Below are 56,456 nucleotides of genomic sequence, written 5' to 3' on the forward strand. Positions count from 1 at the left end.
CGATGAGGTCTGGACCAATCCCTTCGGCTTCACCGTTCTCGAATATTCCATCCGCTCCGACAGATTGGAGAATTGACTGTGTTTCGCTTCAGCCTGTTCGCTTTCTGGATGGCCCTCCTGTCGGACCTCGCCTTCGCCGAAGCCATCCCGCGCGGCGGGCACAACGACAACCGGGTGCGCTTGGCCACCTACCAGGAAGGTCAGGTCTACCGTCTGAGCGTTTCGCTCACCCATGTCACCACCGTCGAGTTCGGCGAAGGCGAGAGCATTCGTTCGATCATCGCCGGCGACACGGAGGGCTTCGAGATTGACGGCGTACCCGGCGGCCAGGCCTTCGCGATCAAACCCGTCGCCCGCGGTGTCCATACCAACGTAACGGTCTACACGAACCGGCGAAGCTATTACTTCAACGTCCAGGAGACCCGCAGCCCGACCTTCTACGTGGTGCAGTTCCGCTATCCAGACGACCACACGCGGAAGGGCCGCGCCATCGCGGCACAAGCGCCGAACTACAACTACGGGGCCAGCGCGCGCACCGAGTTCACGCCGTCCCGCGTCTGGGATGACGGGACCTTTACGTATTTCGAATTCCCGCGGAACGCGCCGGTGCCCGCGATCTTCCGCTACGCAAACGGCCGCGAGCGCACAGTCAACACGCAGGCCACCCAGGACGGCGTGATCCGGGTCTCCGGTGTGAACAAGCAATGGGTTCTGCGGGTCGGGGAAGAGGTAGTCTGTATCGAGGCCACACCGCCTGTGGGGGTAGGCTCATGAGCGACGCCGGAAACACAGATCTCGAAAAACGTCTCGCTGCGCTCGAACGAGGCAAAGGAACAGGTCGACTCGCTGCCCCGCGGCGCTCACCGCTGCTCGCTTTGGTCGTCGTCCTCGTGATCGGCGTGGGCGGTGCCCTATTCTATCTCCTGTCCCAACCCGAAGAAGAGGAAGCCCTGCCCACGGCCACGCCGGACGTGTTCCAAAACGAGGGCGACGGGTTCGGGACGATAGAAACCCTCCCTCCGCCTGATCCTGAGGTGGTGCTGGTCGCACCGGATCCGGTGGAACCCAACGCCGAGCTTCTGGCGCAGCTTGCCGCCCTTCAGGCCCAGATCGAGGAATTGCGGAACGCGCCCAAACCGGTGGTGGAAGAAGATACCGCAGCCGCCGAAGCCATTGATGCGCTGACCACCCAGATCGCCGCTCTACAGTCCGCCTCAGAAGCCGCGCTGCAGCAGTTTCGCGATGAACTCTCGGCGCGCGATCGCGAGCTGGAGCAACTGCGCATGGACCTTGAACTCGCGCAACTCGAAGCCAATCGTCCTGCTCCCGCACCTTTGGGGCCTTCCGAGGACGAGCTACGCGCGCGGGAAGAAGAACGGCTCCGCCGCGAAGAGGAAGCGAAACGGCTCGCGGACCTCGAACGCCGCGCAGCCGCGGAACGTGCGTTTCAGCAAAGCCGCATCACCTCGCCCACCATCGCCTTTGGCGGCACGTCGGGCGCGAATGAGACGGCTTTGACCGAACGCACTTTCGGCGAGGTGACGGATTTTGTGCTGAATGGTGCCCTGCCGACCTCAGTCACGCAGGCCGAGGTTATCGCCAATCCATCGAACACCATTGTCCAGGGCACGATGATCCAGGCCGTCATAGAAACCGCCCTCGACAGCTCCTTGCCCGGCCAGACCCGTGCCGTCGTCTCCGAAGACGTGTTCAGTTTCGACGGTTCCCGTCTACTGATCCCGCGCGGGTCCCGTCTTATCGGGCGCTACCGCTCGGGCGTCGATATCGCGCAGCGCCGCGTCACCATCGCCTGGGACCGGATCATCCTGCCCGACAACCAGACCGTCCAGATCAGTTCCTTCGGAGGAGACGAGTTGGGCCGCTCCGGTGTGACCAGCTTTGTCGATACCAGATTTGACGAGCGTTTCGGCTCTGCCGCGCTGATCTCTCTGATATCCGCCGCGCCGAACGCCGCCGCCTCCAATGTCGAAGGCGAAACTGCCGCCGACGTTCTCGAAGACTTGGGCGATGACCTCGCCGATGCCACCGACAGCGTCATTGGCGACTACCTTTCAATCGGACCCGTCATCTATGTCGACCAGGGGGCCCGCGTGACGGTGATGGTCGACCGCGATCTGGAGATATTCTGAGCCCATGTCGCTGAGCTATCTCCAGACCTCGCTTGATCGGATCGACGCCGCCGCCCGCGACGATGTCATCGAGATCTGCATCAACCCCGACGGGACCTGCTGGGGAGAATTCCAGGGCGATCACTTCATGCAAAGGCTAGACCAGACGCTGAACGCAACAGAAGTCAAAGACCTCGGCAACCAGATCGCCTCTTCCGCAAACACCACGATGAGCAAGGACCGCCCCATCGTCTCGGTCTCGATCACCTACAAGGGGCGACCGATCCGGGCACAGGTCATCACGCCGCCCGCCGTGCTCTCGGCGATGTCGATCAGCCTGCGGTTCTTCTCGAGCCTGCCGCTCGAGGGGATCGCGCTCGATTTCCTCTTTGGCAAGGAACGCAAGCTTGAGGACTTGCGGCTCGAGAAGACCCGGGAACTGCGCGAAGTGGTGGCCGCAGGCGTGATCGACGATGCGCTGGCCTTCTGCGTCGACAACAAGCTGAACATGATCGTCTCTGGCGGCACCTCCACCGGCAAGACCGTGGCTGCGCGCAAGATCCTCTCGCATGTTCCAGCCGAGGAACGGATCGTCACAATCGAGGAAGCCGCCGAGCTTCTGCCAACCCAGCCGAATGCCGTGACCCTCATCGCCAATCGCGATGCGGAGTTCCAGACCGCCGATGTGCTGCTCACCGCAACACTGCGCATGCGCCCTGACCGGATCATCCTCGGCGAGGTGCGCGGCAAGGAGGCGATGACTTTCCTCGAGGCGATCAATACCGGCCATGGCGGGTCCATGACCACGCTGCATGCCGAAACCCCGCAACTCGCCGTGCAGCGTCTGGCCATCGCCGCGCTCAAAACCGAGATCCCGATGACCTATGCCGACATGATCCAATACATCGAGAACTCCATCGACGTGATCATCCAGGCCGGTCGCCATGACGGCCGACGCGGCATCACTGAATTCTACCTCCCCGGCACAACCGAGATCGGAGCTTCCCAATGAAGACCTTTGAATATGACATCCTCAGCTTTCCCATGACCCGAAAGACCAGCCTTTCCGATATGAAGAACACCCTGAATACTAAAGGTTCAGATGGCTGGGAGGTCGTGTCGATCAGCTCCTCAGAATTTGCGAATGTTGGGCACACGGTCTTCCTGAAACGCGCAACCACCATCATCGGAGCCACGGCATGAGGCTGGCACGGCTAACCCTTGCTTTGACCGGGGTGGCCCTAAGCCTACTGGCTGTCCCCGCCTTCGCTGAGCGCAATCTGGTGCCGACCCTTGAGCGCAGTTTCACCGTCTGTCCAGACCGGCCCGCTGAGCCCAGCTGGATGCAAGAAGTTCCCCTGCGCCAAGCCTATCAGCGCGTGTTGGTCCAGGATATCTACCGCGCCCAAAATCTCGAGCGCATCGTCGAAAGCGGCAACTGCGATTGCGATACCCGGTTCCCCTCTTGGGACGCAGCCGAGGGGGTGTTTCGCGAGGTCCACGCGAGTGCCAAACGATGGGAGATGCTGCAGGCCTCGGACGCCTACAACCGCCGCGCCAACGCCGCCCGCCCTGCCGCCAAGGCCATCTGCGAAGCCGCGGGCAATTGGTAAGGCTGATCCCCCATGAGCGTCGTCACCTATTTCGTTGAAACCTCCCAGGGCTATCTCGACACCGCGGCGGAAACCCAGTTCGGGTCCGTTGCGGCAACGGTCGGCACGCTTCTGGTCTTGGGCACTACGCTCGTGGTCATCCTCGTCTTCCTGAATATGATCTACCAGTACAAGGCGATGGACGGGCGCACGGCCTTTTGGCTGGCAGTCAAGATTGGCCTCATCGGGATATTCGCGACCAACTGGGTGCAGTTCAACGCCCTCTCTTCCGCTATCCTGGCCGGCATCGACAGCATTGCGGGCGCGCTTGTCGCCTCGGTCGGTGGCGGAACCCCCGGCCCTTCTGGCACCTTTGCCGAAGAGTTCGACCGGCTGATCGCGGAACTGGGCGACTATCTGAACGCTGCCGGGTCCGAGCTGAACTGGATGGCCGGCGCCATGCTGGACATCGTCGGCGTCCTCCTGCTTTCAATCCTCGGCGGACTTGCCGCCTTCATCTTGGTGGCATCCCGCCTGATGATCGCACTTCTGATCGGGATCGCCCCGGTGATGATTTTCCTGACCCTCTTTGAGGTGACCAAAGATTACTTCGCGCGATGGCTGTCAGCGCTGGTTTCCTTCGCGCTCTACCCCATCGTCGTGGCCGGCGTGTTCGCAACGATCACAGGCGTTTCCTCCGCGCTCATCGGCGAGCTTGGCGAACCGGAAGGTGCCTCCCATATTGGCGCGCTTATCCCATTCTTCATGATGGTCCTCATGGCCAAGGGCTTCATTATCGCCACGCCCTTCATCGTTCGTGCGATTTCCGGCAACATCATGATGCCCGCCCTCTCCGGCGGTCTCGGCGGCGGCTACAGTTTCGCCCGTGCCGCAATGGGCAGTCAGCAAGCTTACAACCGTTACTTGATCGGCGGAGCAAATGGTGCGGAATATGCAGCCCTTAGGGCGCGGCAGTTGTTTGGCGCGCAGCAGATGCCAGTAAGGCAAGGCATGGGGCAAACTGGTCAGGCAAGTGGCTCAGGGTCACCGGCGGCCGGGTCTCGAATGCTGGCGCAACTGGCACGCCTGACACGGCTAGAGCGGCGGTGACGGCCCTTAGCCTCCATTGATGCGCTTTGCGGTGAACGACCGCTTAGAGCGAATCTGAAGCGCGTCGGGCCTGTCAGAGGCTGTTTTTCGCTAGCAGTGTGGTGTTGGCGTCAGTGTCGTGTACTTTGATTACCCCAGGTTCTTAGCATAAGTCCACCACCCTAAAAACACCAATAGAGAAACGCCAAGTCAATAGCACAGAAGCAGCGAGCTATACAGGTTTAGTTCTTAGTGACTTTCGTACCTCTTTCGCGAGATAGGCTGTTCGCACGTCCTCTTGTCATTCAAGTCAGACTATAGGTCGACCTACCCGACTTCGCTCGGCGGGCATGTCACAATGGAAACAGGCACCTATGTCCACGACCGGCGTCTTTGGTCCAATTCGGCTCTGTTGTGGCGCAGGTTTGGCGCGCCCAAGGGCAGCGCGGGTGAAAATCGCAGCCCGAGGGCCGGTTCACCGGGCTCGGCACCTCGCCGTCCAGCGTCACTCTCTCGTGCCGCGCATCCGCGTCGGGCTCGGGGTTCGCGGCCAGCAACGCCTTGGTATAGGGATGGCGCGGATGGGCGAAAACCCGATCTGTCGGGCCTTTCTCGACGAACCGGCCCAGGTACATGATCGCCATCTTGTCGGTCACGTGCCGCACAAGGTTCAGATTGTGCGTGATGATCACGATCGCCACGCCGCTGCGGGCTTGCACATCGGCCAGAAGGTTCAGCACCTCACCCTGAACAGACATATCGAGGCCGGCGGTAGGCTCGTCCGCGATCAGCAGCTTGGGGTCCAGCGCCAGCGCCCGCGCCACGCCCACGCGCCGCGCCTGCCCGCCCGACAGCTGGTGCGGATAGCGCGTGGCAAATTCGGCCGGCAGGCCCACCAGCCCCAGCAGGCGCTCGGCCTCGTCGCGCCCGGCAGGCCGTCCATTAATGCGCAGCGGTTCAGTCACCAACGACTTCACCGTCAGCCGGGGCGACAGCGAGCCGACCGGGTCCTGCCACATCATCGACATGTCGGTGCGCAGCCGTGCCCACTCGCGGGCCGACGCCTCCGATATTTCCGTTCCGTCAAAGCGGATCGAGCCGGCCGAGGCTTTCTTCAACCCAATCAGCGTGCGCGCGATCGTGGACTTGCCCGACCCGCTTTCACCCACCAGCCCAAGCGTCTCGCCCGCGCCCAGCGTGAAGGACACGCCGCACACCGCCTCGAAATCATATGGCTCGCGGCGCAGCGCGGCCTTCAGACGCCCCTGCCGCGCATACCGGATGCGCAGGTCCTCGACTTCCAGAAGGCTCATGCCCTGTCCTCCGCCGGGTCGTTCAGATGGCATCGCGCCGCCTGCCCCCCGCCGGCATCGTAAAGCGGCGGATGCTCGGTCTTGCAGCGCTCGAACGCCTTGGGACAGCGCGCGCGAAAGGCGCATCCGGCGGGCGGGCGGCGCAGGTCCGGCAGGGTGCCCGGAATGGTCGGTAACCGACGCGTCGCCTCGCGAATTCGCGCCGGGTCGCACTCGAACAGCGCCTGCGTGTAGGGGTGGCACGGGTCGCGGAACACCTGCGCCACGTCGCCCCGCTCCACCACTTCGCCCGCATACATCACCGCCACCTCGTCGCACAGCTCGGCCACCGTCCCCAAGTGGTGCGACACGAACAGCACCGAGCAGCCGAATTTCTCCTGCAACTCGCGCAGCAGGGTGACGATTTGCATCTCCAGCGTGGCATCCAGCGCCGTCGTCGGCTCGTCCGCGATCAACAGGTCCGGCCGCGTCAGCAGCGCCATGGCGATGCACACCCGCTGGCGCATCCCGCCCGACAACTGGTGCGGATAGGCATCGAGCTTCGACGCCGCATCCGGCAGTTGCACCTGCTCCAGGAATTCGATCGCCCTTGCCCGCTTCTCGGCCCGCCCGCCCTTTTCACGATACTGGATGTCCATCATCTGCTGGCCAATGGTCGTCACCGGGTTGAGCGAGGTCATCGGGTCCTGAAAGATCATCGAGATCCGCCTGCCCCGCAGCGCGCGCCACTCCCTCGGCCTCAAATGCGCAAGGTTCTGGCCGTCCATGTCGATCCGCCCGCCCGCGATCCGCGCATTCTCGGCCAGAAGACCGATCAGCGAATAGGCCAGCGTGGACTTGCCGCACCCGCTTTCGCCGACAAGGCCCAGCACCTTGCCCTTGGGCACGTCGAGCGTGATGTCGCGCAGCGCATGGATCGCCCCGCGCGGCGTGGCGAAATCCACCGACAGCCCGTCGATCCGCACCAGCGGCTCGGCGCCGCCTTCCGTTTGCCGGTCCGGCTCTGTCGCAACGCTGGATACCATCAGCCGGCCTTTCTCAGCTTGGGATCGAAGATGTCGCGCAGCGCCTCGCCCATGAAGGTGAACCCCAGTGTGACCAGGATGATCGGGATCGACCCGCCAATGACAGGCCAGGGCGAGTTGCGGATGAAGTTGTAGCCGTCGTTCAAGATCACGCCCCAGGACGGCGTCGGCGGCCGCACCCCCATGCCAAGGAAACTCAGGCCCGCCTCGGTCGCGATCACCAGCGGCACGTCCATCGACGCCAGGATCAGCAGCGGGCCCAGCACGTTGGGCAGCACATGCACGAACAAAAGGCGCGGCGTGCCCACCCCCATCGCGCGCTCGGCCAGGATGAACTCGGCGTTCTTCAGCGCCATCGTCTGGGTCCGCACGATGCGGGCATAGATCGGCACCGAGGTGATCGCCACCACCAGCATCACCGTGAACAGGCTCGGGCCGATGATGGTCACCACCGCCAGGCCGAAAACGATGGTGGGGAAAGAGCGCAGCGCGTCGAAGATCAACAGCAGGATATTGTCCAGCCAGCGCGGCCCCAGCCCCGCGATCAGCCCCAGAAGCAGGCCGATGCTCAGCGCGGCGGCCAGCGAGGCTGCGGCGACCAGCATCGCGATCCGCCCGCCCGCGATGACCCGGCTGAAGATGTCGCGCCCGATATTGTCGGTGCCCAGCCAGTGCTCGGCCGAGGGCGGCGCCATGCGCGGGCCGGTCATGATGGCGGCAGGATCATAGGGCACGATCCACGGCGCAAAGATGGCCGAGCCGACGATCAGCGCCACCAGCACGAAACCGATCAGGCCGGTCGGGCTGGCCGACAGAACCCGCCAGGTCCGGCTCATCACGCCGGGTTCGGAAACGGAATCCTGAGTGGCGTCGGTCATGTCACATGTCCTCCCGCTGGCGCGGATCCAGCCAGGCGATCACAAGGTCCGAGATCAGCGTCGCCAGCACGATGATGCCGGTCGTCACCAGCACCGCGCCCAGGACGATGGGATAGTTGCGTTCGTTCACCGCCTGCACGATCAGCGCGCCGATCCCCGGCCGGGCAAAGATCACCTCGACGAACACCGCCGCCGAGAAAAGATGCGCCACGCCCGTGCCGATCAGGGTCACGGCGGGCTGCACCGCGATCTTCAGGATATGCGAGCGGGTGATCCATCGGTCCGGCAGGCCATAGGCGCGCGCCATGCGCACATGCGGCTGGCCCATCACCTCCAGCATCGAGGCCCGCACGATCCGGGAGACGTAGCCCACCCATGACACCCCAATGGCAAAGGACGGCAGGATCAGGTGCGTGGCCCCGTCCCAGAACCCCTCGCCCGCGCCGATCGCCGGCAGCCATTGCAGCCAGACCGCGAATACCAGAACCGAGTAGAGCGCCATGACGAAGGCCGGGATCGAGATCGTGCCGACCGACAGCACCCCGGTCAGCGTATCGAGCCACGTGTTGCGCCGCAGCGCCGAATAGCAGCCCAAGGCGATGCCCAGCACCGCGGCCCAGAGGATCGAGACGCTGATCAGGATCAGCGTATAGGGCAACTGCTCGAACACGATCTGCGACACCTCGCGGCCCGTGAACACGTCCTGCCCCAGGTCGCCGCGCAGGATGTTGCCGAAGAACGTCACGATCTGCACCGGCAGGGGTTTGTCCAGCCCCATCGCCTCGCGCGTCTGTTCGATCAGCTCCGGCGTGGCGCGTGGGCCCAGGATCATCACCGCCGGATCGCCCGGCACCACGTGCAGCATGAGCGTCAGGATAGAGACCGCGACCATCACGATCACGACCGAAAGGACAAGCCTTTGGGAGGCGTATAACAGCACGGGTCGCGGTCTCCTTTAGCGTCAGACTTCGCCGTCGAAGTCGATGAACAAGGGCCGCCCGTCGGGCCGCAGCGCCGGCTCCAGTCCTTCGCGGTACATCACCGGGGTGCCTTCATGGGTGATGAACTTGTAGGCCCCGGTCGCTTCCATCAGGTCCTGCATCTTGCGATACATCTCGGCGCGTTTCTCGCCATCCGCCTCGCTCAGCGCGGCGGCGTGCAACTCGTCGAACTCCGCGTTCGAGAACCGCTCCCAGTTCCAGACGCCGACCTGGTCGGTCACGAACCAGCTGGTCGCGTAATAGGGGTCGGGCAGCATCGAGAAGCGGTTCAGCACCAGCTGCATGTCCTTCCAGCGGTCGCCCTCGCTTTCCATGCCCAGCGTCCAGAAAGACCCCGAATCCTGCACGTTGATCTGCGTCTGGATGCCGATCTGCGCCAGCTGCGCCTGAACCACCTCGGCAATGGTCTTCCACACCGTGGCATTGAGCGCGTCGATGGTCAGCGGCTCGGCCGGCGGGCCGCCCGCGGCCTCCAGGTACTCGCGCGCCTTGTCCAGATCGCCCGCCACCGGAACCGACGGGGTCTCGCGGTGGCCCGGCAGGCCGGGAGCGATCATGCCGGTGGCCGGGGCCGCCTCGCCGAAATAGGCCGCATCGATGATCTGCTCGGCGTTGATCGCGTGCTGGATCGCCTTGCGCAGGTTCTCGTCGCCCAGCGCGGGGTTGTCCAGGTTCATGCCCAGCCAGACATAGTAGAGCGACGGGTATTCCTCGATCACCGTGTTGGCGGGCACGTTGCCGCGATATTGCGCCAGCGACGACAGCGTGATCTCGGTATAATCCAGGTCGCCGGCCTCATAGGCGCGCTCGGCGGTCTTTGTGTCGTCCATCGGCAGGATGCGGATCTCGTCGAACCCGGGCGCCTCGCCCTTCCAGTCGGGGTTGCGCACCAGGTGCACGTACTGGTTCGGCTTCCACGCTTCCAGGATGTAGGGGCCGGAAAAGGCCGGCGGCTCCATCCCGAAATTGCCGCCGTTCTCCGTGGCCTCCATCACCGCCTTCTTCGACACGATATGCCCCGTGCCATAGGGCAGCGTGATGCTCCACAGCGGCTGGAACGGCTCTTTCAGAACGATGGTGCCCTCGTACTTGCCGGTCACCTCGACATGGTCCAGCGGGCCCCAGTCGCTCTTCACCGGGCTGTCATGCTCCAGCACGCGCTCGAACGAGAACTTCACGTCCTCTGCGGTCATCTCGCCATGGCCGCCGGTGAACATCAGCCCCTCTTTCAGCTTGAAGGTGATGTGCGTGTCGTCGACCTGCTCGATGGATTCCGCGGCCTCCAGCTCCCACTCCCATTCGCGGCCGGGCACATAGCGCACCAGCTTGGAATAGATGCAGTTCATGACATCGACGTTATAGCCGTTCTGGTAAAAGCCGGGGTCGAGCGCGTCGATATCGGCATAGGAACTGACGCGCAGCACCTTGCCCGACTGCGCCCAGATGCGCGAGCCCAGGGGCATGGTGGTGGCGGCAAGCCCGGTCGCGGCGGCCCCGCGCAGGAACGCGCGACGCCCGATGCCGGGTTTGTTGGCGGTCATGTGATCGGTCATTCTTGTTTCTCCCAGTTGTTTGGCCGTTTCGGCCTTTCGTGTTCGGCGCCGGACGATCCCGGCGCGAAAAGTGATGGTCCGCGCCACGCCGGGCGCGGAACGCGGGTCAGGCCAGGTCGCGCGGAATCTCGCAGGACCAGGTCTGTTCGTGGGCAACCGCATCGCCTTCCCTGGCGACCAGCTTGGCGTTGATGACGAAATGCGTGGCCGTGGCGGTCATCTCGGTTTCCGTGCGGCTGGACATGCGCCAGTCGCCGCGCGACATCTCCAGGTCCCACGCCACGTGCCCCTTGAACGAACGCCAGTCGGTGCCGGTGAACGAATAGGTCTCGACGCAGGTCGCCCCGCGGGTCATGTCGTTGTCCTTGATCCGCACGCGGCCATCCGAGTCGACGATCCGCACCTGCGTCTCGCCCGTGCCCAGGTCCTCGCGCACGATCCATTCGGCGTGCTCCGGCTCCAGCACCTCCTTCTCCATCGGCGGCGCGCCCTTGGGCGTGCCCAGATCGCGCGGCTGGGTCACCGCATCCATATCCCGCACCGGCAGGACAAGCCGGCTGGCGGCGGTATCGAGCTGCAGCGTCACCGGCTCCGGCGCGGGCCAGGCGATCGGGAAATAGCTGGTCGACACCGACAGGCGCAGCCGGTGCCCGGCGCGGAACGTCTGCGCGACATGCTTGAACGGCACCGTCGCGGTGTAGGTCTCCCCCGGCACCAGCGCCTCGGGCGTCTCGTGGCTGTCGCGATGGGTCAGGTTCAGCAGCCCGTAACTCACGCGTGTCGCCGCACCGTCGGGGGCCACGTCCACAAGGCGCGCGGCCACCTGCGCCACCGGCTGATCGACCGAGAAACTGATCTCAAGCTGCGCGTCGCCGGCAATCTCCAGCGGCGTCTCCAAAGGCTCCGTCTCGAACACCAGGCTCCCGGCGTCGTCGCGGCGCTGGTCCACCGGCTGATCGCCCGGATTGGCATAGGAACACCACTTGCCGCCGGCAATCCCGGTGCCGAGCGGCGAGCGGATATTCAGCGTCCCCTTGGCCGCACCGTCCCGCCCCAGCGTCCCTTCGCGGCCCAGCGCGAACGGCAACCGCGTCACGTTGGGCGACGGCCAGGACGGCTCCTCGACCCAGCGGCCCTCGCGCTCCGCGTAATAGCTGGCGGGCTCTGCGTGGTCCTGCATGAAAAGCCGCAACTGCGGCTCGTCCATGATCCCGGTCTCGAGCCCCTTAAGCCACTGGTCCCACCAGCGCAACTCCTCGCCCAGCCAGTCGATGGCAGGCCCCGGAACGCCGATATGCGGATATTTATGCGACCACGGACCGACCAGGCCCTTCCTGGGGCATTGCAGGTTCTCCATCAGCCGGAACACCGTCCGGCAATAGCCGTCGGCCCAGCCCGACGCGGCATAGACCGGCACCTGGATGCGGCCGATATCCTCGCAGACAGACCCGTGTTTCCAGAAATCGTCGCGGCGCTGGTGCTCGGCCCAGTTCTTCAGCCACAGTCCAGAGCCGGTCAGCCGCTGCATCCACATCTCGCGCCACTTGTCGCCCACCAGGTCGGGGTCGGGCGGCAGGGTGTTGATGGCGAACATGTGCGACGCCCAGGATATCTGGTCGACCACCATCGTGCCGCCCATGTAATGCACGTCATCCGCATAGCGGTCGTCGGTCGAGGCGACGGAGACCACCGCCTTCAGCGCGGGCGGCTGCAACGCCGCCACCTGCAGGCCGTTGAACCCGCCCCAGGAAATGCCCACCATGCCCACGGCACCGTCGCACCAGTCCTGCGCCGCGATCCACGCGATCACGTCGCAGCCGTCCTGCAACTCCTGCGCGGTATACTCGTCCTCCATCAACCCTTCGGATTCGCCCGTGCCCCGCAGGTCGGCGCGCACATAGGCATAGCCGCGCGCCGCGATGTAGGGCGCGCGCACCGAGTCGCGCGGCAACGTCACGTCGCCCTTGCGATAGGGCAGAAACTCGAAGATGGCGGGAACCGGCGTGCCATTAGCCGGACGCCAGATGCGCGCCGCCAGGATGCAGCCATCCGGCAAGGGGATCTCGACGTGGCGTTCTTCAATGACGTCGTTGGGCGGTCCAGACTGATTCATGCGGTGCTTCCTTGCGTGATTCAGGCGCATATCGTTGCATGCGCAGGACCTCCTCACAATTTCGCTGGCTGACGCATGTTGACATTGAAAGTGCGTCAGGTAGCGTCATATCATGACCTCCGACCCCCTCTCCACCAATCTCACCTTCGCCTGCTCCTTCCTGCCCTCCATCGCGCTGGTCTGTCGCCGGATCGGCATCAACCGGCAACAGTTCAACAAGTATCTCTCGGGCCGCGTGCGCCCCTCGCGGCACAACATGCGCAAGATCTGCGAGTTCTTCGGCGTCACCGAGGGCGAGCTCTTGATGGAGCCTGCGCGCTTCGCCGACCTGATCGCCCTGCGCCGCCAGCCGGGCGGCGAGGTCGAGGCGACGCCCGTCGGCCCCACCCTGCGGCGGCTGAACCAGTTCTCAGCCCCCCTGGAACGCTACTGCGGCAGCTATTTCAGGTACTTCCATTCGTTCAGCAATCCCGGCCGGATCATGCGCTCCTACGCAAGGATCACCCGCCGGGACGGCTATTACCTTTGGAAGAATATCGAGCGCGACGCGGGTCCGCAGGGCGGCGCCCACGAAGTCTACAAGTACGAAGGGCTGGTGTTCTTCCTCGGCGACCGCATCAATGTCGTGGAAAACGAGGCAACCCTGTCCTCCTCGATCACCCAGATGATCCTCTACCCCTCCTACAGTGCGGGGATCGACTACCTACTCGGAATACAAACCGGCGGACCGCTGCGGCTGGGGCGCAAACCCGCCGCGTCGCGGGTAGTGCTCGACTACCTCGGCCAAAATGTCGATCCGCGCCGCGCGATGGCGCAATGCGGCCTGCTCGAGCCCGACCAGATCGACCCGCGTATCGCGCAGCTCGTGCGCAATGAATTGCCACCGCAAGCCTGGACCTTCGAGGTCGAACAGCTCTGATCGGATTAGCTTCTGTACTCATAATCAAGAATCTCAACCGGGTGAGCCTGTGATTCACTGCTCTGCAACAGGAGGTGGATCATGGCACGTTTTGAATTGAGCGATGCGGAGTGGCGGATCAACTGCTTCAGCTCGTGCCCCTCGGGACAGATGTATCGGTCGTTCTCTGCATCCCACTCGAAGTCGGCGCGGGTCATCCTTCATGCCATCATGAGGGACCGAACCGACTTCAAAGCCGCCTGACATACGTCAATCGAGGGTTCCAACAATCAGTTCCCGGCGGGAACGATGCCCGAGGGAGGGCGTAGGACACCGCGTGTATTCTGTAGCAGCAAGCCAATCATGACTGCGGTTTCAACCTTGCCAGCCTACCTCCAGCCAGCCCGATCGTCAGCCCCGGAGCTCGAAGAGAACGAAGGCAACCTCAGACATCGACGTTCAGGAGAATGACATTGATAGATTAGAGAACCGAATACGCCCTGAATGCATACGGCACCTACGCCTCATCACTGCAGTACGTGACGTCATTGAATACGCGCCCGCAGCTTGTCGGTGATGATCTCCATGACCATGACGATGAGAAAAATCGCAATAATGATCATCGAGGCGTTGCGATACTGGAAGAGGTCGAAGGCGACCTTGAGCTCCTGACCGATCCCGCCCGCGCCCACGAGCCCCAGTACAACTGAAGACCGGACCGCCTTCTCCAGAGCAAAGAGCGACGAATTGATCAGGGACGGCATGATGTCCGGCAGGATTGCGCCCACGAGGATTGAGCCGCGCCCGGCGCCAATCGCGGATAGCGCCTCCTGCGGTTCTTTCTCGGCGTCTTCCATTGCCTCGGCGAAAAAGCGGCCGCAGAAGCCTACAGTGTCGACGACGATGGTCATGGTTCCGGCAACGGCCCCGAGGCCGATCGACGCCACGAAGAGGAGCGCCCACACGAGGTCGGGCACCGTGCGTAGGAAGGACACGAAGGCCTTGATCAAGAAGTGACCACGCCCGAGGGGTGAGACACCGCGCGCGGCGCACCAGGCAATGGGAAGGCTTAGCACGATGCCGATCGCCGCGCCGACGAGCGCGATCTGGAATGTCTCAAGGATGCGCAACCCGATGCGCGACAGGAAAGCGGGCTCTGTATTGGGCGGCAGCATCCGGCCCACAAGGTTCACCATGCCGGGCACGCCATCAGCCAGTTGTCCGGGCGACGGTGCGACCTTGCCCATCGAGGCCAGAATGATCGCGCCCAAGGCCACGAGCAGGGCAAAATTCAGCGGCGAGAAGCCGGTGAAGCGGTCCGGTGCCTTGAGAGCGGGATTAACCATCGAACGTGGCCTTGAGGTGTGCGCCTGACACCTTGCTCGCAGGCCGGTCAAACAGGATCGAACCGTTTCTCAGCGCCAGAACCCGGTCGGCGTAATCGACGGCATGAGACATATCATGCGACGTGTAAAGCAGGGTGATCCCGTGATCCTCGCAAAGACGACAGAAGAGCTCCATCACGTTTCGGCCCGAGACCGGATCGAGGCTTGCGGCGGGTTCATCTGCGATGAGCAGGCGCGGTCGCCGCACGAGCGCGCGCGCGATGGCCACGCGTTGCTGCTGACCTCCGGAGAGCGCATCAGCCCGCTCCATCGCCTTCTCGGCCAGATCGACCTCTTCGAGGGCCTGCATGGCGCGGGCGCGCCAGCTCTCGGGCGCAAAACTGTGCGAGAAGGCGCGCCAGCTGCCGGCCTCGCCGAACAGGCCGTGGATGACGTTGGAGAGCACCGTCCGGCGGCGCACGAGACAGTGTTTCTGGAAGACGAATCCAGTCTGGTGACGCATACGCTGCCTTTGCGCGCGTGTCGCACGATGATCGAGCGGCTCCCCAAAACAACGCAGTGTGCCACCGGTGATGGGATGCAAGCCGATAAGACTCTTGAGTAGGGTGGACTTGCCGCTTCCGTTCGAGCCGATCAGCGCGACGCGTTCGCCAGGAGCGATGACAATATCCACGCCGGTGAGAACGGGCTTGTGCCGCTTGTAGGATTTGGTCAGTCCCTTGGCTTCGATCAGAGGTTCAGTGAACATCTGCCGCGCGTCTACGCGCGGTGAGGTCTTCAGTTCCGTTTCGGCCAGTTCCAGCAAAAACCTGCTCCGCAAAAAAAGAGACATGGCCGGAGGCAGTGCCCGCGGCCACGGGTTCGGAATGATCAGTTTCCGACGAAGTCGTTCGTGTCGACGCCAATGGTCGAATACATCGAGCGGACATAGTCGTATTCGCTGTCTTCCACCTTGGTGAGGAAGAAACCACCCTTGTATTTCTGATTGTCTTCACCGGTCAGGATCGCGGACATCAACTCGGCCGAGTGATCGACGAAGGCGGATTTCACGGCGGCGACGGTGTCTTCGTCAAGATCCGACCGCGCGACAAGGATGTCGTTGGGAAGGTCGCGGCCACGGGCTAACACGGTAAAGGACGTGTCCGGAAACGCCTCGCGGATACGGCTCAGGTGCCCTTCATTCATGCCCACCGCCTGAACGTCGCCGCGGATCAGGGCCTCGATCGCGAGATTGCGCGAGATGATCTGCGGCTGGTAGTCGACATTGTAGCTCAGGCCAAAATCGGCCAGCACCTGTGCCGGCCCGAGATGCTGTGAGGTCGAGCCGACGGAGCCGAAGGTCACAGTCTGGCCTTTGAGGTCCTGAACGGATTTGATCGGACCGTCCGATAGGGACACGATCTGAGCGTAGTAATTCGGGCGCTGCCAGGCGGTCACAATTTCTGCATCGGTTAGCTCGTGGATTACGACGTATTCGGCAGGGCCGGTCAGGACGAGGTCAACCTTGTCCTGGTTCAGCGCCTCGACGGCGGCGGTGCGAGAGCTGACCGGGAAGAGGTCGATCTCGTAGCCGGTCAATTCTTCGAGCTTCGCCTCAAAGGCTCCAAATTCCTGTTGCAACGCTTCGAGACCTTCAATGTCGGTCACGGCGAATTTCAGGGCTTCGGCAGAGGCCGGGGCGCCTGCGGCGACGGAAAGCGCGGCAGCGGCGATCAGGGAACGGATCATTGGTTTCTCCAGCATGTCTATCGTTGTGTACACAGGAAAGTCACACAAGCATCGCATAAGGGATTCGATTAAAGCTTTCGTGACACGGAGACCTTAGAAGACATGACCAGAAGTTGGACACTTAACGGCGGCGACAGGCTTGGGCCCCACGGGTTCGAGCAAACACCCCTGCACGTGGCAGACGGACGGATCGAAACAGCCGCCGCGCCGGACGCAGAGGAATTCGACGCGAGCGGCGCCTGGGTGTTGCCCGGCATCGTCGATTTGCACGGCGACGGGTTCGAGGCCATCGTCCAGCCGCGTCCGGGGGTGCATTTTCCCTATGATATTGCTTTTCAGGAGGCGGACGCGCAGATGATCTCGAATGGGATCACGACAGGGTTTCATGCCCTGACAGTGTCCTGGGAACCGGGCTTGCGGGATATCGCGGTCTCTCGAGCGCTGGTCGCGGCGCTCAACGTGGTGGCGCCCCGGCTGACCTGCGACACGCATTTGAACATCCGGTGGGAGACATTTGCGCTCGATCACGTGGACGAGGTGATTACGTGGCTGGCGAAGCGCTCCGGCGACATCCTGTCGATCAACGATCATACCAGTGCAAATCACAAGCTTGGCGAAGACAGCGCCAAGCTCCAGCGTATGGCCGTGCGGATGGGAATGTCGCCAGCCGACGCCAAGGCGGAGATCGAAAGCACGTGGAGCCGTAGGGAAGAGGTGCCTGCTTATCTCGACGAGATCTGCACCGCCGCGACTCGGTTGGGACGGCCAATACTTTCACATGACGACATGACCCGCGAGGATCGGCGCGAGGGCCGCGCCCGCCAGATCACGGTGGCCGAGTTTCCAATGTCTGAGGAGGCTGCGGCAGAGGCTCGAGAGGCCGGTGAGCACGTCGTTCTGGGTGCTCCGAACGCGTTGCGCGGGGAAAGCCATAACGGCGCACTTTGCGCCACGAGTGCCATCGTGCAGGGCCTATGTACGGTGCTTGCTTCTGATTACTACTACCCGGCACCTCTGTATGCAGTGCTTAGACTTGATAAGTCGGGCGTGTTGCCCTTGCATGAGGGATGGAAGCTGGTTTCCGCGAATCCCGCCGCGGCCGCCGGTTTGGCGGATCGCGGCACCTTGGCGCCGGGCCAACGCGCAGACATTGTGGTGCTGGACAAGACCACGCGGAGGATCAGGTCGGTCTTCGTGGACGGAAGAAGGGTATTGAACCGTGAATAATCATGCAGCGCTTCTTCAGGGCGAAACCGAGTTACTTTCGCTTGCAAGACGCCCCTACGACGCGAAGTCGACAAGAGCGATTTGGTTGCAAATATACGATCGTCTCGGCATGGCGATCGAAGACGGCGTTTGCCCGCCAGGCAGCCGCCTGCCCGGCGAGGTACAACTTGCCGAGATGTTCGGCGTGAGTCGCATCACCGTGCGGCGAGCCCTGGCCATGCATCAAAGCGAAGGCACTCTGCAGGCACGCAAAGGCGTCGGCATCTTTGTGCGCCAGAACCGCCGCGCCTTCGTGATCCGCAATGACATGCGGTTTTCAGAGTCCCTGGTTGGGCGGGGGGAGGATACCACCTCACGCATTTTGCGGCTGGACCGCGGGCGGCCAAGCCCGCAGGCGCAAGATCTGTTCGGGTTGGCGCCGGAGGACGAGGTCATCGTGCTACACAGATTGCGTTTGCTGGACAGCGCCCCGATTTACGTCACCCACAAGGAACTGCCTGCGTATCGCTTCCCAGATTTCGAACGGCTGTTTCATGAATGGAATTCTGTCAGCGCGGTTTACGAGGCGTCGGGAATTCCGTGGTTCCGCCGCGCCGAGACGCGCATCAGCGGACGTTTGGCACAGCCCGAAGAGGCGGCGATCCTGGGCATCAGCGCCAAGGCCCCAGTGCAATACGTGACTTCAGTTAACCGCACGCGGGACGGCGAGGCGATCGAGTTCAATCAAGGCTGCTGGCCAATGATGAGCGTCGAGTTCGTCTTTGACAATTCACCCGAGGCCGAATGCTGAATTGAGGGAAGATGTCGACTAGCCAGGGAAGTCAACAAGCATGAAGTGGGCCGATCAGGTTGTGACAATACTGACTGTCGAGATTGCCGATTTTGGCGCCGGTGCGTATGACATTTAGGTAAGCACATGAATTCTCGCAGCTTCTCTTTTGTGAATGTCTTGGAAGGGCACGGAGTCGTCATGTGACGATTCCGAAAAAGCTTCTTGCCTGATCCGCATTGAATTTCGGCTATCATCGAGTCTTGCGGACGCGATGGCCAAGTAAGCCTGCGCGCTCCACCCTATCGAGCAACCTGCTTTTCGCTATCCCCCTCCTGCAGCATCGCTTCCATTTCACTCAAGCCATCGAAAGCGGAGCGCATCTGCGCCTCACCCACGGCGCTCACTGCCCCGGCATCCGTGACTTGGCCCCCAAAATCCATTTCCATCTGTCGCTGTTCCTCGGCGATAACGGCTTGAACGACAGGCGCAGTCTTCGTTCGGGCGACATCGGTTTGCCCTGACGATTGGCCATCAGCAGCCTGGCGTTCGGCCTCAACGTCGGCATTGGGTCTGCCTGACCCGTCCGGTGGCGGAGTCATCGGCATGGCCCGCACACTCAGTGGGAGATTCCCCTGCGCTCCCCCTCCCCCCGGCGCCGGAAAGGGCAACTCGCCCGTCTGCGCCGCATGGATCGCCTTGAACAGCCGATCGTCGAAGTACTGGATGCGCTTTGCACGGACCGGCATTTGCGCATCGATCACCATGACGATCTCATCAAGCGGCAGGCGGCGGGCCTCATCTTCGGGGAGCAAGGAGCTTTCTTCAGTCCTTGTAGACTGGCTACGGCCCTCGAAGGGGTTCTTTCCGATGGACTGCGAGCGGGTGACGACGGTCTTCGTGGTCTTGCCGACCGCCTTGCTCAGCTCCTCGACGGTTTTTTCGTCCGAGGGCGTCAGGTAGAGTTTCACGCCGGCGTTGCCCTGCAGCGCGCGGCGGGTGTTTTCACCGTAGATTTCATCGAGAGCGGGGATGGTCTGGGTGACCACTGCCAGATGACCACGATAGGTCCGCAAGGTCTCGATGCTCTCGACCACGATGGGCATTTTGCCGAGGCGATTGAACTCATCGAGCATGATCATCACCGGCCAGGGCTCGTCGGGGCCGGGATCTTTCTCCTGCATGGCCGAGAGGAGATCGGAAAAGAAGAGGCGGATTAGCGGCGCCAGCGGCTTCACCATCAACGGCTGGACCACGAGATAGACGGAGAAGGGCTTCTTGCGGATTTTCCGGAAATCAAAATCCGAGACCGCCGTCGCCTCATCGATCGCAGGGTTCTGCCATTGATCGAGCCCCGAGGTCATCAGGAGCGAGACGTAGGAGGTCAGCGTGTCGTTGTTGGTGGAGGCGAGCCGCGTGAAGATCAGCTTGGCCGCCCTGTTGTCGACCTCATGGCCCCGCGCGAAATACTCCTTCTGCTTGTTCCCGCCAGACGCGGCGATGCGATAGATCTCGCCCAAGGTGGGGCGCTTGCGTTGGAACGCCAGCAGGCCCGCCGCCACGAAGAGATCGATCCCGCCTTTGAGGAGGCCCTGCACCCGATCGTTGTCGCTTTGCAGAAAGAGCGTCGCCAGAAGCTGCAATTCCATCTGCTGGCGCGCGGGGTCTTTCAGTTGATAGATGCGCAGGAGTGGATTGTAGCGATGCGTGCGCCTGCACTCCCAATCGGTGGGGGCAAAGCGATAGACCTTGTCGCCCTGGGCTGCGCGGTAGCGGGCCGTGGCCTCGAAACACTCGCCCTTCACATCGAGCGTCACGGCGGAGCCTTGCCAGGTCAGCAGGTTCGGAATGACAAAGCCCGTGGTTTTGCCGCGGCCCGTGGGGGCCACTATCAGCGCATGGGGAAAGACCTTCGAGCAGATGTATTTCGCGCGGGAGCCCGGCGCCCCAAGCTTGCCGAGGATAAATCCCGTGCCGGGCGCTCCGAAAAACCCGTTGGCCTTCATCTCGCGGGAGGTCTGCCAATGGGTCTGGCCAAAGCGTGTGAGCGCGGACCCCGACAGGGCGAGGCTCAGCATCAGGCCGGCGGCGGCGAAGCTGCCGATGATCAGGTGGATGAGTTGGGCGTCCTCCGGGCGACGATCGAGGATCGCCAGATAGTTCTGCGCGATATAGGCGAAGTCGATCTCGGCCCCGAAACCGAGGTCCTGGTAGCTCAGCACCGCCGAGGCGATGGTGTAGCCTATGGCGGCGGTCACCAGCGTGACGAGAAGCACGCCGGTCGCGATCCGCGCCTTTCCCATGGCGGCGCTCAATGGATTTGTCCCCGCTCGGTCTCGCCATCCACGTCTGTCGCGCGGTGTTTTTCATACTCGGCGTCGGCGAGTTCATCGGCCACCTGGCGCAAGGCGTCCGTGTTGGCCGTCGCAGCATCCGATTGCAGATAGACCTTGGCGACATAGAGCCGGTCGAGACGGTCCTCGAGAACCTTGTTCAGCGCATCGGCATCGCCAGATGTGAGCCGCTCGATTTGGCGGTTATCCAGTACCCGCGCGATCTCGGTTCGGAAAGCATCCCGCTCCGCCTCGGTCTCGAAGGGCGCGGACAACTCCCCCGCCCGCTCATGCTCCAGAACACGCGTAATCTCGTCTGCAAGGCGGTCGGCACGGTCAGACTGCGGCGCAGTTTCATCTCGGGTCGCTAGACGTTCGTCACGCGTGCCAACCCCAAGCCCCTCGCGCATCTCGGTTTCGCGGCGGACCTGATTGATGGCCTCCGTGTCCCGTATCTCGACGACGGCCGCATAGGTCGCGCCGAGACCACGGGCGAGGTGGGCCGGCATGTCCGGATAGCGCGCGCGCAAGTCATCCGTAACTGCGTCTACAACAGGGGTGCGGGCATCGCGCCCCTCCATGATCCGGTCGACCTCGCGGCTGATTTCGCTGGCGCGGGCCGCATCGGTGATGGTCTCCCTGTAGGGCTCTGACCGGTCGATCACATCGCCAGGACGTGCAAGCAGCTCCGGGTGTGCGTCGAGATACGCGCGCTGCTCCGCTTCAATCCGGCGCTCTGCCTTTGAGACCACCTCCCAGTCCCGGTCCTCGATCTGCTGCGCTGTCAGGCCGTCGGCGCGCATCTCCTGCAGGATTGTCCCTTCCATCGCCCGCACCGCGTCCTCGTGATAATGGAACCGCTCGCTGACCGCTTCCTCCTCAACGACCCCATCCAGGCGCAGCACGTGCTCCCGTTCCAGAAGCGTGCCAAGCTCGACATGCACATCGTTCAGGATGTCGCGCGCCTGTTCCAGATCGGCGCGGCGTTCGAGGTTCAGATCGCGGGCCTCGGCCATCTTGGAGAGGTCATCGGCGATCCATTGATGCTCGAGCGCTGCATTGGAGGCCCCGGTTTCGATCCGGGCCATCACTTCCGATGTGCTGATCCCCGTACCCCGCAGTGCTACGTCAATGCGCGATCTCAGGTCCGGCTCGGCCAAACGCTCAAGCTGGCTGGCGTCGATATTGGCCTCGGAATAGATCCCGCCCTCCGAGGCCGCCTCGGACAGCGTGGATGATCGCAAACCGAGAGGCTGCATGTGCTGGACCTGCGTCTGGATCTCGATGAGGCGTTTTTCCAGCGCGGGACGTTCGGCGTCAGACTTCTCGGCGATCATGCCCTGCACCCTTGCGAGCTTCTCCGCATAGAGGCTTCTCAGGTCTTCGAAATTCTGATCCTCGGCCATGTACACATCTCCTGTTCGATCCACCTGCCCGCCCCGCGCCAGCACCTCGCCCGCGCGGAAGAGGGCTGCGGCAATATCCTCGCGGGCCTCGCGCGAAGCCTCCGCGGCAAGCGAATGGTAGACGGTTCTGGTGTTGGCTATCTCCGCCAGCGTCCGCGTCAGGTCGGCCCCCACACGTTCGCGCTCGCGAGGCGCGCGCCCCTCGTCTTTCGCCGCATAGACCTCGCGGGTCCGGGCGGGGTAATGCACGACACCGCGGTCCACCCGGCGCGTGGCTTCGAGACGCACGCCATACTTTTCCGCCTCCTCCACCATGGCGAGGCGGAAGTCGTCATAGTTGAAGCGGTGGTTGCGCCCCAGAAAGAAGAACTCGCCTTCCTGCGAGCGGCGGTTCAGCACCAGGTGCGCGTGGGGATGATCGCGGTCCTCATGCACCGCGATGATGTAATCGAAATTCCCCGCGTCGGTCTGGAAGAACCGCTCGGCCACATCCGTCGCGATGTCGCGTACATCCTCGCCCCGCGTGCCGATGGGGAAGGACATGAGCATGTGGGTGGTCTGACCAAGCTTGGGTTTGAAGCGCGCGTCCCACCGCTTGGCAAAGCGCTCGGTGAGGTCCTTGATGTCCTTCGCCTCGAGCTTCGTCTTGCCATCGAGGAACCCGCTACTGTCCACGATATGGGTGGACTTGGTGGTCAGATAATCAAGCTGGTTTGCGAGTTGCGATTTGGTGTGCGTGCCCCCACCCCGGATCGCCTTGAAGACCGCCGGCCGGTGCCCTGCAGCCGCGCGCACAAGCTGGCTCTGCTTGGCCACGTGCAGCCCCTGCATCGAGCCCCGGATCCGACTCCACCCGTCCCGGAAAACCTCGCCCGTGACGGCATCGACAGCATCATTCAGCCGCATGGGCAAACTCCCTCAAAGCGGCAGTAGCCTCGAGCTGCATCGCGTCCCGACGGCGGCGCAGAAGCAGATCGATCTCGTCAGCAGAATCCAGAATGAACCGCGCCAACCCGCGCATCTGCGCAAGGCGCAATTCGGAGAACTCGGCACTCGTGCCACCATCAGCCCCCTGCCCCTGCCGGTTGGCCTTCGTCATCTGCTTGGCGATCTGGGCGACACCGTTTCCGACCTCATGCAGCGAGGCCCTGTAGCGTGCCATCTCGGCCGCCATCTGCGCGTCCGGCACGAACACTCCGCCCGCCGCCTGGATGAGCCGCCGCAGCCCCTCGGCCCGGCTCTCGATCCCGGCAGCGGACAGCACCGCGTCGAGGGCTGCAAGCTCCGCGGCCGTCACCTTCACACTGACCGCTGAAACCGGGATCGCAGCATCCGTCTGGCGCTCGGCATCGGCCTTGAGCGTGTATTGGATCGCCCGCGGCGACACGCCGAACCGCTCCGCAAGAGCAGATTTGGTCACACCTTCCGCAGCCTCGCGAACGATCTCCATGCGGTCCGCATCTGTGAGACGTTTTGAGCGCGACATGCGAAGAAAGACCCCCTATTTCCTGCCACCTTCCACCAAGGCTGCCCCACCTTACGATAATATATCTATCTGTCAATTATATACTTATGTTGCTTGCAGTCTCAGGCAGCTTTGGTGTCCGCTTCCCCCGCGGCCCGCAGGGGCGCGGGCCTGACCCTCACCACAAGAACCCCACTTGTCACATGGGGCCCCTTCCCCAGCACCGCCCGAGGTCTGGCCGAACACGCATGTGTTCGGACGGAACCGCGGGCGGGCGCAAACCCCACCGACAGGGCGGACAGGCAGGGTCAAGGAGGGCCAGATTTGGGCACCAGATCTCTGCCGCAAAAACCGGGAGGCCCTGGCCGATAGGTTTTTGCGGATGGCCCCCTTGAGGCTGTCTGCCCGGTCTGTCGCGGCCTGATCATTCCGGGGGAAGAGCGTCCTTTGAATGCGCAGCGACCGGCGGCTTCGTTAGGTCGCCTCGGGCGGTCTGACCGCCGGACCCGGCATCCCTGGAACAGGGATCGGGCCGCCCCAAGATCGTCCTGGGGCGGCCCATCCTCGTCAGAGGATTTAGTCCTGCGGGTCCTTTGCGCTCGGCGGGAACATCACCAGCTCCGAGACCGCGACCGGGAAGTCGAGCTTGAGGCTGAAGAACTCCGAGCCGTCCCCGTTGCGGGTGTTGCGGAACATGGCGCCCACGCGTTGGAAGCGGGTGCGCTCCTGGCCATCGGTATCGGTGAACTTGACGGGGACGGTGGCGACGTAATGGTTGGTCATTTGGCTTACTCCTTGTTGCGATGGGGATCTGCCAGCACGGGGGCGAGGGGCCCGGTCGCAAGCGCAAATGCGGAGGGTCCGCGGCCCGGCCGTGGAAGCCGTATTTGTGCTTGCCGGAGCGTCAGCGGAGGGCACGATTTGGCCGACCCCGTGCGATCCACATGCATAGCAAAAAAGGAGAGACCCGAATGTGTGCCACCACTTTGAAGCCGCCATCGAACCCGTCGATCGTGACCGAAGATGGCCTGGTTCGTTCTGATCCAATGCATCTGGATAGCGATCCGTCACGCTCGCGATGCGGCGGGTCAGCGTTCCGCCGCGCGCGAAGATCCGTCGTCTGTATCGGATGGGCGCGTCTGTTATCGGCACCAAGGTTGAGGGCGTGGGGGACAGCTGGTGCGGCCACAGCGGTACGGCACGGCCAGATCTTCAGCAATGAGCGTGCTGCCGACGTGTTGACCGTCAACGAACAACAAGCCACAGAACCGCCCGAAGTTGCACTGATCCGTACCCTCTGTCCCGGGCCGGCAGGAACAGGCCACGCGCTCAAATTCTATTGACGCCGCACCCCGCACCAATTGACCAAGACGCGCGGTCGCGCGCTCCCCAACCTCACGCTCCGCAGCGCAGGCGGGTCTCCATGTCTCAGGCGCGTTAAATCCAACGAGACGCACGTTTGCTGGCAAGCCTGGAACATCGATTGTGTCACCGTCAATGATCCGAACATCGCTGGCGCGAAGCGACCGGTCCTGTGAGGCGGGTCGCTCTGTTGGCGGCGCGACCAGTGACAGGAAACTGGTCGCCATCCAGCCCGCACCAAAATTGGATCGAATTTCTGTCCACTGCCCTTCTTCGCGAAGCTTTTCGACGCGGGTTCCCTCGCTCAAGACACCCATCACGGCGTTTGAAGTAGACGGTCCAGCACGTTGATTGACACGTGTCCCTGTCACATAGACGTAAGCGGCGTCGGCAGTTTGCGATGAGGGAACCGCTGACGGACTGTAGGGAGTGGATCGCGTGCTAGATGATTCAAACAATGATCCAACCAATGCGAAGAATCCGACAGCGATCACCAACGGCAGCATGATTTGGCGTTGAGCCTTGCGCACGGCACGCCGAGGTGCATTGATCGCGCGGGTCACGGAGACCGGACGGGATCTCGCCTGAACAGTTCCGGTACTACGCTTTAGTGCTGGCTGAGAAGTTCTGTCGTCGGCAGATGACCTTGTCTGGGCCGGTTTTTCCCGTTCCAGTTTCAATACTTTGTGCAGGCTGGCATACTGCGCTTTGCTCAAGCGCGTCTCCGTCCCATACCGCTGAAACCGTTCAGCCATGTTCGTGAGAAAAGACACTTCCCAATCGTTTGCCTGCCCGGACCGCAAACGCGCATCAATGCGCGATTGAATCTCTTTTGTGCGTTCCGGGGAAAAAGGCATCGAGGAAAAACCTGGGCGGGTATTGAACTGCGCAACAGATGTCTTCTGCCACACGGCCACATTAAGCTGTAACTGCATAGAAATACCATCCAGCCACTCCCGAAACCAGATTGGCCGGATTGCGATCACCAAGCCTATCGATGCACATCGCTGGAGCTCACTGTGACACCGCCGAGGTTCGTAAACATCTGGGAAAACGACGAAAAGGCCGCGCCAAGCGAGACCCTCTCTCTTCAATCCTGCGACGCCTTCTTCGCCGGGTCGGCAACTCGCATGACCGTCAGGCCTTTCGCTTCCGCCTTCTGCCCGAGGTTCAGCGCGACCCCGTTGCCACCGAAGAGCACAACTCCCGTCGCCGCGAACTTGTCGTCCAGCATTTCGTCGTTGCACTTGAACGGTGCCGCCCGCCCGTGCGCGGACCAGCGTGGATCGAAGCGCGCCTGCGCGACTCCGCGTGCCCGGGCCCACCGAGCCGCAATCATCTCCGCCCCGTGCTTGCCACCCTTGTGGCAGAGGAAGATTTCCTGATTGCGGTTCTGCTTGATCCGTTCGCGAACCTTGTCGAGCGTATTGAAGATCACATCGACATCGGTCCAGTCGGTGGCACCCGAGACGATCAGGGGCACCCCCTCGACTTTCGACTTCTCGGCGGTTTCCCGATCATGCTGCTCGAGGAGCTGCCGCGCCTCGAAGACCGCCCCGGTCTCTTGCGCCCGGACGCTTGCGCGCGAGCCTGCCGCCGGGATGAAGGCGTGACCGGTCTCGATCTCGTAGCATTCCGCCGCCGCCTCGCTCATCACCTCGATGGCGCTGACGACCTCGCGCAGCTGCAGAAAGCGCGCCTGCGCCTCCTCAATCGCGGTCTCGGCGATCTCCGATCCGTCGTGGGATTTTGCTAGCGCGCCGATCTTGTCGGCGGTGCGGTCGACCTCCTTGCCGAGCGCCACCTTGCGGCGCTGCAGGATCGTGGCGAGCCCATGGGCCAGCGGTTCGATTTCGCCTTCAAGGCCGGTCCCGCGCAGCGGGCCAAGCAGAGCCTCGAAGCTCTCGCGGATGATGTGGTCGGTCAGGATGTAATCCTCCGGGATCGGCAGGTGGGCGCCTTTTTCCGTTAGCCCGAAAAGCTCAATGGTCTCGTAGGTGTTTGCGGTGTCGTAAGCCATGTCTGGTCTCCAGTGTTCGGTTGTGGAGCCACCACGTGAGTGTGGGGGCATGGCCGAATGCCTGGTTTCCGAATCTGCCCGGGTCAGGGACGGCGCAGCCGCCGGCTTGCCGGGCGCAAAAGTTTTCCGCGTGCAACTCCCGACACACGCGCGCGCTCACGCTCGGGACCGCCCGGCGCCACAGGCCCGCCCTCGCCGAAAAGTTTTGCGATCCTTGACGCGGGCTGATTTGGGAGCCATCCGGAGGATATGCTTCCATGCTCATGTGTGTGTGTGTTTTGACGGTAGGATTGCCCGACCCGAGCAGGCAAACGGCCCGACCGGACGCGGAAGACGGATGAAGCGGCGGGATCGTTTTGCCCCGCAAAACAGACCAGAGCGCAATCCGGCGGAGCGGCCGGGGAGGGACGTGCTCGCGAGGCGGGCAAACCGGGATGCCAGGCGCAGCGCCGCGGTGAGGCCGCATGGCCGAATGCGCGACGGACCGAAGGGCCGTTCTCCCCTGCGACACGCGAAGCCGAGCAGGGTAGGCCGCAAGGCTTAGCCCAAGGGTGATGTGCGGGCGACGCCGCTGCCGATTACAGGGATTCCTTGTCCAAGCTTTCGCCGAGATGCGCGGAGAGTTGACCTTCGCTGCGGACGGTATGAATGTCGGCTGTCAGGACATAATCCTGCCATGCGTAACGAGTGCTCGATTTGCGCTAACGCTGCGAAGCAGCTCCGGTATGAGGGCAGCAAGCGTCTGTTCATCGCAAATGCAAAAATATCGAGAAGCTCTGGGAGAATTTCAAGGCAAAACAAATGGCGAGCGAGACACGCCACCATACCGAAATCCCGGAACGCCAGCGCAATGATGGAAACTTAATGTTTGTCGACGTCCCGCCAGTCAACGGGATTGCGGCGGCGGCAGATTCAACGTTCATGAGGGGCGTCGTGTTTTGACGGACGCCCCCCGTTTGATTGCTGGCGCGACTTGGCACTGTCCTTCAGGACGCCGACTTCGCCACGGGCTGGGCCCTGACCACTCCCTCGTTCAAAACAGAGACCGCAGCGCCCGCAACCAGGGCCCAGAAGGGCGCGCTGATGCTCAGGAACGACACGTTCGACATCGCCACGATCAGGGCGACGAAGGCTCCGATCTGGTGGCCTGCAGTCCGGTCGAAGGCGGACTGGAACGCGCTCAGCAGAACAGTGATCATCGCCAGCCCCGCCACCGCGCCGATCAGGGGCCCGGGCAGCGCCATGATGAGCGGCACCGCAACCCCGGCGAATATCCCGAAGGCGGCGAAGAGCACGCCGTTGAGCACCGTGGCCGCATAACGCTTTTCAGGGTTCTCACCCGCCTGATCGGAGGAACAGATCGCCGTCATGGGCCCCGCGATATTGGCGTTATGCCCGCCGATGAACCCGGCCAGCATGCCGCCGATGCCCGAGATCACGGTCATTGCGTTGATCGGAGGACGGTAGCCCTCGGCGTAGAGAACACCGATGGCCTGTGCGTTCTCGGCCCCGATCACGAGCACGGCCAGCGGCACGGCGATCGCCAAGAACGCGTCGACCGTGAAGACAGGTGCGGTGAATTCCGGTGCGACAAAGCTGATTGCCGCCTCGCCCCCCTGGAAGCCACCGGTCAGCGCCACGGCCACGAGGCCGACGATCAGCGCCGTCAGCACCGGCGGGACGGCCCGCAGGAACCGCATCGACAGGAAGAAGGCGATTGTCGCCGCACCGACCACGATGGGCAGTTTCTCGATCGAGGTGACCGCGCCGATGCCGAAGCGGATGAGCGCGCCCGCGATCATCGCCATCACGATGGGCATCGGAAGCCAGCGCATCACCTTGCCGATCAGCCCGGTGATCCCCAGCACGAAGACCATCGCGCCCGCCATCAGGAATGCCCCGACCGCTTGCTCGAACGGGAATGTCCCAAGCGCACCTGCGACCAGCGCGGCCCCGGGGATCGAGTACGCCCCCGTCACAGGCAGCTTGTAGTAAAGTGCCATGAACAGGCTGATCAGCCCGCCGAGGCCGTAGATCGCCAGAAGCCAGGCCACGGTCTGACCCTCGGTCAAACCGCCATTGTTGGCGGCGCCGATCACGATCAGGGCAGGCCCCGAGCATCCGAAGATGGCCGCGACCAGTCCCGCGCTCGCCGTTTTGATTCCCAGCGCGTCGCGCAGGCCCGAAAGGCCCGCGCCGAAGCCCGGTCCTTTCTCGATCCAGTTGGTTGTTTCCGTCCGTTCCATTTAGGTTTCCCTCCCTTGATTTTGGTTGCTAGCCGTTTCAGCGGCCGGTGAATTCGGGCTTGCGCTTGGCGTGAAACGCCTCGACGCCCTCGCGGAAATCTTCCGATTGACGCAAGCGACTGTAGTTCAGGCCCTCCATCTCGATCGCGGTGCTGAGCAGCGCGTCGTCTGTATCGTTCAGCAGCTTCTTTGCGGTGCGTTGCGCAATCGGTGAAAATTCACGGAGTTCGTTCACGAGGTCGGTCACCGCTTGTTCGAGATCGCCATCTGGCACGCATTCGGTAGCGATGCCCCAATCAAGCGCCTGCTGGCCCTTGATGCGCTTTGAACGCATGACGATGTCTTTCGTCCGTGTCACTCCGACGATCTTCTGCAGCCGGGCGGAACCACCCGATCCCGGGATTTGGCCCAGCTTCTGCTCGGGCAGCGCATAGCGGCAGGTCTCGGACACAATGCGGAAATCGCAGGCCAATGATAGCTCGAACCCCACGCCGAAAGCGTAGCCGCGATTGGCCGCGATCACCGGCTTAGAGCAGCGTGCAGGGGCCGCGACGTTCCAGGCGAGGTGCGAGACATGCTCGGGACTGGCCTCGAGGAAGCCTTTTATATTGCCGCCCGAGGAAAAATGCTCGCCCTCGGCGGAGACGACGATGATGCGCACGCGGTCATCTTCATCAAGTGCCTCGAAGACAAGGCGCAGCTGATCGCGGGCACCCATCGAGATCACGTTGTAGGGCGGCCGCGCGAGGACGATGTCCGCGCGTTCGCTGGCTTCATCGAGCTGAACGCGAAAACCGTCGAGCTCGGCCAGGCGCGGATCGGTGAAGGTCATTGTCTCGGTCATCGGAGTTTCTTTCATCGGGATGTCTTTCTCTGGAGTTACGCAGTTGTGGTCTCGGCCGGTTCGACCTCGTATTCGCCCGCAACCAGCAGGCGGCGAAGAAGCTTGCCGACAGGGGATTTCGGGATTTCGCGCACGAAGACGTAGCGGCGCGGGCGGCGGAAATTAGACAGATCGGAGTCGCGGCAATGGGCGTCGAGTTCGTCTTCCGTGACCTTGTCGCCGCGCTTGACGAAGGCGGTAACGACGTTGCCCCAGCGTGGATCCGGCAATCCGACCACGGCGACCTCGGCCACGGCAGGGTGCAGCGACAGGCAGCTTTCGACCTCGACGGGCGAGACGTTCTCGCCGCCGGTGATGATCATGTCATCGGCCCGGCCGGTGACGAACAGATCGCCGTCTTCGTCGAAGTGCCCGCAATCGCCGGTGAAGTACCAGCCGTCGCGAATGGCCTTCTTGTCCGCTTCGGGGCGGTTCCAGTAGCCCTCGAAAGCTTCATCTCCCTGCATGGAGGCGACGATTTCGCCTTCTTGTCCGGGTGCGCAGGTCTGGCTGACATCAGTCGTGCCCAGCGGCACCACGCGCAGTCTCTGGTTAATCGCAGCGCGGCCCGCTGATCCGGGTTTGGCGGCAGCGTCCTGGCAGATGGAAAAGTGTAGATCTCGGAAGAGCCGTAATGGTTCACGAAAAGCTCGGGCCGGAAAGCCTCTGCCAGTTTCTGCAAAAGACCGTCGGTCATGGACGCTCCGGCAAAACCGAGCTTGCGCACGCTGGCCACCCGGTCCGGCGTGAAGCTCGCGTGATGTACGATGTCATGGTAAAGCGTCGGCACCAGATAGAGATTGTCGACACCATGTTTTTCGATCGCATCGAGCGCGTCCGGTACATTGAAGCGCGGCAGGCAGACGAAGGCACCGCCGATCACGCTGGCCGACAGGAGCGATCGGATCCCCATCGTGTGATAGAGCGGCATAACGCCCAGCGTGCGCTCGCCATGTCCGTACATGTTCTGCGCCACGTGGGCGATGGCCGCGGCCCGTTCGGCCCGGTGGTGGCGCGGCACGCCCTTGGGTTTCGAGGTCGTGCCGGATGTATAAAGCATGACTGACATATCGTCGGCCCCGGCTTGCGGCACCGCATCGGCGGCACGGCCTGCCAGCATGGCGGCAAGGCCCTGATCACCATCCAGCGGCAATACGTTGAGGTCCGCGGCAAGGGCCGATCCGGCCACGGCCTCCGACGCGGCATCGTCATGCACCAGGACGCGGGCCTCACTGTCGCGCAGCGCATGGTCCAGCTCATCGGCGGTGACGCGCCAATTCACGGGCGTGATGACGATCCCGGCAATCTGGCAGGCCCAGTGCAGCGAGGCATTCTCCCACCGGTTCTGCATCGCCGTGACCAGCATGTCGCCCTTGCGAAGCCCGATCTGGCCAAGCGCGTCCACAAGCGCGCTGATCCGGCAATACCAGTCGGAATAGGAGATCGTCAGGTCCCCTTCGGCAACTGCCATCGCGCCGGGATCGCGTTCAACGGACGCGATAAAGCTGGTTCCGAGGTCAAGCATCGATTGGTCCTCCCTTGATGCGGTTACGGGCGGCCAGCGCCGCCTGAACGATGGGCGCATAGCCGGTGCAGCGGCACAGGTGGCCCGAGAGCGCCTCGCGGATCGCGTCTTCCTCCGCGTCCGGTTGACGCGAAAACAGCGCGTCGAGGGTCATCAGAATGCCGGCCGTGCAAAAGCCGCATTGCAGCGCGAAATGTTCCCGGAAGGCCTCTTGCAGCGGGGTCAGCGCATCGCTCTTGCCCAACCCCTCGACCGTGCGAATCTCGCACCCCTCGGCCTGCTGGGCGAGCATCAGGCACGCGCGGGCAGGCTCGCCGTCCACCTGCACCGTGCAGGCACCGCAGACGCCGTGTTCGCAACCAACATGGGTGCCCGTCGCGCCGATCTCGTGGCGCAGCACGTCGCTCAGAAGTTTGCGCGGGGAGACGCGGAGCGATACGGGCCGCCCGTTCAGGGTGAAGCGCAGCGCGTGCGTCTCGTCTTTGGTCAGTCGCGGCATGACAAGGCCTCCTTCAAGGTTGCGCGGCCGAGCTTGCGAACCAAGTCGCGGCGATAGCGCGCGGTGGCATGCAGGTCGTCGCGGGCCTGCAGGTGCCAGGCGAACTCGTTCAGCCGGTCGTCAAGATCGGCGCTGTCTGCCGGCAGCTCGAGTGTGCGTGGCGTGTCGGCGACGCCGCCGACGGTCAGCGTGGCGGTGCCGTCAGGCCGGGCCACGGCAGCGCAGGCGACGATGGCAAAATCTCCATGGCGGCGGGCGACCTCGCGGAAGGCATAGCCGGTGCCTGTTTTCCGGACCGGGAAGGTGACCGAGGCGATCATCTCTCCGGGGGCGAGGTCCGTGGACATCATGCCCTGAAAGAAATCCTGCGCCGCGACCGTCCGCGTCTTGCGCCGGCGGCGCAGGGTGACGCTGCCACCGAGCGCGATCAGGCACAGGGGCAGCTCGGCACTGGGATCGGCATGGGCGACAGAGCCGCAGACCGTGCCGCGATTGCGCAGCTGCATGTGCCCCACCCAGGGAAGCGCGGCATGCACCAGCGGCAGGCGGTCTGCGAGATCGGGCCAGCGTTCCAGCGTGCTCTGGCGCACGGCGGCCCCAAGTGTGATCCGGTCGCCCTTGGCCTCGATCCGCGACAGCTCCGGGATGCGGGTGATGTCGACAAGCGTTGCGGGACGCGCGAGGCGCATATTCAGCATGGGCACCAACGACTGGCCCCCGGCGATGACGCGGGCCTCTGTGCCGCCCTGGTGCAGCGCGTCCAGCGCCTCACTCATCTCCGTCGCCGCGACAAGATCGAACGGGGCGGGTTTCATGACCTGCCTCCTTTCGTGACTCGGTTGATAAGACCTCTCAGGCGGGCCATGGGGCCGCTCTGCGCGCCGCCGCCGCAATGGCGGGCCAGGGCGCGGAAAAACTCGCCGATCACGACCTTCGCCGCGCCGTCCAGAAGCCGTCCGCCGACCGAGGCGACCTTGCCGCCGATCTCGGCCTCGTAGCGATAGGCGATCTCGGTGCCGTCTTCGGTGTCGGTCAGCGTGATGCGGCCCTGCCCGCCGCCCGTACCCAGTGCGCCCACGGCTTGCCCCGAAAGGGTGACCGCATTGGGCGGGTCGAGATCCGACAGGTCGATACGAGCCTTGTAGCGCCCCCGCACGGGCCCGACGCCCAGCGTCACATCCGCCTCGAAGCGCGTCTTGCCGACCTTCTGAACGCCATGCGAGCCGGGGATGATCGCGTCGAGCGTCGCCGGGTCGAGCAACATCCGCCAGACGTCCTCGCGGCTGGCCTGCACCACGGCGCGGCCTTCGCCGGTGAGCTTGCGGCCGCCTGCCGTGGCCTCGGCTTTCGTCTCGGGCACAGGCTCTTTCGGGGCGGGCTCGGCACCGAATATCAACGGCGCAAGCTTGGCCGCCGTCGCAGGCAACACGATGTCGGGCGCGCCGTCCTCGGAGGCCAGTGCGTCGGCCACGGCATTGGCGATGCAGACTGGCGTCGACATGCAGTTGCCTTCGCCCACACCCTTGGCTCCAAGCGGCGTGAACGGCGACGGTGTTTCGTGATGCAGGATGATCGGCTCGGGCACCTCCATCACCGTTGGCAACAGGTAATCGGCGAGCGTGCCCGACTGAAACGATCCGTCGGCACCGTATGAATATTCCTCGAGGAACGCGGCGCCGACCGCCTGGGCAAACCCGCCCCGCACCTGGCCATCGACCATGGCCGGATGCAGTATCCGTCCGCAATCATGCATGGTCACGTAGCGGTCGATCCGTGGCTCGGCTGTCTCGGGGTCGATCTCTATTCCACAGAAATCGAAGATGAACCCGTGACACAGCGAGGAATTAACCCCATCCTGCGGCGTCGGTGCCTCCAACTGCGGCGGGGTCCAGTAGACGGTCTCGCGCATGGTCTGGTCCAAGCCATCGGGCAGCGTGCCCGGCGCCCAATGCGCCGTGGCGGCAACCCGTGCGAAGGACACGCTGTTGTCGGGATTGCCCGCAGCACCGATGCGGCCCGCCTCGAAGGTCACGTCGCCCGGCGCGATATTCAGTTGCGTGGCCGCGACCTTTGCCAGCTTGCCGCGCAATCGAGTAGCCGCAATTTCGGTCGCACCGGCAACGGCGGGGGCAAAGCGCGACGCGTAGTTTCCCGACGCGATGGACCAGCCATCGCGCATCGTGTCCACATCGGCCAGAACGCGCACCGCGTCTATCGGCAGGCCGAACTTGTCAGCCACGACCTGCGCCAGAACCGTCCGGTGGCCCTGGCCCTGGGGGACCGAGGCGACCTTGACCGTCACCGAGCCGAGCGGATCGATGGAGATGGTCGCCGTGGCCTGCGCACCGTTCTTCGGCCCGGCCTTGGCGCGCTCTTCGGGCGTCAGGACGGTGGTGATATAACCCATGTTCGACACCGAGGGCTCCACCACGCAGGCAAAGCCTATGCCATAGCGCCTGCCTTCGGCGCGCGCCTTGTCACGGCGGGCGTAAAGCTCGTCCAGCCCGCCTTCCGCGACAGCACGGTCCAGCGCCGTGGCGTAGTCGCCAGAGTCATAAAGAGCACCGCTGGCCGTACGGTAGGGAAAGGCTTCAGCGGGGATGAGATTGCGGCGGATGACCGCGAGCGGGTCCAGCCCGAGCTGCCGCGCAATGGTCTCCATCAACCGCTCCAGCGCGAAATAGATCTGCGGTCCGCCGAAGCCGCGATTGAGCCCCGTCGGCGTCTTGTTGGTCAGCACGATGCGGTTGCGGATCGCCAGATTCGGGATGTCATAGGCACCTGTCATGTTGCCGTGCATCCGGTAGAGCGTCGCAGGCTCCGGTGCGCGCAGATGTGCGCCGCAATCCTCGACCTGGTCCCAGTCGAGCGCGGTGATCCGTCCATCCTCCGCCACCGCCGCCTCTATCCGCGTCTGACGATTGGTGGCCGAGACGCTGGCCGACAGGTGCTCCAGGCGGTCCTCGATCCACTTGACCGGTGCGCCCGCGATGCGCGCGGCGATGGCCGCGAGGATCATGTAGGGAAAAACACCCTGCTTGATCCCGAAGGAACCGCCTGAATCGGGCGGCGTACGCAGCCGCAGCCGGTTGCCGGGCACGTTCAGCGACCGGGCCACCACCGCATGGATCGAGAAAGGACCCTGGAAATTCGCGGTGACGTCATAGGCATCCTCGCCGCCATCATAGCTGGCGATGACGCCGTAAGTCTCGATGGGCGTGCAGGCACTGCGCGGATAGGTAACGTCGATGCCGATCCGGTGCGGAGCCGCGTCGAAGGCCGCTTCGGGATCGCCGTAGCGGAAGCTGCGTTCGTTGATGAGATTGCCGCCAAGGCTCGGATGCAGCACCGGTGCGTCCGCGGCAAGCGCTGCCACGGGCTCCAAGACGGCGTCAAGCGGATCGTAGTCGACCTCAACAAGATCCGCGGCATCCTCGGCAAGGTAGCGGTCGGTCGCGACGATCATCGCCACCGGCTCTCCCACGTACCGCACGCGGTCCACCGCCATGGGCCAGCATTCGACATCGGCTTTCACGCCGACCGTCATGGACCGGGTGCGCGCCGCAACATCTTCTCCCGTGATCACGGCAACGACGCCCGCCGCCTGCGCGGCCCCGGCAGTTTCGACGGACCGGATCGCCGCGTGACCGTGGGGCGAGCGGACAAAGGCCAGCGCCAAGGTCCCCGCGGCAACCGGCAGGTCGTCGATATAACGCCCGTGGCCCGACAGCAGAGCCGGGTCCTCGACGCGCAGCTCGGACCGGCCAAGCAGCTTAGCTGGAACAGTATCTTTCATCTCTCCTCCCGGCTTGGCAAAAGCAAGCCCTTGGCGGAGGAGGTTAGACGGGGGGCCGCTGACCGCGCGATCCCGCAAGGTCTCAGACCTTACCGAGGAGTCTCAAAAAGCGGGGTCAGGCATTATCGCGCAGGGTGGTGACTTCGCGGAAGACGCTGGGCGAGGAGCCGGCATGGTCATGGAAGAACCGCGAAAAATGCGCAGGGACGGAAAAGCCGAGGTCGTTGGAGATGGCCGAGAAACTGCGCGTTTCATTTGCCACGGCCTGCACTGCACGCTCCACCCGCTGGGTATTCAGGTAGACCCGGGGAGAGATCCCTGTATTCGCCTCGAACAGCCGGAAGAAATGCGCACGCGACAGACCGCATTCTCGGGCCAGCCAATCCATCGAGACCACGCCGGCAGGATCCTCGCGGAGCAAGACCAGGGCCCGTGCGATCCGCCGGTCGGGGATGCGCGTCGCTTGGGCCTGTGCCCGAAGCGAAGGCTGCACATCGCGCCAGGGGGCCAGCCGCTCGATAATCGAGATCATCAGCCGCCCGATCAGCCGCTCATGCGTCGCGGCGTCACCGGGCGCCCGCACCATCGCCTCTGCTGTCTCACCGACCTGCCTCCGGATTTGCGGCGATATGGCACCGCCCGGCTGCGGAAAGAAGTCCGGTCCGGCGCTCGCCTCCCAATTGCCGCGAAACGCGCCAAGCCAACTCGGTTCAATATACATGGCGAGGATGATGGTTGGCGGTTGATCCGTGCGGTGGACGTAGCTGTGATGCTCCCACGCATTGATTAGAATCGCGCTTTCGTCGGTCAACATCACGCGGCGCCCACCCACATCGAACTCGGTATCGACACCTTCGACCTTCAGAAGGACGTGGCATTGCGCATGGGCGTGCTTAACCAGAGGCCGGTCCATATCAAGCAGAGCGACCCGCCCGAAAGGCCCAATAGCAATCCTCAGAGCAGACGACATTCGAAATCGTTACCAGTTTTTTTGATCGGGTCAATCTTGCTCGACTGCAGGCATTTTGACGGCTCCGTGTTTCAGCACGTCTTCGGTGTCACTTGATAAGCCTGTGACGCTACGCATTTCGCGCCGTTGCCGGATACCAAGCTTTTTCATTTTGGAACGCATTCCGATAGACCAAAAAATGTTTCGTTGGTGTTGGCATCGCTCCGTCTGAGCGCAGCGGTGCGTTGCCATGTCAAAGACCCTCGGGCGACAAGGTAGCCATGTTCTTCCTATCGCACCTAAGCCCGAGCTTTTCCAGATCTCAGGTGTATGTGCGGAGCAAAGCCTTGCATCGTTATTCGTGTTTCACAGATGCGGCGAATAGACACCGAATGGTCGATCCGAAGGACACAGGGCTACTTCCGGACCTTCGCCGCAAAGTCCGCGAAGGTCGGGTTTGGGCCGAAACCACGCCTATACAGAAAAAGGGGAACCGTGATCCCACGGCTCCCCTTTCGGTTCAGATCGTCTCACCTCGCGCGCTGTTCAGGCAACCAGCGACAGCCCCGCGCCCGCGTCTTGCGCCTGATCACCGCTGTCGATGAACGGAATGATCGAGAAAGTCTGGCCACCGCGCTGTTCTTCGTTCTGGACGGCGTTGACACGCAGGTCGCCATCGGGCGTGTTGATCAGCAGCGACAGGTAGTCATTGCCCGTGCGGCTGCTTTTGGCCATCCAGGCCGAGCCAACGCGGATCGGCGTGCCCCGGGGCGAGCTGACCTCGATGCGGTAGTCAGGGTGGGTCTCCTCGGTCTTGTAGCTGTTCTCGATCAGCATGAACTCCAGATCGAACATCATATTGGCGATGTAGCCGGTGAAGGCGTTGTCAGCGTCCATGGCGGTGAGCTCGCCCGAGATCGAGCCGGATTTCATAAGGCCGTTCGAGACAAGCGGGATGATCTCGAATTCGCCGCTCTGGGCGGCGCGCGCCTCTTTCGTTTGCACGGCATTGACGCGGAACGGGCCCAGGCCGACATCGATCTGCATCGAGATGTAGGGGTTGCCGCTGGTGTTGCCGTTCTCGTTCCAGGCTGTGCCGATGCGCACCTTGCGGCCTGATTTGTTGACGGCCGTCACGTCAAAATCCGGGCTGCGCGCGGACATCTTGGCCCGTGCCTCGAGCTGGATGGCGATGTCAAAGCGCGTCGAATGGATCATGCCGGTGTATTCGGCGGCTGCGGTCTCAACGTTGCGGGTGAGGGTTCCTGCGAACATGGGATAGTTCCTTTTAGATTGGCCGGTGCCTGACGTTCTTGCCAGCGCATCCGGGATTGCTTTCTCGACCCCTTGAGGGATCACAAATCAGAAAGCCTGCTTTCCTTTCAGCCCCGCTCTCGGGTCAAAGCTGCCGTCCGAGCGGGAATGCCCCCGTACCTCCGAGTGCTACGCCCCTTTCCTGCCCGCCTGGTCTTGATTGGCTGCCCGGATCTTCTGCGGCGTCCTTCGATTGCGCGATGAAGAACTCCGCCTCTTCCCCGTTCAACCGGTGCCCGCTCCGGTCTGTCAGGCCGATGCAGCTGCCGTTCGGCACATAGGTGATCAGGTACTGACTGAGCCGGTCCTTGTGGACAACGTAGCCGGTATTGGCCCAATGCACGGTCTGCCCGGCATCGACGGCGGCCTTGATGTCTTCGAGAGTCATGCGAACCTCCTTACGAAGAATGGTGGGGAAACGACGCAAGAAGCCCGGTCGTCCAACCGGGCTTCCATGCAGCATTAGTTTGGCCAACGGCCGAGACCTGTCAGGCACCTTGCTTGGCTTGCATCGCGCGCGCCGCCATCCAATCCTTCAAACCAAGAACCGTTCTGTCGGCGGCGACTTCAGATGCCCAGGCGGCCCTTGGGTCGCCGCAGGGCTCATCGCCAGAATGCCGGTCGATATGGCCATTGGCCATCCATGGCTCAGGCTGGATCCGACGCAGCCAGTCCGCCATGCTCGGGATACGGCCTTGGCAGTCTTCGCGGATATGCTGCTCGCCGATCCAGCGCACGGGGATGTCCCGACCTGCGCTATTGGTCAGGGTCAGGCCGAAGACACGTTCGGCCTCGAACAGGCCTTGGGCATGATGACGCAAGGCGCGGTGCGTGAAGAGCGCGAGGTGCTCTTTCGAGGCGTCGAACCAATCGTGCACGGCCTGATAGTCAGACGGCACCCCGCCGAATTTCCGGGCCGAGCTTTCAGCATGATGAAGCGGATGCGCCATCTCAAAGCCCCTCGTCATAGCTGTGCGAGCATTCAACGTAGCGGTCCGCATGATCGAGCGTGACGCTGTCGCCCGTGATGTCCCAGGTCAGCGTGCCATAGCCGCCCTCGTTGTTCTCGAACCCAGGGTGATGGTGATAGGCGAGCGACCAGGCGAAATCGCCCACCGCGGTGACAAGCGGTTCCGGCAGTTGGACCTCCGCAGGCTGCACGGTCACATCCTCGACATTGCCGGAGTCGCCATAGCCTTCGTATTCGGCGGTGACCTCGTTGATGCCAAGCGCGCGCAATTGCGCGATCAGTTCCGCTCGGGTTGCCTTCAAGGTGGTTTTGCGCTCTGCACGCCACTGAGCCGCCATTGCGGCATAATCGATCTGGGGATTGGTCATGGGTCTGTCCTCTTGTCAGATGTTGGGGGGGCCGGGCGTGGCATTGGTCGGCGCGCGCCCGGAAAGCACAGACCGGCCAAACTCCGATCCGCGACGCCCGTCCCAAAGCCCGCTTTGACTTTTCAGGCGGCTTGTTCTGCCGCCTTGATGGTTCCCTGCCCAACGATCCGGGCCAGAATGGTCCCCGTGTCGATCCCGTCCCCATGCGGCAGGAACACCCGCAGCTGGAAGGCGATGATCTCGGTGAAACACCCCATGGCCTTGAGGCCGTCGATCATGCCCTTGTCCGCGCCGCCCAGCTCGAGGCGCATCTCGCCCGCGACACGGCGACGGGTCAGGGTGAGACCCCGGCCAAGATCGACAGGCACCGAGGTGCCGAGAGCGGCAGTCAGCATCTCCTGCGGTGTTTGCGGATTGGAGACGAGGAAGCGGGCGCGGAGCGCGGCCGCCCCTTCCTCGCTCAGCGTCCGCCCAATCATCGCGGCCGCTCCATCCGGCGTGACCCGATAGATGCGTTCATTCGTGGTCGGAATGTCCTTCCAGATCGGCAACAGCAGCCCGGTCAGCAGATAAAGCTTGGTCGTGGTGGTTTTCGGCAAAGAGGCAGCCTCTTCATCCCAAAGCCGTACGAACTCGGGCTTGCCGATCTCTTCCCAGGCCGAGGACTCGAACCGTGCCTCTTCAAGATAGCTCGACCCGTTGGGTCGCACGGCCTTGCGCATGAGGGTGACGATATCCTCGTCGTACATCTGCATGGGCCGTGCCGAGATGAGCGCCGCGCGTCCCGAAGCACGATTAACCATCGGCAGCTTGTCCGGATTGCGCGACATGGCCTCTTCGGCGCTAAGGACGTGGACCGGGTCGGTCACCTCGAGCCCAATGATCCGCGTCACCGCACCGGATTTCGGGCAGGTCCAGAGATCCTCTGCGGAAACCTGTTCGATCTTTTCGCCGCGCAGGGTTTCCACGCCGAGATCGAGCGTGCCCGCCGCGCGCGCCCGCTCAGTCTGATCAGCGATCCGGCGCATGAACTCGGCAAAGAGCGCGTTCTGCATGTGGATGGGCAGCGCCAACACCCGATTCAGAAACCTCTGGATCGGCGGCAGCTCTTCGAGCAGCACACCGTCCTTGTCGATCAGCCGCAGAGCGGTCCAGTCGGTGAAGCTCTCGTAGCTCATCGCCTCGGCACGCCCAGCGGCAAGATCGGCGAAATACCCACGCAGCGCCGCCCGCGCGATCGGGCTTTCGAGATTGTCCTCCTCGCGGAACATGCCTTGCGAGCCGGTCTCGCGCTGGCCTTTGGTGAGGGCCCCAAGCTGATCGAGGCGTTTCGCGATCGTCGAGGTGAAGCGCTTCTCGCCATGCACATCTGAGGTGCAGACCCGGAAGAAGGGTGCGCTGACCTGGGCCGATCGATGCGTGCGCCCCAGCCCCTGGATCGCCGCATCGGCACGCCAGCCAGGCTCCAGAAGATAGTGCCGCCGCCGCTTCTGGTTCTTCGCCGTTTGCGCCGTGTGATAGGACCGGCCTGTCCCGCCCGCATCGGAGAAGATCAGGATATCCTTTTCGCCGTCCATGAAGGCTTGAGTCTCGGATGAATTGCTGCTGGCGGAGCGCTTCTCGATGAAGAGATGACCATCCTCGGCCTTGAGGGGCCGGATGGACCGACCCGTGACTTCAGCGACGGCCTCGTCACCAAAAGCCCAGAGGATCTGGTCGAGCGCTGAGGGGATCGGGGCCAGCGTCATCAACTCCATCATAGCCGCATCGCGCAAGGCGAGCGCCTCGCGCGAGACCACCAGCGCGCCGGCCTCATCCCGGAGCGGCTCGGCCACCATGTTGCCGTCAATCTCCACGAGCTTTTGCGCGTGGATCGGGAAGGCCTGTTCGAGGTAGCCCAGAACATAGTCGCGCGGCGTCAAGGCCCCCTCGACGAGCTCATCGTCGGAATCCATCGTTTCAAGCCGACGTTTCAGCAGGCTCTCGCCTGTCGAGACCACCTGGATGACGCAAGCGTTGCCTGCCGCCAGATCGTCCTTGATGGCGCGGATTATGGTCGGGGCTTTCATGCCCATCAGGAGATGGTTGAAGAAGCGCTGCTTCGTGCTCTCGAAGCGGGACTTGGCCGAGGCGCGTGCGGCCGAGGCATTGGTCTCCCCCGAGGCATCGTTGACACCAGTCGCGGTCAGCGCAGCTTCGAGATTGTGGTGGATCGTCCGAAACGCGGTCGCATAAGCATCGTAGATCTCGATCTGGGCCGGGGTGAGCGCGTGTTCGAGCACGTCATACTCCACCCCATCGAAGCTGAGGGCGCGGGCCGTGTAGAGCCCGAGCGTCTTGAGATCGCGCGCGACCACCTCCATGGCGGCGACACCGCCAGCTTCCATGGCCGAGACGAAACTCTCGCGGCTTGGGAAGGGATACTCTGGCCCCTGCCCCCAGAGCCCCAGCCGCGCGGCATAGGCCAGGTTGTGCACGCTCGTGGCGCCCGTGGCCGAGATGTAGAAGACGCGGGCGCGGGGTGCTGCCAGTTGCAGCCGCAGGCCCGCGAGGCCCTGCTGGGAGGGTTTGACCCCCCTGCCCTGCTCGGACCCGGCAGCGTTCTGCATTGCATGGGCCTCATCGAAGGCAAGAACGCCGTCAAAGTCTTCACCCATCCAGTCGAGAATCTGGCTAAGCCGCGTGGTGCCGCATTTGCCCGCGGACCGCAGCGTGGCGTAGGTGACAAAAAGGATACCATCGCCCATCGGGATGGACTGGTCCGGTTTCCATTTGGAGAGCGGCTGGATGTCGGCTGGCGAGCCGCCGAGATCGGTCCAGTCGCGGATGGCGTCCTCGATGAGCGTGGCGGATTTGGAGACCCAGATCGCCTTCCTGCGCCCGGAAAGCCAGTTCACCAGGATCAGCCCCGCGCATTCGCGCCCCTTGCCGCAACCGGTGCCGTCGCCGAGGAAATAGCCGAGGCGATAGGCACGTGCGTCTGGATCATCATCGGCGCGCGTCAGCTTGGTCTGGTCCTCGTCGATGGTAAACCGACCGGGCAGATCACGCCCATGGGCTTCATGCGCCATGATGATGGTCTCGAGCTGCGCCTCGGAGAGATCTCCCTGCTCGATCAAACGTGCGGGCAGGCGCAAGTCATCACTGCCCGTGTTTGAGGGCATGGGTGGGGCAACCGAGGCCATGGCGATGCTTTCAACGAGCGGCGTGGGATGTTCCTGCGCACCCGCAATCTCAATCCGCTGCGGACGGTAGTGCGCATAGATGTCCGAGATCGGCGTGTTGTCGCGCGGGGCCTCAAAGCTTGTGAAGCTGAGCGGACGGACGGCATTGGCCCGGGATTTGGAGGCGGCAACAGGCGCAGCGGCGGTCTTGCGCGGGGCGGAGGATGGAACGGTCGCCCGAGCATGAGGGAATGCTTCAGCCCGCTGGGCGGGGCGCATCTCGGTCCGTGTTGCGGCCACGGCGTCGACATATGCCAAGGCTTCATCCAGATCCCGGACATTGGCGCGGATCATCTCGCCGTCCTCCTGCACCTTGTCGAAGACCATGAGCTGTGTTTCGACAGAGGTGCCGAGCTTGCGATAAACCTGCCCTGGCATCGTCAACGCCAAGCGCGGCGTCAGGAGACCGCAGGCGCGGGACCAATGCGCGGCATCGCGTTCGGGCGTGAATCCCGGCGGCATGATCGCCACCAGCCGCCCGCCGGGCGCGAGACGCTTTGCAGCCCCGATGAGATGTTTTGCAGCGATGTGCTTGTCGCGGGAACGATCGACCGAGGAGGCGAAGGGCGGGTTCATCACAACGACGTCGGGTAGAACCGGCATCTGAAGCAGATCGTCGATATGCTCGCCGTCATGGCCCGTCACCTCGCCGCCGAAGAGGGCCCGCAGGAGGCGCTGGCGAAAGGAGTCGATTTCATTGAGCAAAAGCGTGACACCGGCCCGGGCGGCGAAAGCAGCCAGGGCACCGGTGCCAGCCGAGGGTTCCAGCACGGTCTCGCCCTCGCGGATCGCAGCCGCCCGCACGGCCAAGGCGGCAAATGGCAGTGGCGTGGAAAACTGCTGCAGCCGGATCTGCTGCTCGGAGCGGCGCGTTTCCGTGAGGAGCCGTGAGGCGAGCAGCTTTGCGGTAGCGATGTCACCTGCCGCGCCGTCCCCACCCAGCAGCACCTGGATGGCCGCAGCCTGCATCATGTCATAGGCTATGCGCCAGTCCCAGGCGCCCCCGGCATCACTGCCATGAAACGTCTCGCGCATGATGCGCGCCAGCGCTGAGCTGCGCAGGGGTTGGTGGGCGATCTCCGCGCAGATCTGTGCCAGTGCAGAGGCGAGGTTAGCGTCGAATTCAACAGGATTGGGGAGCGTTGAGCGGGGCTTGGACATGGGGGTTTCCTTTGGATCAGGGTCTGAGTTCCAAAGACAAAAAGCCCTCTTTCGCTTTTCCGGGGTGATGAGGTCAGACCGCGCTGACCTCCAAGGTTTGGTCAGGGCTTGGATTGGCCCTGGCGCTTCGCATCAATCAAAGCCTGCGCGGCCTGCATTACCTGAACCTGTGAAGTTCCCGCGCGTGCATCTTCAAGCGCGGTCTGTACCTGCGCACGAAACCACGCGTCATACGAATTGACATCAGCCGATACGGAAATGCTCCTCGAGACCGAGGTGCGGCTGTTCCTTACCCGTTGGGTCCATTGCGCTTTCTCCGACTATGCTATGGGTCGATGCTACATCACCCACAGTGGTGCCGTAAACGGCAAGGCCGTAAGGTTCACAGCTAACCCGACCACTCACCGATCAGGTACCGCGTCCAGGGACGCCTCGAACCGCTTGTCCGCCGCCGCGGCTTCTTTCAGGAGCGCGTCAAAATTGTCAGGTGGGTTGCCATCTTCCAGCATCCCTTTGAACGTCGCATAGGCATCCGTCTTGCTGCCATAGGCGCGCAGGGTCTTGTCGTCGTTCACCCAGGCCACCACGATGACCTTCGCATCGCTGTTGAACCGGTAGAACAACCGATACTGTTGGAAGAATTTCGCCCGGAACCAGTGCTTGCGGTGATCGCCGAGTGTGCCGCCTTGCCGGAAGGCGGCGGCACCCGGATCTGCCGGTATGGCCTCGGTGACCAGCTTGAAGATGGCGGCCAGCCGCTTCGTGGAATTCTTCTTGCGCCAGGTCTTGGGATCGCGTGCCTTACGCGCCTCGACCTCTTCAATCAGCCCTTCGAGCTGGTCCAGAAAGAGCGGATGCGCATAAATCGACCATCCGTTTACGACAAGGGGCGCTTGGGCGGGCACGCTATCGCCGCTCATTCATCCTCGAGCGATAGCGGCGCATCGAGATCGACGTCAACGTCTCCGACCAGTGCTGCAAGACGGTCATGCAAAGCCCCATCGAACGCCCGAATGCGGTCCGGATGCGCCTTGATATCGGCCTCGACAAAATCGAGAAAGGCGCCGAGCACAGGATCTTCCTCGTCGCTGCGCACGGGCTCGATATAGACCCTGCCACTCGGCTCGGTGCAGTAGCGAATCTGGTCGCCCTTGCCCAGCTTGAGCTGCTTGCGCACACCCGCCGGCACGGTCGTCTGATACCGATCCGTGAGTTTCGAGACATCTTGTGCGAGGGCTGTCATGGCAGTCTCCTGAAGAAAAGGGTCTTTGCTGCCCGCGATAGGTAATGCATTTGCATTGCCTTGTCAAGATTAGACGCAGGATCTGCTGTCACCGGGCAGGTCGATGAACCGTCCGGCGCTGACCTATTCTCGCCCCGCCAGAAACTCCGCCAGCACGGGACTGGCCTCGCCCTTTGCGGAGCTGAGCAGCTCCGAACCCGCAAGCGAGGCCTTCGACAGGCGTACGAGCCCGCCGGTTTCCTCGATGCGGTAGCAGCGGCGCTTTTGTTGCCCGCGCCAGTAGTGCGTCGCGGTGACGAGCTGGCAGGTGCTGCCATCGGTGAACGTCACGGGTGCTGCGAGCTTGATCTTGTCGCCTTCCTCGTAGTCTGGGATCGCAGCCCAATCCCGGCAGCGCTGACGCCAGTCCTGGACGTAGCTGTCCGGGTCTTTCAGGTCGGAGAGGAGCTCGATCAGCCCAAGGGGAGCACGAGATTCATTCGGGCCAGCGCTTTCCTCCATGTCCTTGTAGCCCCAGCAGCCGTCATCGTATCGGGTGAGGAAGACAGCCCCAAAAGTGATCGACCCATCCGCATCGGTCACATAGGTCGTGTCCTCGACGTGGGTGCCGTCGAGATTGGTGACCCTTGCCGCCGCATACCAGGTGGAGCCGACCTTGCATGCCTTGACCAGTTCGGTTTTGCGCGTTTCGCCCTCAAAAGTGCAGAGCCGGGTGATCTCCTCTCTCTCATCCGCGTAGGTTTTAACGCGGCCGTCGGTGTAGAAAAGCCATCCCATTATGCCGCCCTCCGGTCATCGATTTCCATCAGCGCATCGAGCGGCACGCGGTAGGGCTGCATCGCGTCGAAATCCTCGCAATTGCCACAGTTCTGCACGATCGCGAAGGTGTCGCAGGCATCCTTGAGGATGACCCGGAAGGTGCCGCCGAGGCCCGAGGGCACTTCGTAGGTTCCGCCGATGAGATAGTCCGAGGCCCGGCGCACGAAGACGCGGATGCTGTGGCCATCGGTGGCGAGCCGGATCGCACCCCGCCCCCGGTCGATGAGCACCTGCACGTCATCCAGGATGTCGGTGTAGAACTGGCCGGTCAGGTCGCGGAACGCCATGCGGCGCTGCGCCATCCAGTCGGTGTCGCGAAACGGGTTCATGCCGTCCGCGAAGGCGAAGGAGGGATCGGCCTGTTCGGTGGTGACGATACGGGTGGTCGTGCCATCGATGCCATTTGAGCGCAGATGCACACCATTGCCGACGATGAGGATCAGGGCGGGCCTGTCCACCGGGCCGTTCCAGTTGGGCAGGAAGGTTTTGCAGGCGCGCGCATGTGCGATTTGAGCCGCGACCGCCGAGGCAGAGAACTTGAGAATAGCCATGGGGGTGTCTTTCCGTTGGGTGTGGGGGGTCGACCCGCGCGGGCGGCATGGCCCACGCGCGGGTCACTTGATGCATCAGGCCGCTTGCGCGACCTCGCTGGCAGGCTCCGGAGTTTCCACGGTGGGCTCCGCCTCATCACAGGCGCCACCCGCGGTCTGCATCATCGGCGGGCACCAGGCGGCCACGGCAGCGCGCTGCGCGTCCGTGAGCGTGGCGAAAGGCTCGGCGAAGAGCTTGTCGCAAAAGGCGACGATCTCCTTCTTGCTCGACGAGGCCAGCGTCACCGCCTCCTGGGCCAGGCCCAAATCCTCGCCGAGGATCTTCAGGAGCCAGGCCTTCTTGAAGCGGTTGAAGAGCGCCGCATTCGGCGTCCAATGCGCCCGGATGTCGGGCATGATCTCGATCTCGAAGTCATGCATCAGGCTGTCGCGCTGGCGGTCCCGTGCGAAGCAGGACTGCGTCGTGCTGGCGGTCGCATAGGCGACGAGCTTGGCCTTCTCCCCTGCCTCCAGCGCGCGAAACGCCGCGAACTGATCGGCGGGCGCGCGGGCGTCATCGAGCCACGAGAGATCAAGCGCATCATGCGCCGCCGCCACCTGCTCGAGCGAGGTCTCGTCGATCTCGTCCATCTTGGCATGGCTGCGGTATTCCTTGCGGGCATCGATCTTGATCGCCTGCGTGACACTCATGCCGCTGGCCAGAACATCACTGACCAGCTTGAAGAGCGTCAGATCGAGCGTGGCCTCCGGATGCAGCGCCATCGCGGCGCCGAGGGCCATGGCCCGCTCGGTCTTGAGGTCCTCGGCCAGCGAGGCCGGGTAGGTGATTTCGCCCGGGTCCGGGGCCTCCTCCCCGGTTGGGCTAGCCGAGGAGCCGCGCGCGCCCTCCTCTTTGACGGTGTCTTCCGGGCGGACGAGGCCCACATGGAGCGTGATCTGCCCACCCTGCCACGAGGCGATCACCCCAGACCGCGCGAGGTCCTCGGCGCTGTAGGCCTCCTGCAGATCGCGGGCTTCCTCTTCCAAGGCATCCACGCGATCGTAAAGCGCGTTGTAGGCACCGTCCTCGAGCCCCTCATCCTCCATCTCGAGCTGCAATTTCTCAAGCTCGGCGGTGATCTCATCGATGCGCTTCTGGGCAGCCTCATCCGGCTCGATCGGGCCGGGATAGACGCGGCCGTAGTCGGCCATGGTCGCGTAATCATAGCGCACCATCGCATCGGCCCAGGCAAAGCCCAGCCTCATACGGGCCTCTTCGGCAGCGGCACCGAGCTTCTCGAGCAGGATGGTCTCGACCAGAGCCGCATCCTCAAGCACGGAATGCTCATCCAGCAGATCGGCTGCGACGGCACCGCCACGCGCCTCGTAGTCCGCGCGCACGAAAGCCCCGATATCGTCGCTGACCTGCACGCCGCGGGATTTGAGGGCCTGACGGACGGTATAGGCCTGCAGATAGCCGCCGTCCTTCGTGAGCGCCTCGAAGACCTCGCGCTGCGCCTCCTGGCTTGGATGCTCAGCAAAGGCCTTCATCGTGTCGAGCGTGATCACCTTGCCCCGAGCCGCGGCGCGGATGTCGGGGTGGATCAGGCCATAACGCAACCGGCCTTTCACGGCCGCCACCGTGGTGCCGAAGGTCTTTGCGATCGTCTCGGGCGTTTGGCCATCGACCTCCATCATCCGAGCGAAAGCCTCGAACTCGTCAATGGCGTTCATCGGCGCCTGGGTGACGTTCTCGGCGAGCGACAGCGCCGTGGTGACGTCGCAGTCTTCCGGCACGAGGCGGCAGTCCACCTTGGTCTTCGCCGTGAAGCCCTTGATGGCCTTGTCAGCGACCAGCTCCTTTAGCGCGGCATGCCGCCGGCCACCGGCCAGCACGGCGTATTTGCCGTCGATCTTCTGGACGAGGAGTGGCTGGAGCAGGCCCAGCACAGCGATACTGGCCTTCAGATGCGCGATGTTCTCGGGGTCATAGGTTTCCGGAGAGTTGCTGCGCACATTGGCGGGATGCGGGACCAGATCGCCGATGGCGACGGAAACGGGTTTGAAGCTTGTGGTCATGGGATGTCCTTCTCGATTGGTGAGGTGTGGCCCGCGCCCTCGCGCGTAACCAATCCCCGGCTTCGGGGATCACGACCACAGAAGGCCCGCTTTGCCTTTAAGGGGGCAGCGGGCCTTCCATGTCGGAGGTGTAGGATTTGAGACTCCCCCTGCCCTACCAGTCGCGCGCCAGCATGATCGTCAGCACGCGCATGGTGGTGGCGGGGTTGTCGGGGCTCTCAGCCCCGTAGCGGAAATCGGAATCCGCTTCATAGAGATCGATTTTCCAGAACACGGTCTCGCCCCGGATCTCGACCGCCCCGAAATCATGCCATCCCTCGGGGTCATTCTCAGGCTCGAAGGTTTCGAACGCGCCGGTTGCCTTCACCGCTTCGGCCATGAAACCGTCACCGGCTTCCATGAGCGAGCGGGTCACATGCATCCGGCCCTGGATGGGCTGCGCGGGCGCCACCCCAAGGCAGGCGAGCTTGCGAAACGCGTCGTTCTGCGCCGCGATCACACTCGGATCCGGACGGTCTGGCTGGGGTTGAACATTCATGGACATGGGGATCTCCTTTGAGAAATTTGAAACACCCTTCTCAAAGCCTGCTTTTTCTTTTCCGCCGGGCGGAAGGATCGAAGCAGAAGGTGCCCTACCCGAACAGCCCCTTGGGTCTGTAATTCGGGTTGGGGATGACTTCGATCCAGCCTTCCTCTTCCTTGATGCTCTCTAGCGCTGCCGAGACCGGGTAAGCGCCCTCGGACAGGCTCCACCAATAAGCTCCGCGTTTGAAGGTGATGATCTTGCGGCGGCCGTCGCTGAAACAGGCCACCCGCAGCGTCTTGGGTTCCTTGCGTGACATGGGCGTCTCCGTTCTCCCTGTGGTTAGGCGGCCTCGGCGCTGCACCCTGCCCTGCCCGCCTTCGATTTGGCGATCAGGTAGTCGCAGGCACGTTGCGCATCGGCGGCGTGCTTGAAGATCGCGTTCTTGTCCGAGCGCAGGACCCGCAGCCAATTGTGGAGGTAGGCAGCATTCATCTCGAGCGTATGCGCCGTGAAGCCGAGCGTCTGACCCAGGAACACCGAGGTCAATTCCGCAACGATCTCCTCGCGTGCGTAAGAGGTGTTGCCGAACTTCGAGAACCTGAAATCACGGTTCAATCGATGGGGGGCTTTCGTGGCATGGGCGAGCTCATGGGCCCAGACCCCGTAGAAATTGCGCGGGTCCTGGAACCGCGTGATGGACGGCATGTAGACCTTGTCCACGGGCGGCAAATAGTACGCCTCCGTGCCCGTGAAGACGGTTGTGATATCGATGGCGTCGAAAAACGCCTGCATGCGCGGGATGGGCTCGGACGGCGGATGCTCGGGCGCGGGCTCCGGGTCAGGGTAGAACCTGTCGGGCAGGCCCTCGATCTGGCAGGGATTGAACACGCGATAGGATTTCTGGAAGCGGAAGATACGGGCTTCCTCAGAGTGATCATCCCCGTCGCTGCGGTCGTCCTCGCAGCCCGCGTCTTTCCGGCTTTGACCGTAATAAACGACGACAGAGGATTTTTCGCCCTTGCAGACCTTTGCGTCCAACGCATTGGCTTGCGGCAGCGTCATCCAGAAAGGTGAACTGTGGCCCGCCATCACGGTCCGCATTGTCAGCAGAAAGTTGTTCACTCCCTGGTAGGGTTCACCGCCCACGCGCAGAGGGCGAGAGCTGCCACCTGCGGTCCAGGGCTTTCGCCACGGCAGAACGCCGCGCTCGATGATACGGATGATTTCGTTTGTGATGACCTCGGAGGCATCGAATTTGGGCGTGCGGGATCGGGCCATGACTGGCCTCCTTTCGAGTTTTGGTGAGAGGAAATGGTGATCAGATTGACTGACGGGGCCGCGGATCGCTGACGATCCTCACGCCGAGCCCTTCGACCATGTCGATGTAGGTGGTCAGCGACACGGACTTGCCGGGACCCGAAGAGTCACGGTCGACCGATCCGTCCCGCGCCACCCGCGGCAGGTTCGCGAAGGCGATGACATCGGTGACGGGTCGGATATCGATGAATGGGGTCCCTCGTGCGACCGCGAGGGCGGCCAAGGGAAAGCGCTCGATCGGCGCGAGGGTCGAGACGGTGGTCCAACCGAGATGGATGAACGTGCCGCCCTCTCCGCAGATGACATGCGCGTTTGGCAATGACGCGGCCTGTTTCAAATACCCGAGATCACGCAGGACAGTCTCCCGCTCGCGCCGCTGTGCCTGCCCCGTCTGGCCGGTTCGGCGTAGTTCCTTGTGCCGCCACCACGAGGCAGCGGTCGCGCGTAACACGCGCAAGACACCTGTTTGCATCGGAATGCCCTTCATCAGGAAAGACAGACCGAAATCCGGCCCGGACCCATCTGAGGGACCCCAAAGGCCCTCATCCGTCAGTCACAAAACCCGAAGAACACTTTCTCTTTTTCCGGCCCTTTTGGGCACACAACAAAACCGAAAAGCCCGGCCCTTCTGCCGAAGCCATTGATTTCATGCAGCAATTCTAGATCGGCAGCCAAGATCGGCAACGCATATCGGCAAAACCTTGCTTGAAAGTACGAAATGTGTTTATTTTTCAATTACTTTGCAAACATGGAAGATCGGCAAAATGCTGGAGACACCCGCCAGGATCGAACCCTGCTTCTTCGAGGAGCATATTCCTACAGAACTGGCAGACCTTTCGGTCGACATCCAGAGGGAAGCCACCGGGCTGGGACAAGGGTTGCATCCTGACAGCGCAGCCGAACTTGCCGATCTCGTCCGTGTGATGAACTGCTACTACTCCAACCTGATCGAAGGACACAACACGCGCCCCCGCGACATCGAAAGGGCGCTGGCTGGTGCCGAGCTTGAGGAAGAAACCCGTCCCCTCGCCCTTGAGGCCCGGGCGCACGTCATCGTTCAACGGGCCATCGACGAGATGCATCGCAAGGGCACCCTGCCCCGCCCCACATCCGTCGAATTCCTGACTTGGGTCCATAAGAGCTTCTACGACGAGATGCCGGATGAGTTTCGGGTCATCGAACATCCCGACGGCACACAAGAGCCCATCGTTCCGGGACGCATGCGCCAGGATGATGATCGGGAAGTTGCGGTCGGGCGCCACCTACCTCCTTCATCGTCGCGCGTTGCGGCATTCATGGACCATTTCGACAAACGATTTCAGATTGCGGCGCGGTCTTCGAGCGGACGGATCATCGCGATCGCCTCTGCGCATCACCGGCTCAACTACATCCACCCTTTCCCGGATGGTAACGGCCGTGTCAGCAGACTGATGTCTCATGCCATGGCCCTCACAGCGGGGATTGGTGGCCAAGGGCTCTGGTCCGTATCACGTGGGCTGGCCCGCGGGCTAACCGATCGGGGCGAGTACAAACGGATGATGGATCTGGCCGACAGTCCACGCCGCGGAGACCGCGACGGACGGGGGAACCTGTCAGAAGCGGCACTGAAGACGTTTAGTGAATGGTTCCTAAAGGTGACGCTCGACCAGATCAGCTTCTCAGCAAGATTGTTCGATCTCGGCGGATTGGACCAACGGTATCGTCGTCTTGTTGCAGATACCATCGATGACAAGCGAGCGCCGGAACTAATCTCGGCGGTTCTTCGTCATGGGGCACTGGAACGAGGCGATGCGCAGATTGTGCTCAAGACGTCCGAGCGTACTGCTCGCAACACGCTGAGTAAACTGACCGCCGCCGGATACATGACGTCCGCCTCGCCGAAGACCCCGGTTCGGTTGGCGTTTCCGTTGGATTATCGAGAGCGGCTCTTTACAAACCTCTTTGGAGACGGTGACCTGCCGGTGGAGCGCTAGAATTACAACGAGAGAAAACTGATTGTATCCTGCAACGATTGGCGGCTGGAACCACTATGTCCGCTTGGTCTCCAATTTGTCCACCGCGGTGGACATCTTCTGTTCCGAGGTTAGCTGAACGATCGTACATCATCGCTTGGGCCGGTCTCGGGGTGACCTCTTTGTGGTGATCGGAGAGAAGGAGCTGTCATGAGCGTGGTTCCCAGTCAGACGTCCACCGCGGTGGACACTAGGCGAGACTCTTGTTCGTTTTGGACAGGCGCTTAATCAGAGAGACCGGATCAAATTGGGTTTGACGTTGGCCCAGAGTGATACTGTGAAAGTAGGCTCCAAAATCCCTGATGCGTTGTCCTAGCTGTAGCATGATGAAAATCGCGCATGATGCTTTCTGCGTTCCTACAGTCTTTTTTGCTTTCTCGAACGTTTCTGGGTGTATTCCCATCATTGGAGCAAGATTTCGAGCGTGAGCCTCGATGTCCATCCAATCTCGAAGCTTTTCTGTGGCAAATACGGTCGCCTGGTCACAGACCGAAGTTAGTAATTCTGGTTTAAGTGCTTCTTTGCCTACGTTGCTATCTAAATCTTTTTTTTCTTCGTCAGACTTAGATTGATGCCGGACAGATTGTCCGTCATTGGCGGGCAGTTGCATTGTTTCTGGTGGATCATCCGGGGTGGATAAACTCTGGCATTCTGCGTCCGTGTCGGAGAGCAGTGCGCGGTATTCGGGGAGGCTTAGCTTCCTGCGTAGAGTTTTTCGTGCGTGGTTGATGAATGTGTTGTTGGGATCATGCTCTTCCAAATGGGCGAGCTTTGTGAGGATCTGTTTGCGGACAAATATCCGATCCCGCCGGTTATTCTCCATTTCTTGCGCGATGGTGATAAGCTCGCTCGCACGTTGGAGCAGGGGTGCAAGCGACAATCCATAACTGATGCACTCCCCGCCGGATGAGCGAACGCGGTAGCGCTTTCGGTTCGAGCTGTCATTGCGCTTGATGAATCCGAGTTCGACGAAGCGGTTGATGTGCCTGCGAAGTGTCCGTTCGTCGATGCCGCCAACTCGTTGGCAGATTGAATTGTTCGACGCAAAAACCGTTTCGCCGTGGCCAGGTTTCAAAAAGCTGAGCATTGCTTGAAGGGTCTGGATGTGGCCAGGGCGAAGCCCGAACACGCTGCGCGCGTCTCTCAGGGCCCGGAAGATGGTCCAGATATCGATTTCAGATGCGGGAGTTGAGCCGCATGATGCATCTGCACCAGCAGCCTCGATTGATAGTTTTGTAAATGCCATGATTTGATCACGATGACCGTTTGGCCCACAGCTTCCCTGTCTCCTCCCAAGATTTTATCTGGGAAAAGGCAATAAAAATCGGTTCACCGAATCGGTGACTCTTGACCGGTTGGCTGGAGGTTGCTACATCATAGGTGCAAATCGAATGATGAGGGCTCTCCAGGGGAAACTTTGGGGGGCTCTTTTCTTTCTGGTCTTCGCTTTTCTCCTTTGCTCGGGTTCCTCTATGTGGCTTGGGTTAAGACCCAGACCCGCTCTCATTCCGCCAAGTATCGAAGAGTTGCAAAAGCGCGGCTTCTGCACGCTCCTCGAGCCACTGGCCGAATTCCGGGTTGTCCTTTTTGGCGATCTTGATGGCGATCGCTTTCTGATCGACTGTCAGCGTTCCGACAGTGTTGCCGCTCTCATTCTTGACGACGGACGTCACGCCGCGACTGGTCGGTTTTTTGTCTGCACGCGCCTTGTGCGAGCAAGCAGAATAGACCGCCTGAAATCTCTCGGGGCTTGGAGTGTCGTCGGGCAGGGCGGCGATCACCTCTTTGGCCGAATTCACCAAGTCTACCTTTCCCGATAGGGCCGCTAAATCACCCCACTGCCGTCTTCCGATGCCATGTGCCGGCCCGATAAGCTGAACAAGCCCATCAGGCAGTTGATCGATAACGACCCGGTGGTTGGACACGCCTTGCCGGGTTAACCCCAAAGCATCCTGAATGACGCCGGGTTTGTACCCAATTTCCTGCATCTCCCTGATAAACAAAGATTTTTCGATGAAAGACGGATCAAGTCGAAGGTTGTTCTCTTGACCCTGTGCGATAAGCGAGGCGTCGTCGTCCAATGTGCGAACGATTGCCTTAACCGTTCCTCCGATCTTGCGGATCGCTGCCAGTCTACGGCGGCCGTAGATGACGCGGTATCTGTCGGGCTGGCCCGATGGGCGAACCATGATCGGCACTTGTTGGCCATGCTTGCGAATGCTCTCGGCAAGCTCGTCTATACTCGTATCTTCCAGCACCAACCGATCGCGAAGTCCATCCATGTCAATCTGATCGGGTTCTATGTCCCGGATCGAATTGGCCGTGATTTCGCGCAAAGAGTCCCGCAATCCACCAACAGAGCCGGGCAGCTTTGTAGCTTTTTGTAGGGTAGGGGAGGGCGCCGCGCTCTCTTTTTCGCCTTTCGGAGGTTGGTTGAAAATGTTTCTGGCCATCAGCGACGCCCCCATGCCATTTGGATCGTCTGCTCCAGTTCATCGGCAACGCCGTTTACGCTGGTCAGAGCGCGATCAATCGTTTTTCTGATGAACTGGCCGGGATCAACTTCATAGACGGTTTGCTGGGTCATTCCGGCGTCAGAGATTGCGGTAGACTTTAGCATGGGCTCAGTCATGACCTGGCCGGCCAGGATTGATCTCAGGTAGCCAGCCATTTGGGTTTGCGGCCCGTCCGATGGCTCATATCTTGTGATCAGGAATTTGACGAAATCCCATGTCACACGCCGTCCGATCGCTTCTTCCACGGCTTTAACCGTTTCTGACGCAAGTTTCAGGAATTGGCTCATGGAAGCGATGTCCAGCATGCCTGGTACGACCGTCACCAGTAGCCCCGTAGAGGCTGCCAATGCCGTAAGAGTCAGAAAGCCGAGTTGTGGAGGGCAGTCGATCAGTACGATGTCGTAATCTGCCTCTACCTCCTCGAGCGCCAAGGCGAGGCGCTCCGCAAAAATGGGCTGCATCCGACGGGCGAGCGCGTTTGCTGTCTCGGTTTCGTACTCCGAGAGCATCAAGCCCGCCGGAACCATGTCGAGCTTGTGAAAGTAAGTCTTTTGGATCACGTCAGCGATCGGAACTTGATCCTCATATCTCAGAGCATCATAGATTGTTCCGCCTTCGGCGAACTCGAGTTCAGGCCGAAAGCCGAAAAATGTGGTCAGACTTGCTTGCGGATCGAGATCCAAGACCAAAACACGGTAGCCGCGCAAGGCATACCGCTGTGCAAGATGTATCGTCGCTGTTGTTTTTGAAGAACCACCTTTGAAGTTCACCACGGACAGCACCTGAAGCCGGTCGCCATCGCGTCGACCTGGCCGATAAGATTCGGCATTCTTTCCCGTGCGCTCCAAGATATTGCGCAATTCGTCCACTTCTTGGGCTGTGTAGAACCGGTGCCCGCGGTTATCAGTATGCACTTCCGGGAAGCTACCGTCCTTGTGGCGGTTGCGCAGGTTTGACGTGCTTACGCGCAGGAGACCGGCGACTTCGGTCGAGCTGAAACGCCGCAAGGCTTTACGCTCTTCGGGTTCGAAGGCGATCTTCATCTGCCGATCCAAGGACTCGGCCAGATTGTCGGCAAACGTGCCGATGTCAGAAGAGCCTATGCCTTGCGCATATCCAACGTTACGATCATCCATATCCTGCCGCCCGCTCTTGGCCTCTGTTAAGGCTCTTGATCATTTTGACGACGCACAACGTGTCTGACGCAATTTGCCGTCAGAATGGGAATGCCA

At 62.6% G+C, this 56,456-nt stretch carries 52 protein-coding genes and 1 pseudogene; 11 read left to right on the forward strand and 42 right to left on the reverse strand.

From position 1 onward, the window contains the following. From RBB18_RS23225 to RBB18_RS17600, 7 genes and pseudogenes are all read left to right on the forward strand, one after another. Nucleotides 1-76, forward strand: a pseudogene (locus RBB18_RS23225) (type IV secretion system protein); the annotation flags it as partial. A gap of 32 nt (nt 77-108) precedes the next feature. Continuing rightward, on the forward strand, nt 109-774 hold the full coding sequence (locus RBB18_RS17575; RefSeq protein WP_306112230.1) for a TrbG/VirB9 family P-type conjugative transfer protein: 666 nt from the start codon (nt 109-111) through the stop codon (nt 772-774). Further along, nucleotides 771-2,150, forward strand: coding sequence for a TrbI/VirB10 family protein (locus RBB18_RS17580; protein WP_306112204.1), 1,380 nt, complete (start codon nt 771-773; stop codon nt 2,148-2,150). Before RBB18_RS17575 ends, RBB18_RS17580 begins: the two co-directional genes overlap by 4 nt. A 4-nt stretch (nt 2,151-2,154) precedes the next feature. Beyond that, on the forward strand, nt 2,155-3,141 hold the full coding sequence (locus tag RBB18_RS17585) for an ATPase, T2SS/T4P/T4SS family (RefSeq protein WP_306112205.1): 987 nt from the start codon (nt 2,155-2,157) through the stop codon (nt 3,139-3,141). Beyond that, nucleotides 3,138-3,332 carry a hypothetical protein gene (locus RBB18_RS17590; RefSeq protein WP_306112206.1) on the forward strand — a complete coding sequence of 65 codons (195 nt, stop codon included), beginning with the start codon at nt 3,138-3,140 and terminating at the stop codon, nt 3,330-3,332. Before RBB18_RS17585 ends, RBB18_RS17590 begins: the two co-directional genes overlap by 4 nt. After that, nucleotides 3,329-3,742, forward strand: coding sequence for a hypothetical protein (locus RBB18_RS17595; RefSeq protein WP_306112207.1), 414 nt, complete (start codon nt 3,329-3,331; stop codon nt 3,740-3,742). Before RBB18_RS17590 ends, RBB18_RS17595 begins: the two co-directional genes overlap by 4 nt. A 12-nt stretch (nt 3,743-3,754) precedes the next feature. Further along, nucleotides 3,755-4,831: a type IV secretion system protein gene (locus tag RBB18_RS17600; protein ID WP_306112208.1), complete on the forward strand. Its 1,077-nt coding sequence runs from the start codon at nt 3,755-3,757 to the stop codon at nt 4,829-4,831. A 332-nt stretch (nt 4,832-5,163) separates the two neighbouring features. Here the strand turns inward: RBB18_RS17600 and RBB18_RS17605 are convergent, their stop codons facing one another. The 6 genes from RBB18_RS17605 to RBB18_RS17630 all read right to left on the reverse strand — a co-directional run bounded on the left by RBB18_RS17605 (nt 5,164) and on the right by RBB18_RS17630 (nt 12,693). Next, a complete protein-coding gene (locus RBB18_RS17605) occupies nt 5,164-6,123 on the reverse strand; it encodes an ABC transporter ATP-binding protein (RefSeq protein WP_306112209.1) in 960 nt (319 codons plus the stop codon). Next, nucleotides 6,120-7,148, reverse strand: a complete 1,029-nt coding sequence (locus tag RBB18_RS17610) for an ABC transporter ATP-binding protein (protein WP_103764544.1) — start codon at nt 7,146-7,148, stop codon at nt 6,120-6,122. The genes RBB18_RS17605 and RBB18_RS17610 overlap by 4 nt, the downstream gene beginning before the upstream one ends. After that, nucleotides 7,148-8,026: an ABC transporter permease gene (locus RBB18_RS17615; protein WP_306112210.1), complete on the reverse strand. Its 879-nt coding sequence runs from the start codon at nt 8,024-8,026 to the stop codon at nt 7,148-7,150. Before RBB18_RS17615 ends, RBB18_RS17610 begins: the two co-directional genes overlap by 1 nt. Nucleotide 8,027: 1 nt before the next feature. Further along, nucleotides 8,028-8,966, reverse strand: coding sequence for an ABC transporter permease (locus RBB18_RS17620; protein WP_222449328.1), 939 nt, complete (start codon nt 8,964-8,966; stop codon nt 8,028-8,030). A gap of 21 nt (nt 8,967-8,987) precedes the next feature. Further along, nucleotides 8,988-10,580: an ABC transporter substrate-binding protein gene (locus RBB18_RS17625; RefSeq protein WP_306112211.1), complete on the reverse strand. Its 1,593-nt coding sequence runs from the start codon at nt 10,578-10,580 to the stop codon at nt 8,988-8,990. A 106-nt stretch (nt 10,581-10,686) separates the two neighbouring features. Beyond that, the gene (locus tag RBB18_RS17630; RefSeq protein WP_306112212.1) at nt 10,687-12,693 is read right to left on the reverse strand and encodes a CocE/NonD family hydrolase; all 2,007 of its coding nucleotides are present in this window, start codon (nt 12,691-12,693) and stop codon (nt 10,687-10,689) included. A gap of 112 nt (nt 12,694-12,805) precedes the next feature. On the opposite strand from RBB18_RS17630, the gene RBB18_RS17635 reads away from it, so the two are divergent. Then, on the forward strand, nt 12,806-13,612 hold the full coding sequence (locus tag RBB18_RS17635; protein ID WP_103764539.1) for a helix-turn-helix transcriptional regulator: 807 nt from the start codon (nt 12,806-12,808) through the stop codon (nt 13,610-13,612). A 5-nt stretch (nt 13,613-13,617) separates the two neighbouring features. Here RBB18_RS17635 and RBB18_RS17640 read toward each other — a convergent pair whose 3' ends face one another. The 4 genes from RBB18_RS17640 to RBB18_RS17655 all read right to left on the reverse strand — a co-directional run bounded on the left by RBB18_RS17640 (nt 13,618) and on the right by RBB18_RS17655 (nt 16,665). Continuing rightward, nucleotides 13,618-13,809 carry a hypothetical protein gene (locus tag RBB18_RS17640; RefSeq protein WP_103764538.1) on the reverse strand — a complete coding sequence of 64 codons (192 nt, stop codon included), beginning with the start codon at nt 13,807-13,809 and terminating at the stop codon, nt 13,618-13,620. A gap of 327 nt (nt 13,810-14,136) precedes the next feature. Beyond that, entirely contained in the window at nt 14,137-14,937 is an 801-nt protein-coding gene (phnE, locus tag RBB18_RS17645; protein ID WP_103764537.1) for a phosphonate ABC transporter, permease protein PhnE, read from the reverse strand. Then, a complete protein-coding gene (locus RBB18_RS17650; RefSeq protein ID WP_306112213.1) occupies nt 14,930-15,742 on the reverse strand; it encodes a phosphonate ABC transporter ATP-binding protein in 813 nt (270 codons plus the stop codon). The genes phnE and RBB18_RS17650 overlap by 8 nt, the downstream gene beginning before the upstream one ends. A gap of 65 nt (nt 15,743-15,807) precedes the next feature. Continuing rightward, a complete protein-coding gene (locus RBB18_RS17655; RefSeq protein WP_103764623.1) occupies nt 15,808-16,665 on the reverse strand; it encodes a PhnD/SsuA/transferrin family substrate-binding protein in 858 nt (285 codons plus the stop codon). Nucleotides 16,666-16,767: 102 nt separating this feature from the next. Between RBB18_RS17655 and RBB18_RS17660 the strand changes: the two genes are divergently transcribed. Together RBB18_RS17660 and phnF are read left to right on the forward strand one after the other, a co-directional pair. Next, on the forward strand, nt 16,768-17,892 hold the full coding sequence (locus RBB18_RS17660) for an alpha-D-ribose 1-methylphosphonate 5-triphosphate diphosphatase (protein ID WP_306112214.1): 1,125 nt from the start codon (nt 16,768-16,770) through the stop codon (nt 17,890-17,892). Beyond that, a complete protein-coding gene (gene phnF / locus RBB18_RS17665; RefSeq protein WP_103764535.1) occupies nt 17,885-18,682 on the forward strand; it encodes a phosphonate metabolism transcriptional regulator PhnF in 798 nt (265 codons plus the stop codon). The genes RBB18_RS17660 and phnF overlap by 8 nt, the downstream gene beginning before the upstream one ends. A 281-nt stretch (nt 18,683-18,963) precedes the next feature. Here phnF and RBB18_RS17670 read toward each other — a convergent pair whose 3' ends face one another. From RBB18_RS17670 to RBB18_RS17810, 29 genes are all read right to left on the reverse strand, one after another. Beyond that, nucleotides 18,964-20,964: a type IV secretory system conjugative DNA transfer family protein gene (locus tag RBB18_RS17670; protein WP_103764534.1), complete on the reverse strand. Its 2,001-nt coding sequence runs from the start codon at nt 20,962-20,964 to the stop codon at nt 18,964-18,966. Nucleotides 20,965-20,972: 8 nt separating this feature from the next. Next, nucleotides 20,973-23,306, reverse strand: coding sequence for a relaxase/mobilization nuclease domain-containing protein (locus RBB18_RS17675; protein WP_103764533.1), 2,334 nt, complete (start codon nt 23,304-23,306; stop codon nt 20,973-20,975). Beyond that, nucleotides 23,293-23,886, reverse strand: coding sequence for a helix-turn-helix domain-containing protein (locus tag RBB18_RS17680; RefSeq protein WP_103764532.1), 594 nt, complete (start codon nt 23,884-23,886; stop codon nt 23,293-23,295). The genes RBB18_RS17675 and RBB18_RS17680 overlap by 14 nt, the downstream gene beginning before the upstream one ends. A 555-nt stretch (nt 23,887-24,441) precedes the next feature. Next, entirely contained in the window at nt 24,442-24,648 is a 207-nt protein-coding gene (locus RBB18_RS17685) for a hypothetical protein (protein WP_007120662.1), read from the reverse strand. 359 nt (nt 24,649-25,007) lie between these two features. Continuing rightward, nucleotides 25,008-26,162, reverse strand: coding sequence for an SH3 domain-containing protein (locus RBB18_RS17690; protein WP_306112215.1), 1,155 nt, complete (start codon nt 26,160-26,162; stop codon nt 25,008-25,010). Between the two features lie 155 nt (nt 26,163-26,317). Continuing rightward, nucleotides 26,318-27,247, reverse strand: coding sequence for a DUF2493 domain-containing protein (locus RBB18_RS17695; protein WP_103764530.1), 930 nt, complete (start codon nt 27,245-27,247; stop codon nt 26,318-26,320). A 986-nt stretch (nt 27,248-28,233) separates the two neighbouring features. Beyond that, nucleotides 28,234-29,493: a benzoate/H(+) symporter BenE family transporter gene (locus RBB18_RS17700; protein ID WP_306112216.1), complete on the reverse strand. Its 1,260-nt coding sequence runs from the start codon at nt 29,491-29,493 to the stop codon at nt 28,234-28,236. Between the two features lie 37 nt (nt 29,494-29,530). Beyond that, a complete protein-coding gene (locus RBB18_RS17705) occupies nt 29,531-30,337 on the reverse strand; it encodes an enoyl-CoA hydratase/isomerase family protein (RefSeq protein WP_306121260.1) in 807 nt (268 codons plus the stop codon). Nucleotides 30,338-30,372: 35 nt separating this feature from the next. Beyond that, nucleotides 30,373-30,699, reverse strand: a complete 327-nt coding sequence (locus tag RBB18_RS17710) for a hypothetical protein (protein ID WP_306121263.1) — start codon at nt 30,697-30,699, stop codon at nt 30,373-30,375. Continuing rightward, nucleotides 30,696-31,901, reverse strand: a complete 1,206-nt coding sequence (locus RBB18_RS17720; RefSeq protein ID WP_371931677.1) for an AMP-binding protein — start codon at nt 31,899-31,901, stop codon at nt 30,696-30,698. The genes RBB18_RS17710 and RBB18_RS17720 overlap by 4 nt, the downstream gene beginning before the upstream one ends. After that, the gene (locus tag RBB18_RS17725; RefSeq protein WP_306112219.1) at nt 31,894-32,400 is read right to left on the reverse strand and encodes a (2Fe-2S)-binding protein; all 507 of its coding nucleotides are present in this window, start codon (nt 32,398-32,400) and stop codon (nt 31,894-31,896) included. Before RBB18_RS17725 ends, RBB18_RS17720 begins: the two co-directional genes overlap by 8 nt. Then, nucleotides 32,388-33,215 carry a xanthine dehydrogenase family protein subunit M gene (locus RBB18_RS17730; RefSeq protein WP_306112220.1) on the reverse strand — a complete coding sequence of 276 codons (828 nt, stop codon included), beginning with the start codon at nt 33,213-33,215 and terminating at the stop codon, nt 32,388-32,390. Before RBB18_RS17730 ends, RBB18_RS17725 begins: the two co-directional genes overlap by 13 nt. Continuing rightward, a complete protein-coding gene (locus RBB18_RS17735; RefSeq protein ID WP_306112221.1) occupies nt 33,212-36,196 on the reverse strand; it encodes a molybdopterin cofactor-binding domain-containing protein in 2,985 nt (994 codons plus the stop codon). The genes RBB18_RS17730 and RBB18_RS17735 overlap by 4 nt, the downstream gene beginning before the upstream one ends. A 115-nt stretch (nt 36,197-36,311) precedes the next feature. Next, nucleotides 36,312-37,109, reverse strand: coding sequence for an AraC family transcriptional regulator (locus RBB18_RS17740; protein WP_306121261.1), 798 nt, complete (start codon nt 37,107-37,109; stop codon nt 36,312-36,314). Between the two features lie 582 nt (nt 37,110-37,691). Further along, nucleotides 37,692-38,420 carry a DUF736 family protein gene (locus RBB18_RS17745; RefSeq protein WP_306112223.1) on the reverse strand — a complete coding sequence of 243 codons (729 nt, stop codon included), beginning with the start codon at nt 38,418-38,420 and terminating at the stop codon, nt 37,692-37,694. Between the two features lie 124 nt (nt 38,421-38,544). Next, a complete protein-coding gene (locus RBB18_RS17750; RefSeq protein WP_306112224.1) occupies nt 38,545-38,847 on the reverse strand; it encodes a hypothetical protein in 303 nt (100 codons plus the stop codon). 100 nt (nt 38,848-38,947) lie between these two features. Further along, complete coding sequence (locus RBB18_RS17755) at nt 38,948-39,409, reverse strand: hypothetical protein (RefSeq protein ID WP_306112225.1); 462 nt, start codon at nt 39,407-39,409, stop codon at nt 38,948-38,950. A 1-nt stretch (nt 39,410) separates the two neighbouring features. Further along, nucleotides 39,411-39,797: a DUF6878 family protein gene (locus tag RBB18_RS17760; RefSeq protein WP_306112226.1), complete on the reverse strand. Its 387-nt coding sequence runs from the start codon at nt 39,795-39,797 to the stop codon at nt 39,411-39,413. Nucleotides 39,798-39,919: 122 nt separating this feature from the next. Continuing rightward, nucleotides 39,920-44,182, reverse strand: coding sequence for a strawberry notch family protein (locus tag RBB18_RS17765; RefSeq protein ID WP_306112227.1), 4,263 nt, complete (start codon nt 44,180-44,182; stop codon nt 39,920-39,922). 101 nt (nt 44,183-44,283) lie between these two features. Further along, nucleotides 44,284-44,442 carry a StaA gene (locus tag RBB18_RS23230; RefSeq protein WP_371931678.1) on the reverse strand — a complete coding sequence of 53 codons (159 nt, stop codon included), beginning with the start codon at nt 44,440-44,442 and terminating at the stop codon, nt 44,284-44,286. Nucleotides 44,443-44,583: 141 nt separating this feature from the next. Then, a complete protein-coding gene (locus RBB18_RS17770) occupies nt 44,584-45,102 on the reverse strand; it encodes a type II toxin-antitoxin system YhaV family toxin (protein ID WP_306112228.1) in 519 nt (172 codons plus the stop codon). Further along, a complete protein-coding gene (locus tag RBB18_RS17775; protein ID WP_005668772.1) occupies nt 45,099-45,425 on the reverse strand; it encodes a type II toxin-antitoxin system PrlF family antitoxin in 327 nt (108 codons plus the stop codon). The genes RBB18_RS17770 and RBB18_RS17775 overlap by 4 nt, the downstream gene beginning before the upstream one ends. Before the next feature lie 123 nt (nt 45,426-45,548). After that, nucleotides 45,549-46,202: a hypothetical protein gene (locus tag RBB18_RS17780; protein WP_306112229.1), complete on the reverse strand. Its 654-nt coding sequence runs from the start codon at nt 46,200-46,202 to the stop codon at nt 45,549-45,551. Beyond that, entirely contained in the window at nt 46,202-46,795 is a 594-nt protein-coding gene (locus RBB18_RS17785) for a hypothetical protein (protein ID WP_025042408.1), read from the reverse strand. The genes RBB18_RS17780 and RBB18_RS17785 overlap by 1 nt, the downstream gene beginning before the upstream one ends. Before the next feature lie 75 nt (nt 46,796-46,870). Next, nucleotides 46,871-48,853, reverse strand: coding sequence for a ParB/RepB/Spo0J family partition protein (locus RBB18_RS17790; protein WP_306112501.1), 1,983 nt, complete (start codon nt 48,851-48,853; stop codon nt 46,871-46,873). A gap of 154 nt (nt 48,854-49,007) precedes the next feature. Next, the gene (locus RBB18_RS17795) at nt 49,008-49,397 is read right to left on the reverse strand and encodes a DUF3768 domain-containing protein (protein WP_306112502.1); all 390 of its coding nucleotides are present in this window, start codon (nt 49,395-49,397) and stop codon (nt 49,008-49,010) included. 88 nt (nt 49,398-49,485) lie between these two features. Then, nucleotides 49,486-49,695: a DUF6330 family protein gene (locus tag RBB18_RS17800; RefSeq protein ID WP_306112503.1), complete on the reverse strand. Its 210-nt coding sequence runs from the start codon at nt 49,693-49,695 to the stop codon at nt 49,486-49,488. A 23-nt stretch (nt 49,696-49,718) separates the two neighbouring features. After that, the gene (locus RBB18_RS17805; protein WP_306112504.1) at nt 49,719-50,657 is read right to left on the reverse strand and encodes an ArdC family protein; all 939 of its coding nucleotides are present in this window, start codon (nt 50,655-50,657) and stop codon (nt 49,719-49,721) included. 40 nt (nt 50,658-50,697) lie between these two features. After that, nucleotides 50,698-51,183: a hypothetical protein gene (locus RBB18_RS17810; protein ID WP_306112505.1), complete on the reverse strand. Its 486-nt coding sequence runs from the start codon at nt 51,181-51,183 to the stop codon at nt 50,698-50,700. A gap of 277 nt (nt 51,184-51,460) precedes the next feature. On the opposite strand from RBB18_RS17810, the gene RBB18_RS17815 reads away from it, so the two are divergent. Continuing rightward, nucleotides 51,461-52,669 (forward strand): Fic family protein, encoded by a 1,209-nt coding sequence (locus RBB18_RS17815; protein WP_306112506.1) that lies wholly within the window; start codon nt 51,461-51,463, stop codon nt 52,667-52,669. Between the two features lie 229 nt (nt 52,670-52,898). Here RBB18_RS17815 and repC read toward each other — a convergent pair whose 3' ends face one another. The 3 genes from repC to repA form a co-directional block, all read right to left on the reverse strand. Beyond that, nucleotides 52,899-53,954, reverse strand: a complete 1,056-nt coding sequence (gene repC / locus RBB18_RS17820; protein WP_306112507.1) for a plasmid replication protein RepC — start codon at nt 53,952-53,954, stop codon at nt 52,899-52,901. A gap of 238 nt (nt 53,955-54,192) precedes the next feature. Then, nucleotides 54,193-55,161, reverse strand: a complete 969-nt coding sequence (gene repB, locus RBB18_RS17825) for a plasmid partitioning protein RepB (RefSeq protein WP_306112508.1) — start codon at nt 55,159-55,161, stop codon at nt 54,193-54,195. After that, a complete protein-coding gene (gene repA / locus RBB18_RS17830; protein WP_306112509.1) occupies nt 55,161-56,360 on the reverse strand; it encodes a plasmid partitioning protein RepA in 1,200 nt (399 codons plus the stop codon). The genes repB and repA overlap by 1 nt, the downstream gene beginning before the upstream one ends. Between the last annotated feature and the right edge of the window lie 96 nt (nt 56,361-56,456).

Source organism: Roseovarius sp. MMSF_3298, assembly GCF_030733705.1.
Lineage (GTDB): Bacteria > Pseudomonadota > Alphaproteobacteria > Rhodobacterales > Rhodobacteraceae > Roseovarius > Roseovarius confluentis.

Excerpts from the sequence above, each read along its gene's own strand:
- RBB18_RS17575 (WP_306112230.1), top strand. The coding sequence starts at position 109 with ATGGCCCTCCTGTCGGACCTCGCCTTCGCCGAAGCCATCCCGCGCGGC.
- RBB18_RS17580 (WP_306112204.1), top strand. The coding sequence starts at position 771 with ATGAGCGACGCCGGAAACACAGATCTCGAAAAACGTCTCGCTGCGCTC.
- RBB18_RS17585 (WP_306112205.1), top strand. The coding sequence starts at position 2,155 with ATGTCGCTGAGCTATCTCCAGACCTCGCTTGATCGGATCGACGCCGCC.
- RBB18_RS17590 (WP_306112206.1), top strand. The coding sequence starts at position 3,138 with ATGAAGACCTTTGAATATGACATCCTCAGCTTTCCCATGACCCGAAAG.
- RBB18_RS17595 (WP_306112207.1), top strand. The coding sequence starts at position 3,329 with ATGAGGCTGGCACGGCTAACCCTTGCTTTGACCGGGGTGGCCCTAAGC.
- RBB18_RS17600 (WP_306112208.1), top strand. The coding sequence starts at position 3,755 with ATGAGCGTCGTCACCTATTTCGTTGAAACCTCCCAGGGCTATCTCGAC.
- RBB18_RS17605 (WP_306112209.1), bottom strand. The coding sequence starts at position 6,123 with ATGAGCCTTCTGGAAGTCGAGGACCTGCGCATCCGGTATGCGCGGCAG.
- RBB18_RS17610 (WP_103764544.1), bottom strand. The coding sequence starts at position 7,148 with ATGGTATCCAGCGTTGCGACAGAGCCGGACCGGCAAACGGAAGGCGGC.
- RBB18_RS17615 (WP_306112210.1), bottom strand. The coding sequence starts at position 8,026 with ATGACCGACGCCACTCAGGATTCCGTTTCCGAACCCGGCGTGATGAGC.
- RBB18_RS17625 (WP_306112211.1), bottom strand. The coding sequence starts at position 10,580 with ATGACCGATCACATGACCGCCAACAAACCCGGCATCGGGCGTCGCGCG.
- RBB18_RS17630 (WP_306112212.1), bottom strand. The coding sequence starts at position 12,693 with ATGAATCAGTCTGGACCGCCCAACGACGTCATTGAAGAACGCCACGTC.
- RBB18_RS17635 (WP_103764539.1), top strand. The coding sequence starts at position 12,806 with ATGACCTCCGACCCCCTCTCCACCAATCTCACCTTCGCCTGCTCCTTC.
- RBB18_RS17640 (WP_103764538.1), bottom strand. The coding sequence starts at position 13,809 with ATGACCCGCGCCGACTTCGAGTGGGATGCAGAGAACGACCGATACATC.
- phnE (WP_103764537.1), bottom strand. The coding sequence starts at position 14,937 with ATGGTTAATCCCGCTCTCAAGGCACCGGACCGCTTCACCGGCTTCTCG.
- RBB18_RS17655 (WP_103764623.1), bottom strand. The coding sequence starts at position 16,665 with ATGATCCGTTCCCTGATCGCCGCTGCCGCGCTTTCCGTCGCCGCAGGC.
- RBB18_RS17660 (WP_306112214.1), top strand. The coding sequence starts at position 16,768 with ATGACCAGAAGTTGGACACTTAACGGCGGCGACAGGCTTGGGCCCCAC.
- RBB18_RS17670 (WP_103764534.1), bottom strand. The coding sequence starts at position 20,964 with ATGGGAAAGGCGCGGATCGCGACCGGCGTGCTTCTCGTCACGCTGGTG.
- RBB18_RS17675 (WP_103764533.1), bottom strand. The coding sequence starts at position 23,306 with ATGCGGCTGAATGATGCTGTCGATGCCGTCACGGGCGAGGTTTTCCGG.
- RBB18_RS17680 (WP_103764532.1), bottom strand. The coding sequence starts at position 23,886 with ATGTCGCGCTCAAAACGTCTCACAGATGCGGACCGCATGGAGATCGTT.
- RBB18_RS17685 (WP_007120662.1), bottom strand. The coding sequence starts at position 24,648 with ATGACCAACCATTACGTCGCCACCGTCCCCGTCAAGTTCACCGATACC.
- RBB18_RS17690 (WP_306112215.1), bottom strand. The coding sequence starts at position 26,162 with ATGCAGTTACAGCTTAATGTGGCCGTGTGGCAGAAGACATCTGTTGCG.
- RBB18_RS17695 (WP_103764530.1), bottom strand. The coding sequence starts at position 27,247 with ATGGCTTACGACACCGCAAACACCTACGAGACCATTGAGCTTTTCGGG.
- RBB18_RS17700 (WP_306112216.1), bottom strand. The coding sequence starts at position 29,493 with ATGGAACGGACGGAAACAACCAACTGGATCGAGAAAGGACCGGGCTTC.
- RBB18_RS17705 (WP_306121260.1), bottom strand. The coding sequence starts at position 30,337 with ATGACCGAGACAATGACCTTCACCGATCCGCGCCTGGCCGAGCTCGAC.
- RBB18_RS17710 (WP_306121263.1), bottom strand. The coding sequence starts at position 30,699 with ATGATCATCACCGGCGGCGAGAACGTCTCGCCCGTCGAGGTCGAAAGC.
- RBB18_RS17720 (WP_371931677.1), bottom strand. The coding sequence starts at position 31,901 with ATGCTTGACCTCGGAACCAGCTTTATCGCGTCCGTTGAACGCGATCCC.
- RBB18_RS17725 (WP_306112219.1), bottom strand. The coding sequence starts at position 32,400 with ATGCCGCGACTGACCAAAGACGAGACGCACGCGCTGCGCTTCACCCTG.
- RBB18_RS17730 (WP_306112220.1), bottom strand. The coding sequence starts at position 33,215 with ATGAAACCCGCCCCGTTCGATCTTGTCGCGGCGACGGAGATGAGTGAG.
- RBB18_RS17735 (WP_306112221.1), bottom strand. The coding sequence starts at position 36,196 with ATGAAAGATACTGTTCCAGCTAAGCTGCTTGGCCGGTCCGAGCTGCGC.
- RBB18_RS17740 (WP_306121261.1), bottom strand. The coding sequence starts at position 37,109 with ATGGACCGGCCTCTGGTTAAGCACGCCCATGCGCAATGCCACGTCCTT.
- RBB18_RS17745 (WP_306112223.1), bottom strand. The coding sequence starts at position 38,420 with ATGTTCGCAGGAACCCTCACCCGCAACGTTGAGACCGCAGCCGCCGAA.
- RBB18_RS17750 (WP_306112224.1), bottom strand. The coding sequence starts at position 38,847 with ATGACTCTCGAAGACATCAAGGCCGCCGTCGATGCCGGGCAGACCGTG.
- RBB18_RS17755 (WP_306112225.1), bottom strand. The coding sequence starts at position 39,409 with ATGGCGCATCCGCTTCATCATGCTGAAAGCTCGGCCCGGAAATTCGGC.
- RBB18_RS17760 (WP_306112226.1), bottom strand. The coding sequence starts at position 39,797 with ATGACCAATCCCCAGATCGATTATGCCGCAATGGCGGCTCAGTGGCGT.
- RBB18_RS17765 (WP_306112227.1), bottom strand. The coding sequence starts at position 44,182 with ATGTCCAAGCCCCGCTCAACGCTCCCCAATCCTGTTGAATTCGACGCT.
- RBB18_RS17770 (WP_306112228.1), bottom strand. The coding sequence starts at position 45,102 with ATGAGCGGCGATAGCGTGCCCGCCCAAGCGCCCCTTGTCGTAAACGGA.
- RBB18_RS17775 (WP_005668772.1), bottom strand. The coding sequence starts at position 45,425 with ATGACAGCCCTCGCACAAGATGTCTCGAAACTCACGGATCGGTATCAG.
- RBB18_RS17780 (WP_306112229.1), bottom strand. The coding sequence starts at position 46,202 with ATGGGATGGCTTTTCTACACCGACGGCCGCGTTAAAACCTACGCGGAT.
- RBB18_RS17785 (WP_025042408.1), bottom strand. The coding sequence starts at position 46,795 with ATGGCTATTCTCAAGTTCTCTGCCTCGGCGGTCGCGGCTCAAATCGCA.
- RBB18_RS17790 (WP_306112501.1), bottom strand. The coding sequence starts at position 48,853 with ATGACCACAAGCTTCAAACCCGTTTCCGTCGCCATCGGCGATCTGGTC.
- RBB18_RS17795 (WP_306112502.1), bottom strand. The coding sequence starts at position 49,397 with ATGTCCATGAATGTTCAACCCCAGCCAGACCGTCCGGATCCGAGTGTG.
- RBB18_RS17800 (WP_306112503.1), bottom strand. The coding sequence starts at position 49,695 with ATGTCACGCAAGGAACCCAAGACGCTGCGGGTGGCCTGTTTCAGCGAC.
- RBB18_RS17805 (WP_306112504.1), bottom strand. The coding sequence starts at position 50,657 with ATGGCCCGATCCCGCACGCCCAAATTCGATGCCTCCGAGGTCATCACA.
- RBB18_RS17810 (WP_306112505.1), bottom strand. The coding sequence starts at position 51,183 with ATGAAGGGCATTCCGATGCAAACAGGTGTCTTGCGCGTGTTACGCGCG.
- RBB18_RS17815 (WP_306112506.1), top strand. The coding sequence starts at position 51,461 with ATGCTGGAGACACCCGCCAGGATCGAACCCTGCTTCTTCGAGGAGCAT.
- repC (WP_306112507.1), bottom strand. The coding sequence starts at position 53,954 with ATGGCATTTACAAAACTATCAATCGAGGCTGCTGGTGCAGATGCATCA.
- repB (WP_306112508.1), bottom strand. The coding sequence starts at position 55,161 with ATGGCCAGAAACATTTTCAACCAACCTCCGAAAGGCGAAAAAGAGAGC.
- repA (WP_306112509.1), bottom strand. The coding sequence starts at position 56,360 with ATGGATGATCGTAACGTTGGATATGCGCAAGGCATAGGCTCTTCTGAC.